We start from the raw sequence: 57,450 nt of genomic DNA, 5'->3' as shown, positions 1-57,450 counted from the left end.
GCCTTAGACAGAATATAAACACTTAATGAAGTGTGGACTCAAAAAGCAAATCAGCTTTCCGAATTATTATTAACGTGGTCCAGAGATGGACACGGTAATAAACAGAATTTGCTTGGTGACAATAGCCTTGTGGAACCACCTGATCCCATCCCGAACTCAGAAGTGAAACGCAAACGCGCCGATGGTAGTGTGGGGTCTCCCCATGTGAGAGTAGGTCATCGCCAAGCGCCTAATTATCTCATTGAGATGCAACGAAGCCAGCTGATAAGCTGGCTTTTTTGCGTCTGCAATTTGTAGAAATTAGTCAGTTTTTCTTTCAGCTTGCATGTTTCTCCGCTATTTTTACTCACCAACTCACCAACTCACCAACTCACCAACTCACCAACTCACCAACTCACCAACTCACTAGCCATTTCAATTACTGAGTTCTTTGTCGGTCCTAGGATTTCCTATTTCGTTCTCGTCCTATTGCTTAATTCTGCGCATAACTAAACGCCTGAGCTCTAGCTCAGGTAGCACTGTTGCTTATCTTTTAAGATAGCCGTTCCACACACCAACCGTATTGCTAGGCACTGCTCTGTGTTGGTATCTAGGGGGCATTTAAGTTGATTTAATTTGCTGAATTGAACCCATTCCTCTTCTTCAAACAATGTCTTCAGAACAATATTCATTTTTATTTTGCCACTTAGTCAGATGGCAGTAGCTTGGATTGTTAAATTTGCATATTTTTTCACTTGGTTTATTCCTATGCTCGTTGTTTTCAATTTAGGAATCATTTTTTAGCCTAAGACATCACTTCAGCTTAAATCCAACATTATGCTTTTTTCATTATGGAATATTGAATTAATCGCTCGATTTATGAGAATTAATAACTTGTCGCCTGTGGATTTACTTGATGTTGGTAAGACCAATTTACACTGGTATGGTTTTTTTGTTATCAATTGGTTATGTTCTTAGCAGGTTGAGTTTAGCTGGCTTTCTTGTTGTGTGATTAGTTAGCTTTAAAATGTGATTTTTTATTCGATTTTTTCTGATTGGTGATTGCTATGTGTCTGTTTACGGAAGAACCATAGTTTGGAGCTGTTCATTTGATGAATTTTGAACTTGTAATGCGATAGCGATGATTTTGGGGCAATCGCGCTGTTGATAGGGATCTAGAGAGTAAGGGGTAGGGGGCTATGGAGGATGTAACGCAATCTTTATTGGATGCCGTTGGCATTATGTTTTTGGGGATGGGCTTAGTTTATTTATTTTTAAGTGTACTAATCCTTGGGATTCATTTGGTTGCGCGTTGGTGTGCAGTCGATGCTGCATCTGCACGTTTTGCTAAAAATCATGCTAAGAGTCAGCAGAGGGTAGCGCAATCTGATGCTAAACCTTTAGATCCAAGCTTGGTCGCTGCGATTTCACTAGCGGTAAAGCAGTATCGTTCAAAGATTAAGTAATGGGGAGCAGTATGACTTTTGTATCTAATTCTACGACAGCAGTGGCTAAGCCATTATTTTTAACTGATGTCGTATTGCGGGACGCACATCAATCCATTTTAGCGACGCGCTTACGCATTGATGACATGTTACCTATAGCGCCGTTACTCGATAAGATTGGTTTCTGGTCGTTGGAATCTTGGGGCGGGGCGACTTTTGATGCCTGTATTCGTTATCTTGGTGAAGATCCCTGGGACAGAATTCGTGAGTTGAAAAAGGCCATGCCAAATACGCCGCAACAAATGCTGCTGCGTGGCCAAAACTTATTAGGCTATCGCCATTATGCCGATGATTTAGTCACGCGTTTTGTTGAGCGCGCCCATACCAATGGCGTCGATGTATTTCGTATTTTCGATGCAATGAATGATGTTCGTAATCTCGAAACTGCGGTGAAAGCGGTGCGCCAAGTTGGTGGCCATGCGCAGGGGACGATCTCATACACCACAAGTCCAGTGCATACCATAGAGACTTGGGTTGATATGGCAAAACGTCTCGAAGATATGGGATGTGATTCTTTGTGTATCAAAGATATGGCGGGCTTACTTAAGCCTATGGAAGCGTTTGAGCTTATCAGTCGACTAAAATCCCAAACGCAACTCGTGTTATCTATGCATTGCCATGCGACGACAGGATTAAGTACCGCCACTTACCAGAAAGCCATTGAAGCGGGTATCGATGTGCTCGATACGGCAATTTCGTCGATGAGCCAAACCTATGGACATACTGCTACTGAAACCGTTATCGCTATGGTGGAAGATACTGAGCGTGCGACTGGTTACGATATGGTATTGCTTGAGGAGATTGCCGCTTATTTCCGTGAAGTACGCAAGAAGTACGCTAAGTTTGAAGGCGCGCTGAAAGGCATTGATTCGCGGATCTTACGTGCACAAGTGCCTGGTGGCATGCTGACCAATATGGAGAGCCAACTTAAGGAACAAAGCGCGGCCGATAAGATGGACTTGGTCTTGGAAGAAATTCCCCGCGTGCGTGCTGACTTAGGTTTTTTGCCCTTAGTGACACCTACATCGCAGATTGTCGGCTCGCAGGCGGTCATTAATGTGTTGATGGGTGAGCGTTATAAGTCACTGACTAAAGAGACTGAAGGCGTGCTTAAGGGTGAATATGGCGCGACGCCTGCGCCAGTCAATGCCGCATTGCAAGCGAGAGTCTTACAAGGAGCCGAAGCCATTACATGTCGCCCTGCTGATTTATTAACGCCAGAGCTGGCTAAATTACGGCTTGAGTTAGCTGATAAAGCACAGGAACAAGGCATTCGCCTATCTTCAGATCATGACGATGATGTACTGACATATGCACTCTTCCCACAAATAGGATTGCAGTTCTTAAAGAATCGTGACGATCCGAGCGCCTTTGAGCCTAAGCCTGAGCTGACTTCGGTACTTGCTGCTTCTAATGCTGCGGATCGTGGTCCTGAAACCTACACGGTAACTGTCGAAGGGCAAGAGTACATAGTTGAAGTCGCCGCAGGCGGTGAGATCTCGCAAATCCAGCCACAGGGACAAAGTGTTCATGCTGGGCAAGCTGTGACTGAGAGTACAACGCCATCAACAAGCCATGGTGAAATCAGGCTTGAAATGAGCGCGCCTTTGTCGGGCAACATCTTCAAAGTGCGTGTTTCTCCAGGCGATAGAGTGTGTGAAGGCGATGTCGTGATCATCCTTGAGGCGATGAAGATGGAAACTGAAATTCGTGCACAGGGCGATGGTATTATCGCTAAGATCTGGGTGAAAGAAGGTGACTCAGTGTCTGTGGGTTCTCAATTACTGGCCTTGGCGTAGGAGTCATTATGGAAGGTTTAATGGCTTTTTGGGCCGAGACAGGTATCGCTCACTTTACTGGCGGGCAAGTGTTGATGATGGCAGTGGGCGCTTTGCTCTTGTATCTCGCCATCGTACGTGGATTTGAGCCTTTGCTATTGTTGCCCATTGGTTTTGGTGCAGTGCTGGCGAACATTCCCCATGCGGGATTTACCGAAGAAGGTGGCATCCTGTATTACGCCTATCATGTGGGGATTGAGACTGGGGTGTTCCCTCTGTTGATCTTTATGGGTGTTGGTGCGCTAACTGACTTTAGCGCCTTGATTGCGAATCCTAAAACCCTGTTATTAGGGGCGGCTGCGCAGTTTGGGATTTTTGCGACACTGATTGGCGCAATAGCGCTGAACTTAGTGCCGGGATTTGAGTTCACCATGAAGGATGCAGCGGCCATTGCGATTATAGGCGGTGCCGATGGACCAACGGCGATTTTCCTTGCCTCAAAACTGGCGCCTGAGTTATTGGGTGCGATTGCGGTCGCGGCCTATTCCTACATGGCACTAGTCCCTATTATTCAACCGCCGATCATGCGTTTACTGACAACTCAAGCCGAGCGCGAAATTAAAATGGAGCAGCTGCGCGAAGTCAGTAAGAAGGAAAAGATCATTTTCCCTTTGATGGTACTGGGATTAACGATTCTCTTCCTACCTGCAGCCACGCCGTTAGTGGGTATGTTTTGTCTTGGTAACTTGATGCGTGAATCGGGCGTGGTGGATAGATTATCGAAAACGGCGCAGAACGAGCTTATCAATATCGTTACGATTTTCTTAGGGTTAGCTGTCGGTTCTAAGTTATCAGCCGACCAATTCCTGCGGCTTGAAACCTTAGGAATTTTGGTATTGGGAGCTTTAGCATTTGGCATTGGTACTGCTGCAGGTGTATTGATGGCAAAACTGATGTGTAAGTTGTCGGGTGGTAAGATTAATCCGTTGATTGGTGCCGCAGGGGTGTCGGCTGTACCTATGGCAGCACGAGTCGTGAACAAAGTTGGATTAGAGGCCAACCAACACAACTTCTTGTTAATGCACGCCATGGGTCCCAATGTGGCGGGAGTGCTAGGTTCTGCTGTGGCTGCGGGGATTTTACTTGCCGTGCTGGGTTGATGACAGAGTGGGTTAACTGATTGGGCTTGACTGAGTGGGGAAATTAAGCGGGTTTATCTTCGAATTTATTCTAGTCGTTAACGCTGTTTTATCACTAAAGCCAACTCAGTATTGAGTTGGCTTTTTGTTAAGTCACTCATTTATAGTATGAATCCTTGGTATTAACCTAAGCCGTTAACCAGAGTAATGCCATAAGGATTAAAATTAGCCCACCACCTATACCGATAATGTAGATAAAACCTCGCCGGCCTTGTTTTAGCGTGAGTTTGTTGGCTTTTAAAAATAATGCCCAAAACAAACATAGGATCAGCGGGATAAGGAAGAGTCTCGTCATTGTCTGTTCTGCTAAAGTGTGAGTTAGAGTAGTTTTAGAGTCTAACAGCTTGATCTTATTTGAGTAACCTATTTTGCAGCTGGTAGAGACTGTCGAAGTCGATTGTGGCTTCTAAAGCCAATAGATCAAAGACCGTTTGCAGGATAATAAAAGAGACCGCCGAAGCGATCTCTTACTGTGGTCAATGGTACTGATTATTTAGCTTAATACTTTTTATACAGTATTGTTATTGCTACGAACTCACTGGTGTAACGTCTTGATTGTCGTTCGAATAGAACTGTGCTTCATCGAGTTCATTTTCGGATTTACCAATCACAACAGCAGTCATCATATCGCCCGTTACGTTAGTTGCTGTGCGGATCATATCGATAATACGGTCAATCGCGGCGATAAAGGCAATGCCTTCAAGTGGCAGACCAATCACACCTAAGGTGACAGTTAACATCACCATCGCACTTCCTGGTACGCCAGCGGTACCAACAGAAGCCACTGTCGCAGTCACGGCGATCATCACATAGTCCAGTGTGTCGAGCGGAATATTGTAAATTTGAGCGATGAAGATAGCGGCTATCGCAGGGTAAATACCCCCACAGCCGTCCATGTTCATGGTCGCACCTAATGGCATCACAAAGGCACTATAACGCTTTGATACGCCCATGGTTTCGACTGCGCGGGTACTCGCAGGTAAAGTACCAAAACTTGAGGAAGTACTAAATGCGACTAACTGTGCAGGCATAGCTTTACGGAAAAATTGCAGTGGGCTTAAACCACCAACAAACTTCACTAACCCGCCATAAACGAAGATGATGTGGATAAAGGCGGCAATGTAGATAGCCCCGATAAACTTACCTAAAGGCAATAAGGTTGATAAACCATATTCACCCACAACCCATGCCATTAAACCAAACACGCCGATAGGGGTGAGTTTTAAGACCATGCGAGTCAGTTGGAACATGACTTCAGCACCTGCTTCAATGGTGCGTTTTAATGGCTCTGCTTTCTCGCCGACTTTATTGATAGCGATACCCACCAAAGCTGCAAACACGATAATTTGCAGTACATTGCCTTCAGCGAGTGAAGCAAAAGGATTGACAGGGATCATGTCGAGCAACACTTGTGTGAAACCGGGAATATTACGCTCGCGCACTTCAGTCGTTGTGAGTTGCATGGTGCCACCCATGTCGATCATTGAACCCACAGCTAAGCCGATCAGAGAGGCGATTGTGCCTGTCAGCATGAACATACCCAAAGTTTTCAAGCTCAGGCGTTTCAGACTGGTTTGCGAGTTGAGCGATGTGATACTCACGACAATGGCACAAAATACCAAAGGCGCGACCAACATCTTAATGGCCCCAATGAACAGATCACCTAATGGTTTTAGCACTGTGGCGCTTTCACCTAAAATAACGCCAACGAGCGCACCTAAGATAAAGCCTGCTAAGACTTTTTGCCAAAACGGAATGCGGCTAATGGTTTGAAGGATCATGCATATTCCAGAAAAATAAATTAAGAGTGAGCCAATAGGCCTGCGATGATAGGATTCGTATTTAACGAGTTGAGCGTGATGTTAACGCGCTCTCAGTCATGCGCATGGTTATTGCCTGCCATAGTTAACCTATTGTATCGACAGAGCTAGGGTTATAACAAACCGTTTTTCTTATAACTTATTGTGATAAGTGAGTTTGTTGTAAAAAGATTAAGTTAAACATTCAATTAACCCATGGCAAACCTCATCACATTGAATACAAAAAGAGAGATTTATCATTGAGTAAGCCATTATGACTGAGTTAGGCATTATGTTCTCCGGCGCTTTTTTAGCGGCGACTTTGTTACCGGGGGGATCTGAAGTCTTACTCGTGGCGCTATTAAACAAAACTCCAGAGGCTTGGGTTGCGCTGGTCGTGGTGGCCAGTATTGGTAATACGTTGGGCGCGATGACCAGTTTCTATTTAGGCCGCTTAGGTCGCCTCGCAAAATCACCAGAAGCGTTAGCGACAGGTAAACACGCAAAGGGGCTCACCTTGATTGAACGCTACGGCGTGTGGGCGTTGTTACTCTCATGGGCACCGGTTGTCGGCGATATTCTCTGTTTATTGGCGGGTTGGTTGAGGCTACCGCTAATACCTTCTTTGGTGATGATTTTAATCGGTAAAACAATTCGTTACTTAATTGTTGCCGCTGCCGTGCTGCAATGGATGGCATGATGGCGCTAGGATGCATTTAATGGTCAAGGGCGGGGAGTGTTTTTCCGTTTAGACTGAATTTACTGTATAGATAGGAACTTAGTGTCAATTTTGCGAGTCATAAATCCCAATGCTTAATCATTTAAGCGCACTATGACTAAACGCAGCACTATGATTATGAAGCTGTATTTTTGGCCCATTGATGTATGAGGGGAATGTTTTGAAGAAATGGATATTAGCGGTCGCAATTTCTGCCGCACTTGCGGGTTGTGCATCTGAAACGACTACGGCGAACTTGCCCGCAGGCGTTAAACTTATCGAAAATGTGCAATTGGCCGATTCGCAAGTAGGGATCCCCTACAAAAAGTACCAATTAGCCAATGGGTTAACAGTTATTTTACATCAAGATGATTCCGATCCCTTAGTGCATGTCGACGTCACTTATCATGTGGGCTCTGCCCGTGAATTAGCTGGGCGTTCGGGATTTGCGCATTTATTTGAACACATGATGTTCCAAGGCTCGCAGCATGTTGCCGATGAACAGCATTTTGAAGTGGTTACCGAAGCCGGTGGTACCCTAAATGGCACGACTAATACCGACAGAACCAATTATTTTGAGACAGTTCCCAACAATCAATTAGAAAAAATGTTGTGGCTTGAGTCGGACCGTATGGGCTTTTTGTTGCCGGCACTCACCAGTGAAAAATTCGAAGTGCAGCGCGAAACCGTCAAAAACGAGCGTGCACAACGTATCGATAATCAGCCCTATGGCCGCATGAGTGAGCGTTTTAGCCAAGCTATGTACCCTGTCGGTCATCCTTATTCTTGGCCTGTAATTGGCTGGCCGGACGATCTTAATCGCGCCACGGTTGACGATGTTAAACACTTTTTCCAACGTTGGTATGGCCCTAACAATGCGACCTTGACCATAGGTGGCGATTTCGATGAAATGCAAACCTTAGCCTGGGTCAATAAATATTTTGGTGAAATCCCCCGCGGCCCTGAAGTCTCGTTAGAGCAAAAGGTGCTGGTTAACTTAGACAAGACGCGTTACATCTCCATGGAAGATCAAGTGCACTTGCCTTTGATCCGTATTGGTTTTCCAACCGTATACGCTAGACATTCAGATGAGGCCGCGCTCGATCTGTTGGCCAATATTTTAGGTGGTGGTAAAACATCCTTATTATATAAAAACTTGGTTAAGGACGGTTATGCCGTGCAGGCTAATGTGAGTCATCCTTGTCAAGAGCTTGCGTGTCAGATGTCGATTTATGCTTTAGCCAATCCTGAAAAGGGCGGCAAATTGGCGGATCTGGAGCAACGTATCCTCGACTCGATTAAGGAGTTTGAGCAACGTGGCGTTACCGATGACGATCTGCAAAAAGTCAAAGTGCAGTTTGAGGCTGATACCATTTATAGCCTGCAGAGTGTTTCTGGCAAAGTGTCGACCTTAGCGATGAACCAAACGCTGTCGGGCAATCCGAACATGATTGCCTCAGATCTGAATCGTTATGCCAATGTGACCAAAGACGATGTGATGCGCGTGTTTAAGCAATACATTAAAGATAAACCTATGGTGGTTATGAGTGTGGTGCCGCAGGGAATGACGTCACTTATTGCCCATGCGGATAACTTCACGCCTGCAACGTTGCCGATTGCACACACTGCGGTAGAGGGGGATTTGCCCAAGCCTGAACTTGTTTCAAGTTTTGATCGGACTAAGATGCCTGCATCTGGCGTTGCACCTATGCTCAAAGTACCTAAAATTTGGACAAAAACCTTAGCCAATGGCATCGAAGTCATGGGCACTCAAAGTACAGAAACACCAACAGTTGAGTTAATTGTTTATCTCAATGGTGGCCACAGACTCATACCCGTCGAAAAAGCAGGCTTAGCAACGCTGACTGCGGAAATGCTTAATGAATCGAGCCAGAAGCGCAGCAGTGAAGGACTATCACAAGCCTTAGAAATGCTAGGTAGTAGTGTCGACTTTAGTGCGTCTGAATATCAAAGTTCGATCAAAGTATCGGCTCTGACAGCACATTTAGATGAGACGCTGGCGATTATGGAAGAAAAGCTGTTTCAGCCAGCATTCAGCGAAGCTGACTTTGCGCGAGTGAAACAACAGCAATTACAACAGATCCAGCATATGCAGTCCGATCCTAGCTATCTGGCTGATACGGCGTTGTCGTCTTTGTTATACGGTAAAGACAATGCGTTAGGTGTGAATGATCTCGGCACGCTCGATTCAGTCGCGGCGCTTACGTTAGCCGATGTAAAAGCGTTTTATGCCCAGCAGTATCAAGGCGGCAACGCTAAAATTGTCACAGTTGCTAATTTATCTGAATCTGCATTGCTGCCTCAATTAGCGGGATTAAACCAGTGGAAAGGAGAAGCAGCTGTGGTACCGCCACTTAAGCCACTCCCTGCATTAAAAGGCGGCACAATTTATGTGATTGATAAACCTGGTGCGGCGCAATCGGTAATCAATATTGCCAAGCGCGCATTACCCTACGATGCCACAGGCGATTATTTTAAATCTTATCTGATGAATTATCCGTTAGGCGGCGCATTCAATAGCCGTATCAACTTAAATTTACGTGAGGATAAAGGTTATACCTATGGTGCTCGCACTCGTTTTACTGGCGGTGCTGAAGTGGGCGATTTTGTCGCATCAAGTAACGTTCGCAGTGACGTGACGGCGAAAGCACTCATTGAGTTTGTAAAAGAAATCAGTGCTTATCAGCAGCAGGGCATGACGGATACTGAACTTGCCTTTATGCGTAATTCAGTCTCTCAAGGGCAAGCTCTTGATTATGAAACACCGTATCAAAAAGCGGGCTTTATGCGGATGATCCAACGTTACCAATTGAGTCAAGATTTTACGACTCAACAGGACAAGATCATTAATACTGTAACAAAAGATGAACTCAATGCCCTCGCGGCTTCCGAGCTAGATATCAATAAAATGGTGATTCTGGTGGTGGGAGATAAAGCGACAATTGAAGCGGATTTAGCGGTATTGGGCTATCCAATTGAAACTTTAGTATTGTAAATTAGTATTTCGCCCTTATATAGGTAGATAGACGGGTGCATTAGTTAACGACTATTTGCCCTATATTTACCGGATTTACATCGAAAGACGGTGACAGCATTAGCTGTCACCGTCTGCTTTTAATCATACAAGGTGTGAATTTGGCTTGCCCCACAGACAGGTTTAGATTTATTTTGAGGCATATTTTGCAAGATAAGCCTCAAAATAAAGGTCTGACTGTTAACCTTGTCGCGATAGCGAATCACCAATTAGAGAAGCGCAAATTGAAGTCATTCAATGAATTAGTACAACATCTCTCGGACGCCAATGGGCGCACCGCACTCTTGGGTATGTTACGTGGCATAGAACGTGAGGCGTTGCGGATTGATGAGTTTGGTTATCTCGCGACAGACTCGCATCCCGAAGCCTTAGGCTCGGCGTTAATGCATTCACGTATTACGACGGATTACAGTGAAGCCTTGCTCGAGTTTATTACGCCAGTAAATCACAATGTTGAGCAACTTCTTACAGGGTTAACTGAGACTCATGCCTTCAGCGTGCGCCACTTAAATGGTCAGCGTTTGTGGCCCGTGAGCATGCCTTGCTATGTGAAAGATGAGCAACAGATCCCCGTTGCCCGCTATGGCTCATCGAATACTGGAATGATGAAAACCTTGTATCGTAAGGGGTTAACCTATCGTTATGGCGCCCTGATGCAGATCATCTCTGGGGTGCACTTTAACTTTTCGGTATCGCAAAAATTATGGCAAAGCCTGTATGAGTTAAGTGATAAAGAGTTAACTTACGATGATTTTATTTCAGAATCCTATTTCGGCTTGATCCGTAACTATCGCCGTTTAGTGTGGGTACTTCCTTATTTATTTGGTGCCTCGCCAGCGTTATGTAGCTCCTTTATTAAAGATCAAAAAACCGACCTCAAGTTTGAAAAAACGGGCCACGGTACTCTGTATCTGCCCTATGCCACTTCGTTGCGTATGAGTGATTTAGGCTATACCAACAAAGAGCAAGAAGATCTAAATATCAGCTATAACTCTTTGCCTGAGTATCTGGCTGGCGTGAATGCCGCCACTAAAATGCCTTCAGCAAACTTTGCTAATATCGGCGTTAAAGTCGATGGTGAGTATCGTCAACTTAATGCCAATGTATTGCAGATTGAAAACGAGTTCTACTCGCCAATCCGTGCTAAACGGGTCACGCGTAGTGGCGAGAAACCGTCTGAAGCTCTGGCCCGTGCTGGGGTGGAATACATTGAAGTGAGAGCGTTGGATGTTAATCCATTTAGCCCAGTTGGCATTGAGGCGACACAAGTGCGTTTCCTTGATTTATTCCTACTCTATTGTTTATTAACGCAGTCGCCTAAGTCAGAGGCGAGCGAAGAGGCGAGATTAAGCGCGAATCTTAAAGCTGTGGTGCTTGAAGGCCGTAAACCTGGGCTTGAGTTATTAACCGCAGACGGTTCACGTTCGCTTAAATCTTGGTTAGAAGAGTTGTTTGATGCCTTGCAACCTTTGGCAGTATTGCTTGATGGTGAGGGGACGGATTATCAAGTGGCTTTGGCCCATTGGCGTAAAGCGGCTGAAGATCCGAATTTAACCCTGTCGGGACAAGTACTGCAAAACGTGATCAACAAGGGCCAAGATCATGGTCAGTGGGTGATGACGTTAGCGCAGCAATACTATCAATACTTTATCGATTATCCCTTGTCGAGCGAGACCATAGCGCAGTATCAAGCTGAAGCATCCAGTTCGCTTAACAAGCAAGCTGAACTAGAGGCGGCGCAGAGTGCAGTTTCATTCGATGATTATCTGGAAGATTACTTTGGAGTGAAGCCGTGAAAGAGGGGTTATTCTCTTTCATTGGCCTACGTGCCCGCGCAGCTTTGATTGTGTTCAGTGCTTTGTTATCTGGCTGCGCCGCGTCACCTGAAGACCCACTGGGCTGTGGTACTGTGTCGGGTTATTTGCAGCCCGATGCCAGTACTCACTGGTATCGAGTTGTGGTGACCCATTTAAACGGGCAGGCAGTCGTTTCTAAGCCTAATTATCAGTTAGCGCCTGGCGAATATGAATTTACCGTTGCGGAGCTGATTGATGATCCAAGTTTGTCAGTCACGCTTGCCGCGCGGACACCCAAAGTATTCAAGCTCAATGTTGAAAGTCATCAGCGTTATCATATCGGTGCGTTATTTCACACCGATAAGCGCTATATGGGTAAAGACACTGCGTATTGGGAACCCGGCGTGTGGCAGCAAGAAGATCATGAGTGTCAGTTTGAGCTGAGTCCCGAAACGAAATAGCCAAATTGTTAAGTTCAAGTGGTAAGCCAGCAACATACGATTAAGTCATATTGATTTAGCCCCTAGCGTTGAGATCTTCTAAGCGCAAAAAGGCTTTTTATGCTTGCCTCAGCCTGAGTCTATGACATCATGGCGCGAGCTAACTCTCCAAAGAACATGATATTAATGAATAAATCCTCCGCTATCTTACTCTGCGCAAGTCTCGGCATCTTGTCAGGTTGCGCGACATCTCCGCCTAAGTCTCCCGAAAATTTGTGTGAGATATTTCAAGAACACCGAGATTGGTACGATGCAGCTAAAGATGTCCGTGATAAATGGGGTGTGCCAGTGCATGTGCCGTTAGCTATGATGTATCAAGAGAGCTCATTCAAGCACAATGCCGCGCCACCGATGGAATACTTTTTAGGTTTTATCCCTATTGGCCGTGCCAGTGATGCCTATGGGTATGCGCAGGCTAAGACCATGACGTGGGATGATTATGTGCGTGAGACGGGAAACAGTTGGTCGAGCCGCAGTGATTTCGATGATGCCTTGGATTTTATGGGCTGGTTTATCAGCAAAACCCATAAGATAAATGGCGTATCTAAATGGGATGCGCGGGCGCAGTATCTTAATTATCACGAGGGCTGGGGCGGTTATCGCCGTGGTAGTTATAAATCTAAGGCGTGGTTAGTGAAAGTGGCGAACAAGGTGGATGCGAGGTCGAAACGCTACGCGGCTCAATATAAAACCTGCCAAGAAGATTTAGATTCATCTTGGCTGTGGCGTTTATTTTTTGGTTAAGATTACGTTTTTATATCATTGTCAGCCACTTAAGTGAGAGTGGCTGACTGTCGGTGTTCAATTTAGATATTTAATCGAGATAGCTAATTGAGATAGCTAATTGAGATAGTAAACTCAAATATTCAACTCCGACGCTTACTGATTGTTGATATTAGCCTTTTGACATCGGCTGCAGCAACTGACTTCAATTGATTTATTGCGCTTTCACTGCGAAGGTTTCTAATGCCTGAATGGCTTTTTTCTTCGCACGCTTTTGCTCATACATAGCATGATCTGCAGTCTTAAAGGATTGATACCAATCGGCTTCGAAGGGTGCAATACCAAAACTAAAACCTAGGCTAAGCTCTGAACCTTGATTCAAGGTTTTGCGCATATCATCTAAGTCTTGTTCAATTTGAGCTAACGGCCCATGGCATAAAGCGACAAATTCATCGCCACCAAAACGGGAAATAATGCCTTTATTTTGCCAATAGGTGAGCATTGCGGTGGCTGTTCGCTTGATGGCAACATCACCCATCTGGTGCCCATAGGCATCATTAATGGACTTGAGATTGTCCATATCGATAATAATTAAAAAACTGCCTAAGTGAGGTTTGTGCTGCCAGTGGTGCAGTTCATCTTCAAAATTCTTTCGATTATAAAGTCCTGTTAATGGATCAAAATTGGCGAGTTTAGTGATCTGCAGTGACTTCTGATAGAGCGCAATGGCATTGCTAGCTTCGTGAGTTAGGATAGAGACAAGATTGCGGTCGTAATCGCTAAAGGCGCCAATGCTACTGCTATCGAGATTGAGCATGGCATACAGTTTGCCATCAATACGAATAGGGCTAGACAGGGTTGAGCGTATCGGCTGCTTCGACACTGAGAGTAACACTTTTTGATCATCTTCCGTTAAGGTGCTAGCCGCATTGATATTCTTCATATCATTGATGACCACCACTTGATCGCATCTCCCTTCAGTGAGTCGATATTCAAAAGTTTGCTCTAAGGTAAAATCCAGTTGTCTGAGCTTTGCTAAATCGAGCCCCACGACAGATTCAAAATACAGTTTATTATTCACCTCGTTGATTTTAATGATGCTGCCCATTTCGGCACCATTAATCACGTACACGGCTTTATTGAGTAAGGCGTCCAGAAAGGCATGCTCATTTTTATAATGGCTCGAGAGATGGGCGAGTTCATAGATGGCATCGTTGATGGTGACGACTTGCTCTAAATGCTGCCATAGTCGAGTTAAACGGCCCTGATGCAAATAGTAAATTAGGCTGTAGGCAAAAATATAAATGATGCAAACAAACAGTAAGGGCAGGATAGTCCAATTTTCTGTGGGTGCATTAAAGATAAACAGCAGGATGAATAGACATATCGGCACTATAAGCAGTAGCAGATGATAGCGATAATCTAAGCGATCTATGGTCTTACGTTTGAAATTATCCCTTAATTTCACTCGACTATTCCTTTATCTGTGTCATTGCTAGTAATCATTGAATGCTATACATCACTAACGTATTCACACTGAGTTCAGTTAAGTATATAACGAAAATTGAAATATAAACTGATATGAAACTGTGAACAATTTCATATCAGTGATTTTGGTACTAAATACTGAATTAACGCGAATTTTCTGCGTATTCTGCCAATATCCAAGCTAATGGTGCTTGGTATTGGATTGGCATCCAAGTTTGCAGTGCGGCTATGCTCTGGTTGAGCACAGTTTGATTTGGCACTGATAGGTTTAAATGTCCGACTTTACGACCCGGGCGCACTTCTTTGTTGTACCAGTACAACTCAGCATTGGGCAAACTTAACCAGCGAGGGTCATTATCGATACCGATAAGGTTGACCATAACACACTGAAAATTCACTTGTGGCTGTGGGATCGCAATTCCGCAAAGTGCTCTAAGATGCAGCTGGAATTGATCCATATGGGTACCGGCTTGAGTCCAATGGCCAGAGTTGTGCACTCGCGGCGCCAGCTCATTCACCAGTAGCTCATCGCCAACACGGAAGCATTCCATCGCCATTACGCCAACGTATTCAAGTTCGTGCATAATAGCGCTGAGCATAGTTTCGGCTTGGGCTTGCAAAGGGCTTAAGCGTGCCAGTGGCGAAATCGACGCCATTAAAATGCCGTCCTGATGTAAGTTCAGCGTCAGCGGATAAAACACGCATTCGCCTTCGCGAGTACGCACGCCAACCAATGATACTTCTTCATCAAAATTAATCGCTTGCTCAGCAATCGCAAGGTTACGCCAATCGTTTGGAATATCACCCGCTTCGGCTTCTTTTAGCCAATGTTGACCTTTACCGTCATAACCCCCAGTACGGCGTTTCATCAAGACTCTAGGACCATAGTGCTGATACAGGGTATCGACTTGGGTGTTATCGTCGACTAAGGTCCAAGGCGCCGTGGGAACACTGAGCTGGTCGAGTAGACTTTTTTGGCTAAAACGGTCGGCTAAACGGCTAAATACCGGACCATTAACAAAATGGGGGTGTGAGCTGAGTTGTAAACTCAGGGCGGACTCTGGCCACTGTTCGCGCTCGGCGGTAATAATGTCGTGGGGCGCGAGTGGCAGAATGTCATCCGTAGGTGTCATGATATCGACGGCGTTAACTTCAATCGCTAATGGCTCACCAGCGTGGGTCAACATGGCGCCCAGCTGACCATTACCTAATACCCAAACCTTAGGTTTAGTGTTTGTCTGGGTCATTAGACTTCCCTCGGGTCTGGATTGTCCAGTACCGCACGGGTCTGTTCTTCTCTGAAAGCGTCAACACGAGCCGCTAATTCTGCATCGTTATTCGCAAGGATTTGGCAGGCCAATAATCCTGCATTGAATGCGCCCGCTGTGCCTATGGCTAAGGTGCCGACGGCGATGCCTTTTGGCATTTGAACGATAGACAATAAGCTATCCATACCTGACAGGGCTTTACTTTGGACTGGTACACCTAATACGGGTAAGCGAGTTTTAGAGGCAATCATACCGGGTAAGTGCGCTGCACCACCGGCGCCACCAATGATGATTTTAAAACCACGTTCGGCGGCAGAGGCTGCAAACTCCATGAGTTTATCTGGCGTTCTATGGGCGGAAACCACTTCAACATGATAAGGCACTTGCAGTTTATCCATTATCTCAGCGGCGGCTTCCATTGTGGGCCAATCACTTTTAGAACCCATAACAACAGCAACAAGGGCTTGCATGATAACTCCTTAACTCACTAATTTTAATTATATTTTGACCTTGTTTCAGGTCTAGGTACAGTTGATGCTTGTCTAGCCGTCATCGGTAGCTAGCATCATGGCGCTGAATAATACCATGATCCTAGCGATTTCTGCCCGTTTTTGCGTGTGAAAAAACGTCTTTCGCGGCGATGAATAGGTGAGGTGATGGAGCAATAAAAAAGACCAACCCTGAGGTTGGCCTTTGAGATAAGTCAGCAACATTAAGCCCTGAGATCGTGCTACTGGTTTACTGTGTCTGCTTATCCGCAGTGATTTCAGTTTGCTGAGTGATAACTGGCGCTTCTGTCATTGCCTCACGTAGGGTCGAGTAAAACTTCAATACACCTTCAATTGGCTGGATCTTCGCTCTCGCCAGTGTTCGGATGGGCTGGAACTGCAGATCGGCGATAATGAGCTTAGTCTTATTCGCTTTGCATTTTTCAATCAGCTTCGTCAGTGCGGCTAATCCTCCCGCATCCAGAATAGATACTCCATCGAGATAAAGCACTATCACTTGTTTATCTTCAGTGAGACTCGCGATTTCGGAGAAAATGCGGTCAGCAGCAGCGAAAAATAGCGGCCCGTTAATTTTGAGGACAGCCCAATCGGCAGGTAGCTCTTGATCCACATAACGCTTGTTGGTGCTGATATCGTAAAGCTTTGTCATCTCAGCAATTTCTTTCATAAACAGCAAGGCAGCAAGGATAATTCCTACACTGATGGCGATCACCATGTCGAAAATAACCGTTAATGAAAAACAACTGACAAAAACCATGATATCGCTGGTGGGCGCAGTTTTAATTAAATGTAGTGCCTTGTGGGCTTCACTCATGTTCCAAGCTACAACAAGTAGCAGGGCAGCCATTGCTGACATGGGCAAATAAGCTAATACGCCCGCTAAGGCGACTAAACCAATTAAGACTACTATGGCGTGGATCATCGCCGCTATCGGGCTCTGAGCGCCCGCTTTGACGTTTGCCGCGCTACGGGCAATTGCTGCAGTGGCCGGAATACCGCCAAAAAACGGCGTGATGATATTACCTATACCTTGGCCTAGTAATTCACTGTTGGCACTGTGACGTTTACCTGTCATACCATCGAGCACCACTGCACACAGTAGCGATTCAATTGCACCTAACATGGCAATGGCAAAGGCGGCAGGTAATAAGGCTTGAAAGGTCGCGAGATTAAACTGAAAGGCTTGGCCATTCGCGCCAGCTTGCAGCCAAGGCCATTCGAAACTGGGTAATACGGCAGGAATTCCCATGCCTGTGGTGCCATCACTCAGTTGATAGTGAAAACGGGTTCCTATGGTTTCTATATCTGCACCCATAGCATTGAGAACCAAGGCGAACATAGTGCCGAGTATAATAGCTGGAAGGTGCGCTGGCACGGGTGTTTTGAGTTTTGGCCAAAGTAGCATAGTCGCTAAGGTCGCGGATGCTACCAGTAGGCTAGGTAAATGCACCGAGGGTAGCGCTTGAGCTAATGTCATCAACTTAGCCAGATATTGCTCTGGCATCTGGGCTATCTCGAGTCCGAAAAAATCTTTGAGCTGCAAGGTCGCGATGACGACACCTATCCCCGCGGTAAAGCCTAAGGTGACGGATTCAGGGATATACAAAATTAATCGGCCAAGTCGCAGCATTGCCATGCCGACGAGTATCATTCCGGACATCACAGTTGCGATTAATAATCCTGCTAAACCAAATTGTTGGGCTATTGGATAGAGCAATACCACGAATGCCGCTGTCGGGCCTGACACGCTATAACGTGAGCCGCCAGATATGGCGATAATAAAACCGCCGACAATCGCAGTGTATAAACCGTATTGAGGTGCAACTCCACTGGCAATGGCTAATGCCATTGCTAACGGTATGGCAATAATGCCGACAGTGAGACCTGCAAGAAGATCTTGCCCAAAACGTTTAAACGAATACTTATCCTTCACGCAAGCTTCTGTGAGTGCGTGGGCGATTCTTAGGGAAAACAAATGAGCTGAGTGTGACACGAGTGGGTCCCATAGCGAGGCGAGTAACAAGCTTCTATTTTAGTGACCTGATACAAGACGCAGTGTGAGCTTGATTGCAAAAACGATTGAAAATACTTTGTTTTGTATAAATAGTGTGCTTGGAGGCTGTTTGATTCTCATTTAAGAGTGGTTTGTAAAATATTTTGATACTTTAACCCTTTTAGTCATTTGCGCCGTTTACAGCCTTAGGTCAACATCAAAGGCATTCAACATGAAAACAATATACTCCCAGAAAACCATTACACATTCCTTATTACCTTGGGGAAACGCCAGCATATCGGCGAGCAATAGCGCAGCTTTATTCTTAGTCATGCTGAGTTTAACGGCCTGTGGCGGTAAAGGCTCTGAGGCTCAACAACGACAAGTGGAGCTGCAAGCCGAACAGAGTCATAAAGAAGTGTCACTGCGCCGTGCTGAAATGCGTGATGCTACTCAGATTGAGATGGCCAGAGTCGCGGCGCCGATGCAAATGTCTACCCATGGTGCAGTGATGGGAATGAACATAGCCCCAATGCCGTCAGACTATGCCGCGATTCCGTTAGCACAAAATAAATTCGAGCCGCTGGTGCAAAATGGCATCATGGTGGCCGGAGAAATCCCAGTATCGACGTTTTCCATCGATGTTGATACTGGCAGTTATGCCACCTTAAGGCGGATGCTGAGGGAAGGGCGCTTGCCCGAGAAAGGTACAGTCAGAGTCGAGGAAATGCTTAATTATTTTGCCTACGATTATCCCTTACCTGCTAAAAATGCCGCGCCGTTTAGCGTTACGACAGAGTTTGCGCCATCCCCTTATAACGATGACATGATGCTGTTACGGATTGGTCTTAAAGGGTATGACTTACCTAAATCTCAGTTAGGCGCCAGTAACTTAGTCTTTTTGCTCGATGTGTCAGGTTCTATGGCATCTGCTGATAAATTGCCTTTACTGCAAACAGCACTCAAGTTGCTGACGGCGCAATTAAGTGCGCAGGATAAAGTTTCTATTGTGGTTTATGCTGGGGCTGCTGGTGTGGTGCTCGATGGCGCGTCGGGTAATGACACTCAAACTTTAACCTATGCGTTAGAGCAATTGAGCGCTGGTGGTTCAACCAATGGTGGGCAAGGAATCACACAAGCCTATCAATTGGCGAAAAAGCATTTTATCCCCCATGGTATTAATCGAGTCATCCTCGCGACTGATGGTGATTTCAACGTTGGTATGACAGATTTTGATGATTTGATTACCTTGATTGAGAAGGAAAAAGATCATGGTATTGGCCTGACAACCTTAGGGTTCGGTTTGGGGAATTACAACGATCAACTCATGGAGCAATTAGCGGATAAGGGCAATGGTAACTATGCCTATATCGATACCCTGAATGAAGCTCGAAAAGTGCTGGTGGACGAGTTAAGTTCAAGTTTGTTCACTATTGCTAAAGACGTCAAAGTGCAAGTGGAGTTTAATCCGGCCTTAGTGTCTGAGTATCGTCTAATTGGTTATGAGAATCGTGCTTTAGCACGTGAGGATTTCAACAACGATAAGGTGGATGCGGGCGAAATTGGCGCGGGTCATACAGTGACTGCCTTATATGAATTAAGATATGTTGAAGCAGGACAGATGGCGAATGATAAACTCAGATATGGCGTTGATGTTCAAACGGGGCAAGAAAAATACAGCCGTGAAGAAATCGCTTTCCTTAAACTGAGATACAAGTTGCCAGAACAAACACAGAGTCAGTTACTGAGTTATCCCATCAGGTTAGACCAAAATGTTAAGCTGTTAGAACAAGCGAGTGATGATTTTAGATTTGCAGCAGCGGTTGCAGGATTAGGGCAATTACTGAATGGCAGCCATTATCTACATCAATTTGATTATACTAAGTTAAGCCAGTTAGCACGTTCGGCATTAGGGGACGATCCCTTTGGATATCGCCATGAGTTTGTGCAATTAATGGAAACCGCCGCGGCCATAGAGCAATCTAATCATGTGCCGATTAAGAAGGTATTCGATGGTACGGATAAACCTTTTCCTCCCCAAGATAAGCTTCATGGCGAGCCAGTGAGAGACAAGAGCAATACGCGCAATGAGAGATTACAATAGTAAAAGTAAATTCGTGGGGCTAACCCCAATGATGAGGAATTTCCCGTGGTATTAGCAATAGCGCAATTATCAAACCATGAGCACTCAGATGAGCAATTGATGTTGTGCTATGCCAAGGGCGATTCAAAAGCATTTGAACAGTTATACCTGAAGCACAAAGGTGCACTCTATCGCTACTTTGTACGTCAGTTAGGTGATAAGCAGTTAGCTGAAGATTTGTATCAAGAAACCTGGGGGCGGGTGATCCGCGCTGCGGCTAACTACGAAGCCAGTGCTAAGTTTACTACCTGGTTGTATCGTATCGCTCATAACTTATTGATTGATCATGTGCGGGCGGTTAAGCCCGTGGATTTTGTCGCTACTGATGAAGATGATGTAGGACTCGATACTTTTGTGGCGGGTGAGCAAGATAAACCCGATGTGCAGTGGCAAGAAGCGCAAAAGAGCTTATTGCTAAAGACCTGTATCGCACTGTTACCCCAAGTTCAGAAAGAGGCATTTATCCTGAATATTGAAATGGGTTTTACGGCTACCATCATTAGCGACATTGCGGGCGTGACCTTAGAAGCGACTAAAAGCCGTATTCGTTATGCTTACCAAAGCCTAAAAGATTGTGTCAGCGCGAAATGGCAGGAGGCGGGTCATGAGTAATTCTTCTTCAAGTGCTGATGAGCGCGCATTACAACAGGAAGTGCTGGCTTGGTATCGCCAGCAGGCCTTAGAGGTTCCACCGCAGCAACTCGATCAAGATATCTTACAGCTGGCGCAAACTCACTTAGCTGAAATGCATCAAAGCAAAATAACCGCCGTTGAAGCGCCAAGTTCTGTCTGGCGACGCCATCCTTGGGCGTTATCGAGCGCGGCATCGTTAGTGCTTGTTGTTGGTCTGCTGGTGCTGACTCGACCTCAAGTCGAAGATGCGCTTGCTCCAAGTCCTATGGTGATGAGTGCCCCTGCGCCACAAACGATGGCAAGAATGGCTGATACTGAAGCGATGCAATCTTTAAACATGCAAACAGAAGCCGTGGCTGAACATAAAAGACAGACGGAAATGCAGCAAGCTAAAGCCGCATTGGGAGCAACTGAGCAGCAGGATGCAATTAGCCCCGCTATCGCTGCAAGGTCTATGAATGCACCAAGATTATCTGAGCCTGCTGAAATCAATCAAGTGTCATTGACTGAGTATTTACATCGGTTACAAGTCCTCATCGAAGCGAAGGAGACTGAGCAAGCATTCGTGCTTGAACAAAAACTGCTCAAAGATTACCCGTATCTTGCAGTTAAGGATGTCGATGAAGCGCAGCAAATCGAATCGCAGCAAGTATTAAGACTTGAGTTTAAAAAGCTACAACAGCAATTACATCAGCTTGCCAAATGACTATGTGGTTGTGGTATTTACGAATAAAAAAGTGATTAGAAATCGCAAAGTGGTGAGATAAACAGCTAAATTTCCCTGAAATATGCCGAGACGTGCTAATGTTTGTGGTCTGTTTACTGTTTGGTATGTGATTTACTTGATCAACGTCATAAAGTGAACAGGTTTTAGCCTGTTATATTGGTGTTAGTTCACGACTTGGCTAGTATCAATAGTCAGACCCATATTCAGGAGGCATTATGCTTAAAAGACTCATGCATGATCATAAACATATAGCTGTATTGCTAAATGTTTTAAAAAACAAGCAGATGAAACTATCCGAAGGTGAGTCAATCAACTTCAGCGTCGTGCGCGATATTGTTGAATATATGCAAGGATATGCTGAACGTTGCCATCATCCCATTGAAGACATTATTTATGCCTACTACCTAGCCCATAAAACGAACGATACTATCGATAAATTGAGTGCCGAACATGAGTCGGTGATCCAATCCTCGGCCACCTTGATGGCGACTTTAAACTTGATCCTCAGTGATATTGTGGTTGCCCGCGAGAAACTGATTGTTGATTTTGCAGAGTATGTCGCATTGCAAGAGCGACATATGCAGATGGAGGAACGGGAAATATTTCCTTTGTTAGCCAAAAGTTTAACTGAGCAAGATTGGCAAGTTATTGAGTTAGAGTGTCAGAAATCGCTGATCGATGATCCTTTGTTTCTGGATCGAGAGCAGAAAGAATTCGAAGATTTACGGGTTTATCTCACAGCATCTGACTAATACTCTTTAGTTTATTAGGTCCATGTTGGTGGGCTTAAGCTGGTGTTTTTATACGGTTGAGGAGTAGATTTTTGATTCCGACTGCGATGTCTCGTGAGCCAAAGTTGGTTGGGATTTGTAAAGTATTATCGGAGTCGATGATGTTCGGTGCCATCGTAAGCTACTGTTATTGATTTATTTTTTAAAATTCCTGCTCGTAAGATCATACCCCGCTTATATTCTGTTTGCTCCAATAGTTGTAAATAAAAAAAGCGCCGAAGGGCGCTTTTCTATTCATGTTTGAAATGATAACTAGCTCATATAAACATGTAATTACAACTGGATAGCATCAATGTCGTAGTTAAAGTTATTATCGATTTCTTGGAGTTCTTTGAGCAAACGATGCTTATCTTTTAACGCTTCGATCTCACGCCATTTACGCTTTTTATTGGAGCCTCGCGAACGATCGGGTCTTTCAACGACTTCATCTAGCGCACAACCATAATCTAAACGATCCATGGCAACCTCCTGTTGTTGTATGTTTTGTCAGCGATTAAATAACATATTTTTAAAACAGGGTGCAAGAATTATGTTTCATTTGTGTTAATTTGAAATGAACTTTGAGTGATATGTCATTGATGTTATATGCAGAAGTAGAGAGGAGTTAAGCAGAAAAATTTAATAAAAAGAACGGGGTAGAATTAAAAAGCCAGCAATTGCTGGCTTTTTGTTCGATTAGATTTTGCCTTGTCGATAAAGGTTAATCAATGCGTTGCTTGAGGCATCTAAAGCATCGGAATCTTGCTCTGCGCCAATGCGTGCTAACACATCGTTACCGAGATTCTTACCGAGTTCTACACCCCATTGATCGAAGGAGTTGATATCCCAAATAGCACCTTGAACGAAGGTTCTATGTTCATACAAGGCAATTAAAGCGCCTAGGGTACTTGGTGTGAGCTTATCCATAAGTAAAGTATTGCTCGGCTTGTTACCAGGCATGACTTTATGTTGAGCGATCAGCTGCTTCTCTGTGGCGGATAATGCGCTATTAGCAAGTTCGGCTAAAGCTTCATCAAAAGTACGACCTTGCATTAAGGCCTGGGTTTGACCGAAGCAGTTTGACGCTAATTGGTCATGGTGCTCACCGATAGGATTATGGCTTTGCAGCGGCATAATGAAATCGGCAGGGATCAGTGCGGTACCTTGATGTAATAACTGGTGGTAGGCATGTTGGCCATTAGTGCCTTCGCCCCCCCAAATGACGGGACCTGTGCTGTAGTCAACATCAGTACCATTTAAGGTGACTGATTTACCGTTACTTTCCATATCTAGCTGCTGGAAATAAGCGGGTAAACCACGTAGGTAATGATCGTAGGTTAATACGACATGGGACTGAGCATTAAAGAAGTTTCCGTACCATAGGGAGAGTAATCCCATGATAACCGGCATATTCTCAGTCAGTGGTGCTGTGGCGAAGTGCTCATCCATCTGATGCGCACCCGTGAGTAGAGCTCTGAAGTTATCCATACCGATCAAAAGTGCAATCGGCAAGCCAATCGCTGACCAGAGAGAGTAACGGCCACCAACCCAATCCCACATAGGGAAAATATTGTTTGCATCGATACCAAAATCTGTCGCTTTTGCCACGTTTGAAGTGACTGCGACAAAGTGTTTTGCCACATCAGACTGCAAACCGCCTTTCGCTAGGAACCAGTCTCTTGCGGTGAGGGTATTGGTTAAGGTTTCCTGTGTCCCGAAAGATTTGGATGACATTATGAACAAGGTCGTTTCAGGATCCAGTAACTTCAGCTTCTCACTAATAGAAGTCCCGTCGACGTTTGCCACAAAGTGACAATTTAATTCGGGGTTCCAATAAGGGCGCAACGCTTGAGAGACGATTTTGGGGCCTAGGAAAGAGCCGCCAATACCAATACTTACAATATCGGTTATCGCTTTACCTGTGTAACCTTTCCATTGACCTGACGTCACTGAGCTCACAAACCCTTGCATCTTATCTAGAGTTTGTTGAACTTCAGGAACTATGTCTTGACCCTCGGCAATAATCGACTGTTCTGCAGTACTGCGAAGCGCTGTGTGCAGTACGGCGCGCTTCTCTGTGGTGTTAATGATTTCACCTGCAAACATCGCTTTGATTTTTGCTTCAAGTTGGCTATTGCTTGCCAACGCAAATAACAGATCCAGCGTTTCCGCTGTTGCTCTGTTTTTAGAGTAATCCAGTAATAAACCACAGGCTGATAGCGACATTTTATTGAAACGTGCCGCGTCAGTTGCAAACAATTCCCGCATATGCGGAACATTTTTACTGTGTGCTGATAAAGCTTGCCATGTTGAGCTTTGGGTCAAGAGTGTCATTTCACCGTCTCCAGAGTGCTTAGTTCGCGAGCTTAGCCGTGAGCATGACTTCGAGCTTACCTTGGTCTATCGCAAAGTTTCGAATGCCTTCGGCAAGCTTATCAACCGCCATTGGATCTTGGTTAAAGTCCCAACGGAATTGTGCTTCAGTCAATGGGGGTTCTGCAGCGACAGTGGTCGTTGCTGCAACCAGTTTAGGTGTGATGTCAACTTGCGAATTAGCCAGTTCTTCTAATAGAGAAGGGCCAATGGTCAGACGATCGCAACCTGCTAGCTCAATAATTTCACCGATATTACGGAAACTTGCACCCATAACAACAGTGTCAAAACCGTGTTGTTTGTAGTAGTTATAAATTTCAGTCACTGAAATGACACCAGGGTCATTTACGGCATTGTAATCTTTACCCGTATCTTTTTTGTACCAATCAAGTATGCGGCCTACAAAAGGAGAAATGAGGTAAGCACCCGCTTCGGCACACGCACGCGCTTGAGCAAAGCTAAATAGTAGGGTTAAGTTGCAGTTGATGCCTTCTTGCTCTAGTTCTTTAGCGGCACAAATGCCTTCCCAAGTTGAAGCAAGTTTGATCAGAATGCGTGATTTATCTACACCCGCTTCTTTATATAGGCGAACCAATTTATGGGCTTTAGCGATTGATTTTTCTTTATCGAATGATAAACGGGCATCAACTTCAGTTGAAATACGGCCAGGAACGAGTTTCAGTATTTCTACGCCGATATTGACCGCTAGTTTGTCGCTGGCATCATCAAGTTGCTGCACGAGATCGGTACTTTGTGATTTTGCCCAGTCGATAGCGTTATCTATAAGGGATTCATATTCAGGAATTTGAGCCGCTTTCAAGATGAGTGATGGATTAGTGGTCGCATCTTCAGGTTGGTAGCGTTTAATCGCTTCGATGTCGCCTGTGTCAGCGACGATAGTGGTATATAACTTGAGTTGCTCTAATGTATTGGCCATGAAAAACATCCTTCTCAGGTAGCAGTTTTAACTCGGAATTCACTGATGACTATTAGAAGCGATTTTGCCAACTTTTCCAACCTTGAATGTAAAAAAATTACAAAAATGACAATTTTATGTCTATTAAGGTATGGCTCGAGCTACGGGCTATCATCTTGGCTGCAGTAGAGGGCGTCGCTTGTCCTAGTGTATACCCCACAAAAACAAAAAGTCGCTGCAAGCAGCGACTTTTTTACTTCAGTAAGTACTATTACTTCAGAACAGGTTGTTTTGTTGTGGTAGTCACGATAGCTTCGATGCGACGGTTCGCAGCGTGAGCTTCTTTTGAATCACCAGCAACCAATGGCTGAGTAACACCGTAACCGTTAGAAGTTACGCGGCTTCCGCTGATACCATATTTCTCTACAAGAATCTTGGCAACGGCGTCAGCACGTTTGTCAGACAATTCCATGTTGTATTCTGGTTTACCTACATTTGAGGCGTGACCTGCGATTTCAACAGTGAAAGCTGGGTTTTTGTTCAAATAGTTAGCTAATCTTTCGATGTCTTTGTAGTAAACATTTTTAACTACAGCAGAATCGTTAGCAAACTGGATTGAACCTACGTCTTCTTTGTTCTTCACGTTTTCATAGATAGTACAGCCAACAGAGTCAACTTTGTGAGTTGCTGGTGTTGCTGGACATTGATCTTTGTCGTCGTAAACGCCATCGTTGTCAGAATCAACCGGTGCTGCTGCAACGACTGCTGCGGCAACTGGAGCTGCTGCAACTGGAGTTCCGAAACGGTAGCTCAGTTCTAGACCCCAGTAGTTGCTATCAGCTTCAACAATATTGTAATCATCATTTAAGTTTTCATAACGACGATATTTAGCTTGTAATTTTAAGTTGTCAGTGAAGTTATAACCAACACCAGCACCTAAATATGGAGCAAAATCATTTGTACTGTATTTGCTCGACGTTACACCATTGTTTTGGCTGTTTTCGAGTGAATAGTACATTGCACCAGCTTCAGCTGATAGGCTCCAGCGGTTAGCTAGTGGCCAAATACCAACTAGACCAAGTGTAGAACCTTTTACGCTTGCATCATTGCTGATACCCGCTGCGTTCCAATCTGCATTACCTAAATCACGGAAGCCGATTTCAGCACCGAAGTAATCGTTGAACATGTAGCCTGCGAAAACATCCCAAGCGTATGGACTGTCTTCACCATTCTGAGTGGCAACGTGCTCATAGTTATTAACGCCTAAACCGGCACCAACATACCAAGGTGTAAGTTCCTGAGATGCGCTGGCTGCGAGTGGAAGCAGAGATGTCAGTAATACTACTTTTAATGTGTTCTTCATCATTTTATTTACGTCCATTGATTATGATTCTCCACCAATATGCTTTGCTGGTTTTGTGCAAAACATTGCTAGCACTTAGTGTGGGGATCCTTTGATATTTTAGCCAGCGGTTAATTATCACTTGGTTTGTTAACTTTTTCCAGTATTAAGATCAACCTTTTAAAGGTTGTCATTCTGTAACTGGTATTTTTAATGCAAAAAAGGCACTCCGAAGAATGCCTTTAAATTACAATCTAATGTTAATTAGATGTTTCTATTAGCGTGTCCATACCCAATTTTCGATTTCTACTGGGTCTACACCATTCGCTTTAATATAGTTGCGGTGGTCAACTAATCTTTGCAGCATATCAGTGGTAATAGAGACGTGCATAGTTTCATCAATAACACCCTGTTGGAACAGCTTGTAAGCCATATCAATTACAAGGTGATAGCGTGATGTACCGTTACGAACACCCATATCAAATGGCGTTGTTGTTGAACCTTCTTCTTCGTAGCCTTTAATTCTGAAGCGACGGCTGCCTTTGTAATCAAAAATTAACTTTTTGATTGTATTTGGGTAACCATGGTAGTTGAATACCACGCCTTTATCTTGAGTAAATATTTCGTCCATTAACCAAGGTTTTTCTTTAAATTTACGGCTACCTAAGCCATCACTGCTTAATTCAGTGACACTAACGAAGCGGATTTTCACTCTTGGAAGGAGTTCTCTGATTAATACTAGAGAAGCCATACATTCTTGAGTGACATAATCACCACAACCTGCCAGCACAATATCGGGATTCTCATCTGAGGCAAAATCCCACACCATTACGCCGTCTTTTGTTTGTTTACGCGCTTCTTCCAAGCTTAGCCATTGTGGTAATTCTTTTTTACCTGCAACCAGAATATTGAGTTTGTCACGGTCAGCGAAGGCTCGCTCTGTATAAACCAATGTGCTGTTGGCATCTGCGGGTAAGTAAGCCGAGATTATTTTTGGATGTTTCTCCAGCATAGCCCCAAGGAAAGATGGGTTTTGATGTGAATAGCCATTATGATCTTGGCGCTCAAGTAATGAAGATAATACGACATTACAGGCTGGCAGTGGCTTACGGAAATGCACACCTTGGCTGGCGTAGACATATTTACAGTACTGATCGGCCATCGATGAGATAACTTGTGAGAATGCTTCGTAGGTGGGTAGCATGCCGTGCCGGCCTGTTACTGTGTAACCATGTAGCATGCCAAAAAGTAAGTTTTCAGAAAGCAGTTCAATGACTCGACCTTCACGGGACATATCTTCATCCCAACTCTCAATTGGCCACTGCCATGCACGATCGGTTTCTTCAAATACTGCTTGTAATTGATTTGAATAGGTTTCGTCAGGACTAAAAATACGTAGATTACGTTGGTCGCGGTTTAACTTGAACGCATCGCGCATCCATTCGCCCATTTTTAACATTGAATAGCCACGTTGACCACGTGGTACTTCTGGACCATAGCTGAGTTTTTCAAGATCTGGATTGGTTAATGCTCTAACAACTTCCCCGCCATAGGTTAAATGTTGACGGCCACAGGCAAGTTGCTTGGGTGGGATTAATGAACAAATGTCGGCATCAAAAATCAGTTCGCCTTTTTCATTCATTTGGTAGAGTTCTTGGAAGTCGTAACTGGCAAGCCAATTATCCAGCGCATCTAAATGACCCTTATCAGTGGCACATTTATTGACGATTACTTGATGCGATTCGCAGTTACCTTCTAATTTCTTACCTTTATATTCACTAACACCAGTCCAACCTTTGGCTGTGCGCATTAAAATGACTGGCCATTTTGGTTTAACTACGTCTTCGCCACTGCGTGCTCGACGTTGAATGTCATTGATCATGGTGTAAGCGGTATCCATGGCATTTGTCATCTGCACATAGATATCTTCTTCTAATTCGTTATCAACTATGATGGGGAAATAGCCAAGACCACGGAATTCAAGATCCAGTTCTTCATGGCTCATACGTCCCATGCGGGTAGGACCGGAAATCTTATAGCCGTTAATATGCACAATTGGCAATACTGCACCGCTGGTCGCAGGTGAAACTAAGCGGTTTGCATACCAAGATGCGGCTAATGGTCCCGTTTCTGCTTCGCCGTCACCAATTAAGACGGTTGCGATCAGATCTGGATTATCTAATACTGCCCCCCAGCCTACTGAGAGTGAGTAGCCTAATTCGCCACCTTCAAGAATTTGTCCAGGTGCTTCAGGGTTTGCATGTGAAGGATAACCATAAGCGGCAGAAAACTTCTTACAAATATCTTCGATGCCAGTTTCATTGTAGGGAATAGTTTCTGGGTAGAAATGACTTAAAGAGCCTTCAATGAATAAGTTTGCTTGTACAGCAGGAAAACCATGGCCTGGACCGACTAAATAGATAAAAGAGCGGTTATGCTTCACTATCAAGCGGTTAATGTTGGCATAGACAAAGTTAATACCTGGGCAGGTACCCCAATGGCCAAGTAAACGTGGCTTGATATCAGTATGGGTAAGTGGACGTTTATGTAAGACGTTTTGTTTGAGGTAAATTTGCGAGGTCGCAAGAAAGTTTGTCGCTCTGACATACTTTTTCAGAGCATTGATTTCATGTATTTGTGTCATGTTAAGCCTCACTAAAACAAACAAGAGATGATTGAAGTTTCTATGGGGTTACTATATTTGTAGTTTTATTACAAAAATGTGCCCTACATCCAAATTTTAAAAGTTGTTTTTGCTGTTAAATATAATAGCGCAACTTAGAACTTTTGTTAATCTAGCTTTAACAGTAGCTTAGCTAGTGTTGTAAGGCGTGATGTCAATGACGTTTAACTGTGCAAACGCGAGCTTGATCACATGAGCAATTTCGAATACTGTGCTATTTTGCTGCGTTGAATTCGGTAGCCGTGATGTTGTAAATTCACGGAAGGATAATTTGAAAAAATAAATCTACCGAAATTCTTACCTTTAACTTGGAAGGATTCATTCACCACAGATGTTGTACCTTTAATTGCAATTAGAGGAGCATTTGCTACGGGAAGAAGTAAAATAATATGTTAGAAACCATAGTTAATTTTTTGAATGCGCTACTTTGGGGTAAGTTGTTAGTATATGGACTAGTAGGAGCTGGTCTCTATTTCACCATTAGACTTGCCTTTATTCAGTTAACCCACTTTAAACATTCCATCAAAGTTATGACCATAAGTCGGCAAGGTTGCGATAGCGGTCTTTCTTCATTTCAAGTCTTTTGTACAAGTATGGCTGCCCGCGTCGGTGCTGGTAATATGGCCGGTGTTGCTGTTGCTATTGGTGCAGCGGGTCCAGGTGCAGTATTTTGGATGTGGCTTATCGCTATTTTAGGTATGGCGACTGCTATGGTTGAATCAACCTTAGCGCAGGTTTATAAAGTCCGAGATCATAATGGCCAGTTCCGCGGTGGTCCTTCCTACTATATGGAAAAAGGATTGGGTCAGAAATGGATGGGCATTTTATTTGCTGTCTTTTTGAACATTGCTTTTGGTTTAGTATTCAATGCAGTACAAGCTAACACTATTACCGGTGCAATGGAGCGAGTATTTGGTTTTAATCCAACCTATGTAGGGATTGGGCTAGTTATTGCCAGTGGATTTGTGATTGTCGGTGGTCTACGTAAAGTCGCGCGAGTATCTGAATTTCTTGTCCCCATTATGGCCTTAGCCTACATTCTTGTAGCCTTCATTATCGTTATTTTCAACCTAGAACAATTACCTGCGATTATTAGCTTAATTGTGAAAAGTGCTTTTGGTTGGCAAGAAGCTGCCGCTGGCGGCGTGGCTTATACTGTCGCGCAGGCAATGCAAGCGGGTATTGCTCGTGGACTTTTCTCGAACGAAGCGGGTATGGGCAGTGCGGCGAATGTCGCGGCAAGTGCATCGCCTAACCCTAATCATCCAGCATCCCAAGGTTTTGTGCAGATGATGGGTGTGTTTGCGGATACTATCGTTATCTGTACTGCAACGGCTGCGATAATCCTGCTATCAGGGGATATTGGCTCGAGTGATGATGGGATTCGATTAACCATTAATGCCATGTCTGCACATGTTGGCGACTGGGGTGGCGCATTTATTGCGGTGGCTATTTTCTTATTCTGCTTTACATCCATCATAGCCAATTACTCATACGCTGAAACAAATGTGATGTATTTAATGGGAAATAGTACCAAAGCACTGCCTTTATTCCGTTTGTGTGTGCTTGGCATGGTCATGTTTGGTGCCGTCGCTAAGATAAGTTTAGTGTGGAACTTGGCTGACGTTTCGATGGGGTTGATGGCGACGGTAAACATTGTTGCTCTATTACTATTATCGGGTCTGGCAATTCGCGTTATCAATGATTATCGTGAACAGATCAACGCGGGTAAGACTCCAGAATTCGATCGTAGTAAATTTCCTGAGTTGATGGATCAGCTTGATGATGATATTTGGCAAGATACCAGTCTTGTGCCGGCTAAAAAGCTTTAATTAGCCTAGCGCATCGACAATAGCCATTACTGATTGTTGTAATCGAAAAGACCACGCTGTTAAAGCGTGGTTTTTTTATGCTCGTTCAGTATCATAGGCATGTATTTTTGTTTCTGTTGGGAGTTTTTGATGTTGATATTGGTTTCGCCGGCGAAGACCTTAGATTTTGAACAGCCGCCACTGACGCAGGTGTATTCACAACCTGATTTTTTAACTTATAGTCAGGAGTTGATCCAAGTGTGTCGGCAATTGACCCCTACAGACATCGCCACTTTAATGAAGGTGAGCGATAAGATTGCGGGTTTAAATGCGGCACGTTTTGGGGAGTGGCAGCCTGATTTTAGTTTAGATAATGCAAAACAGGCCATTTTTGCTTTTAGAGGCGATGTGTATACTGGCTTTGATGCTGATACATTGTCTGAAGATGAAATTGCTCGAACTCAGTCACAACTACGTATTTTATCTGGACTTTACGGTTTGCTCAGACCGCTGGATTTAATTATGCCTTATCGTTTAGAAATGGGCACGGCGCTTTCTAATCCTAAAGGTAAAAACCTATATGAGTTTTGGGGAGAGACATTAACACAAGCGGTAAATGAAACGCTTGCTGAAACGAGTAGTGATATTATTGTCAATCTTGCATCTAATGAATATTTCAAAGCAATAAAGCCTAAAAAACTTCAAGGGCAATTAATTTCACCCATATTTAAAGATTGTAAAAATGGTCAATATAAAGTGATCAGTTTTTTTGCTAAGCGTGCTAGAGGCATGATGGCGAGATATCTCATTACGCATCAAATTGACACTTTAGATGAATTAAAAGCATTTAATGTTGCTGGTTATTATTATAGTGAAGAGCAGAGTTCTCCAACAAATCCAACGTTTTTACGTGAAGAGCAATAGCGAAATATCGATAAGATGTTAATTGATAGAGAACAGCTAATGCTGTTCTCTATATCATTGATGGCCTATTTTTCAGATTGAGTGACTAAAGGCGTTAATGTCACCGTTGAATTTGCCATGATATAAGCAAATTGTGCGTAGGCGGCGACGTTTTGAGCCAATGCGGCAGGGTCGATTTTATCTAAGGTATCATTCGGTGTGTGATGGTAATCGAAATAATCGTGGCCATCTTGCCTCAGAGATGCAACTGGAACACCTAATGCGGGGAGCATAGATACGTCTGGCCCACCAGAAGCTTGGTTATTGCCCAGTGCAACGCCATTGAATGACATAGGGCTGAGCGCCTGCTGCACTTCTGTGAATATGTTCTCATTCACTTTAGTATCGATTTGATAAATTCTACCGGCCCCAAAATCAGACTCTGCAGCTATGTAGTGCAGCGGTAATTCAGCTTTATGAGCCTCTGCATACGCTTTACCGCCAACGAGCCCAACTTCTTCAGCGGCATATAGCACTACTCTAACAGTGCGAGCGGGTTTTATGGGGAGATCTTGAATATGCTTGGCTGCAGCCGTCACAATGGCGACACCAGCGCCATCATCAATCGCGCCAGTACCTTCATCCCAGGAATCTAAATGAGCACCAATGAGCACTATTTCATTGGGCTTACTACTGCCCGTTACTTCGGCAATGACATTGTAGGAAGTATTAAAACCTAAGTTTTTTGGCGACATATGCAATTCGAGCAGGGCATTAGGATCGCGTTTTAGCAATGCACCAACCAAATCAGCATCGGGATTTGACATGGCAGCAGCGGGGATCTTAGGCACGCCATCTTGGTAGCGCATGATGCCAGTATGGGCCATGCGGTCATGATCTGTGCCAATAGAGCGGATCACGATAGCAACAGCCCCTTTTTGTGCTGCAGCGACTGCCCCTTTCGAGCGGCCACCAACGCTTTTACCATAACCTTCACCAGTGATATGGCGCTCTGTTTTTTGGTCAATAAAAACAATCTTACCTTGCACATCTTCAGGCTTGGCATGTTGTAATGCCTCTAGGCTATCAAAGCGCGCGATTTTAGCTTGTATACCTCCAGCAGGAGTCGCAATACTGCCACCAAGCGCAGTAATGACCAACGGCTGTTCTACAGGGACGGTGATTTTGGATTTGGCTTCACCGCGCTCCCAAATTGGCACTTGTACGGCTTCTTTATAAACACGGTCAAAACCAAGGCTGGTCAGTTTATTTATCGCCCAATTAACGGCGAGGATATCTTTTGGGCTTCCAGCAAGTCTTGGACCCACTTCAACCGTGAGTGACTCGACTAAGTCATAGCTTAATTGCGAAGATAATGCTGCCTGTTGTAATTGAATGACTTCACTAGGGGCAGTTTCTACTTGAGTTTGGCACGCACTTAAACTCCCGATTAAAAGACTCGAGAGAAGTGTAGTTTGATAGGGCTTCATTAGATTTCCTTTATTTTTATTAAGCATGTCCCATTTTTAAAAACAATCTAGCAAAAAGTGTGCTTTATGTCCCGACTATATCCGTAAGGCGACGCTATATTAGCGCAGGGGTTAGTTTTAGGAGAGAAAGTGCGTAATGAATATTGAATTAATGCAGGAGCGAGCCGATCATGCCGTAGTGCTATTAAAGGCACTCGCGAACGAACGCCGTTTATTTATTCTTTGTTATTTATTGAATGAAGGAGAAATGTGCGTTGGCGAAATGAATAAAAAATTAGGCTTAAGTCAATCGGCACTATCACAACATCTTGCTTGGTTACGCAAAGATAATTTAGTAACCACACGCAAAGAAGCGCAAACGGTATTTTATTCACTCAAGAGTGATGAAGTACGGGAGATGATTCACTTATTGAACAACATTTATTGTCATTAATAGTGTTTTTCAGATATAAAAAAACCGGCAATTGCCGGTTTTTTTCATTTGCTATGTTATAGATTAAGCAGCGATTGCTTTGATCTTAGCGTTCAAACGTGCCTTTTGACGAGCGGCTTTATTCTTGTGAATAAGACCTTTAGTCGCCATACGGTCAACGATTGGTTGTGCAACAGCAAAAGCTTCTGTTGCTGTTTTGTGATCGCCTGCTTTAATTGCAGCGATTACTTTTTTAACGTATGTACGTAACATTGAGCGACGGCTGGCGTTATGCTGACGACGCTTTTCAGATTGAAGCGCGCGCTTCTTTGCAGACTTGCTATTAGCCAAGGTGCAACTCCTAAAAACTGGATTTGATACTTTTAAAGGCCGAGGAATATGCCTGCATTTAGTCACTTTGTCAATGACTATGATTGAATATTCATCATAAAGATAAATTAATCCAACCTGCCTTGGCTATCTTCGACCCAACTCGTGTAATATGTGGCGCAATTCTAGCAGCTATTACCGCAGTGTGACAGAGCCTGAATCGATTTTTTGAGATGTATCACCTAATCAATTCGATATGGGTCTGGGGGACGTTTGAGTAGAAAATTATTAAAATCTGGCCTGATTGTTAGTGCTATGACATTGATATCCCGAGTTTTAGGTCTAGTTAGGGATGTGGTTGTTGCTAATTTGATGGGCGCAGGGACAAGTGCTGATGTGTTTTTCTTTGCAAATAAAATTCCTAATTTTTTACGCCGTTTGTTTGCTGAAGGGGCTTTTGCACAGGCGTTTGTACCTGTTTTAACTGAGTACCAAGAGAAACATACTGCAGAAGAGACTCGTGATTTATTGAGTAAAGTTGCGGGCACATTAGGTTTACTAGTGACAATAGTGACCCTTTTGGGGGTGGTTGCATCACCTGTATTGTCAGCTTTATTCGGTGGTGGTTGGTTCATCGCTTGGCTTAACAACGAGCCAGATGGTGCTAAATTTGAACTCGCTACCGTTGTGCTTAAAATTACTTTTCCTTATCTGTGGTTTATCACATTTACGGCATTAGCGGGCTCAATTTTAAATACCCGAGGCCGTTTTGCGGTATCGGCTTTTACACCCGTTTTTCTCAATGTGGCAATTATTGCGGCGGCTATTTTCTATGCGCCTACATCGACCCAGCCTGAGGTTACCTTGGCTTGGGGCGTTTTTTGTGGTGGTTTGATTCAGTTCCTATTTCAAATTCCCTTTTTGTTGCGTGAAAATGCGCTCGTCAAGCCTTCTTGGGGCTGGCATCACCCAGGCGTGGTGAAAATCAGAACTTTGATGATCCCAGCATTGTTTGGCGTGTCTGTCTCACAGATTAACCTGCTATTTGATACATTTATCGCCAGTTTTTTGATGACGGGTTCAATAAGTTGGCTCTATTATGCCGACCGTTTACTCGAATTTCCCTTAGGATTGTTTGGGATCGCGATTGCTACTGTGATTTTACCTGCGCTGTCACGAAACCATGTGAATGACGAAGGTGCGGGCTTTGGCAAGACGATGGATTGGGGGATTAAAGCGATTCTACTGCTAGGTCTACCGGCTATGATGGGGTTGATCGTGCTCGCAAAGCCCATGCTGATGGTATTATTTATGCGCGGCGCTTTTTCATTGCATGATGTTGAAATGGCTTCCTATAGTTTGATGGCTTATGGTAGTGGTTTGCTTAGCTTTATGCTGATTAAGGTGCTTGCTCCTGGCTATTACTCTCGTCAAGATACCAAAACACCTGTGCGTTATGGCATTATTGCCATGATCACAAACATGGGCTTTAACTTGCTGTTTGCTATTCCTTTTGGGTATGTTGGACTGGCGATTGCGACCTCAATGTCAGCATTGCTAAACGCCACATTACTATACCGAGGCTTGCATTTAGCTGGCGTTTATCGTGTTTCTAGGCCGACTATGGTGTTTTTTGCTAAAGCCGTGGTCTCTACAGCCTTGATGGTGGTAGTCTTGTATTACTTTTTGCCTTCACAACAAATTTGGTTAGATTGGCATTTGTTCGATCGTGCGAAAGCCTTGATAGGCTTAATTTTAGTTGGGGCAGTCAGTTACTTATTGTGTCTGCTTTTGCTCGGAATTCGTCCTTGGTCAATTAAACGGGGAGCTTGATTGCTGATTCTCATCGCTAGCTGTTATATAATCAGCCGATTTGCGCTTGGCAGTTGTCTAACGTTATGGAATTAATCCGCGGTATACATAACATTTTGTCATCCCACCACGGGTGTGTATTGACTATAGGTAATTTTGACGGCGTCCATCGTGGTCATGCACAGGTGATTGCGAGCTTAGTGCAGAAGGCGAAGCAGTTATCGTTGCCATCGACATTAATGACGTTTGAACCTCAGCCGCAAGAATTGTTTAGCGGCGACAACGCGCCGGCTCGTTTAAGTTTATTACGTGATAAAGTCATTTTGCTCGATGAACTTGGGGTTGAGCGGTTAGTGTGTGTTAACTTTAATCGCACTTTTGCTAATCAACCTGCAGAGCATTTTATTGAAGAATTGTTGGTCCGCAAACTGGGTGTCAAATACCTCGTCGTCGGTGATGATTTTTGTTTTGGTCAAGGCCGTAAAGGCAATTTTGAAATGCTAGTACAGGCGGGTATCCAATATGGCTTTACTGTGGTCAGCACTCAAAGTTTTATGCTGGGCTCGCAAAGAGTGAGCTCGACTGCTGTGCGTGAACAATTGGCGAAGGGCAATCTTGAACAGGCTAGACGCCTATTAGGGCACCCTTTTACCTTGAGTGGTCGTGTAGCGCATGGGCAAAAAATTGGCCGCACAATTGGTTTCCCCACCGCTAATATCGCCTTAAAGCGCAATGTTGTGCCGGTACGCGGTGTGTTTGCGGTTAAATGTTATTGGGATAACAGCGATATTTATGAGGGCGTAGCCAATATTGGGTTTCGCCCGACAGTGAACGGTCAAGTGTGTCAGCTTGAGGTGCATCTTTTTGATTTTGAAGGTGACATTTACGGCAAACATGTTGAAGTCGAGTTGGTGGCTAAACTCCGAGATGAGCAACCTTTTGACTCATTGGATGCGCTAAAAAAACAGATTTTAAATGATGCAAATGAAGCCAGAGCTTTATTTGGTAATGATGCAGGCTGAAATTTATCAGTTTAATTAACGGTATAGGATCAATGAGCGACTATAAATTTACTTTGAATTTGCCGGAAACAGAGTTTCCGATGCGTGGTAATTTGGCAAATCGCGAGCCAGAGATGTTAGAGCGCTGGACAAAAGACGGTTTGTATCAACAGATCCGTGATAGCCGAATTGGCCGTACTCCCTTCATTTTGCATGACGGCCCACCGTATGCGAATGGCAGTATTCATATTGGTCACTCAGTTAATAAAATCCTCAAGGACATTATTGTTAAGTCAAAAACTATGTCTGGTTTTGACGCACCTTATGTACCAGGTTGGGATTGTCATGGTTTGCCTATTGAGCTGAAAGTTGAGCAAAAAGTGGGTAAGCCAGGTCAAAAAATCTCTGCGGCAGAATTCCGTGAAGAATGTCGTAAATACGCCGCCGAGCAAGTTAACGGTCAACGTGAAGACTTTATCCGTTTAGGTGTGCTGGGTGATTGGCAAAATCCGTACTTAACGATGGATTTTTCAACGGAAGCTAATATCGTTCGTTCTTTATCGAAAGTGATTGAGAGTGGTCACTTACATAAAGGCGTTAAGCCAGTGCATTGGTGTACTGATTGCGGTTCTGCCTTAGCTGAAGCTGAAGTGGAATACGAAGACAAAACATCACCTGCTATCGATGTGGCGTTTGTGGCTGCCGATAGCAAAGCCGTTGCGGCTAAGTTTGGGGTAAGCGATTACTCACATCCTGTTTCTATGGTGATTTGGACGACCACGCCATGGACGCTACCAGCGAACCGCGCCTTGTCTTTGAGTCCTGAACTGGATTACAGCTTAGTCGAATTCGAAAAAGACGGTGTGACGCAAGCGCTTATTTTAGCTGAAGTCTTGGTTGAATCTTGCCTGACTCGCTATAACATCGAAAGCCATACAGTGCTTGGTACAACCAAAGGCGCTGCGCTTGAGCTTGTCCGCTTTAATCACCCGTTCTTGGATTTTGATGTGCCTGCAATTTTAGGCGATCATGTCACTACTGATGCGGGTACCGGTATCGTTCATACTGCACCGGGTCATGGTCAAGACGACTTTGTTGTTGGTCAAAAGTACGGCTTAGAAGTCGCAAACCCTGTTGGCGACAACGGTGTATACAAGCCTGATACTGAGTATTTTGCTGGGCAACATGTTTTTAAAGCTAACGATAACGTCGTAGCTTTGCTGAGAGAAAAAGGTGCCTTGCTGAATCACGTGGCTTACCGTCACAGCTACCCACATTGCTGGCGCCACAAAACACCAATTATATTCCGCGCGACACCGCAGTGGTTCATCTCTATGGATAACCACGGCCTACGTACGCAAGCATTGAAAGAAATCGAGCAAACCCAATGGATCCCTGATTGGGGACAAAGTCGTATCGAAAAAATGGTTGAAAACCGCCCTGACTGGTGTATCTCACGCCAACGTACTTGGGGTGTGCCTATCACGCTGTTTGTGAACCGAGAAACCGAAGAGTTGCACCCTGATAGCGTGTCGTTAATGGAACGCGTGGCGAATCGTATCGAACAGCAGGGTATTCAAGCTTGGTGGGACCTTGATGCCGCAGAATTGCTGGGTGATGAAGCGGAACAATACCGTAAAGTAACCGATACCTTAGACGTTTGGTTCGACTCAGGTTCAACCTTCTCGTCAGTGGTAGCGGCGCGTCCTGAATTCCACGGACACGGTGTTGACTTGTATCTTGAAGGTAGCGATCAACATCGCGGTTGGTTTATGTCATCTTTGATGATTTCAACCGCAATGAATGGCAAAGCACCGTATAAGCAAGTGCTTACCCACGGTTTTACCGTCGATGGTAAAGGCCGTAAGATGTCAAAATCTATTGGTAACGTGATTGCACCACAAACGGTAACCAACAAATTAGGCGCCGACATTCTGCGTTTATGGGTTGCGGCAACAGATTACAGCGGTGAGATGACGGTTTCAGACGAAATCTTAAATCGCAGTGCCGATGCCTATCGTCGTATTCGCAACACTGCGCGTTTCTTATTAGCCAACTTAAACGGTTTCGAGCCCGCTAAGGATTTAGTGGCCGTTGAAGATATGGTGGCGTTAGATCGTTGGGTTGTTCGCCGTGCCGCTGCGCTGCAACAGGAAATCATCGAAGCCTATGATCAATATAACTTCCATATAGTGACTCAAAAACTGATGCAGTTTTGCTCGGTTGAGTTAGGCAGTTTCTATTTGGATATCATTAAAGACCGCCAATATACGGCTAAGCAAGAAGGCCATGCGCGCCGTAGTTGTCAATCGGCGCTGTATCTGATCTCTGAGGCCATGGTGCGTTGGATTGCGCCAATTTTAAGCTTCACTGCTGACGAAGTATGGCAATTACTGCCTGGCAAGCGTGATGCTTATGTCTTTACCCAAGAATGGTATCAAGGTTTGAAATCAGTCACCTTAGCGACTGATTTGAGCGATGACTATTGGCAGCAGTTACTAACCGTGCGTAATGAAGTCAACAAAGTGATTGAACAAGCGCGTCGTGACAAACGTATCGGTGGCTCATTAGAAGCTGAAGTGACCTTGTTTGCGGATGCTACCTTGACTGAGCAATTAACTCATATCGGCGATGAGTTGAGATTTGTGTTGTTGACCTCTGAAGCCAAAGTATTGCCTTTAGCCGATGCGACATTGGAAGCGGTTGAGACTGAGTTGGCATCACTGAAATTAGTGGTCGCATCAAGCACTGCTGAGAAATGTGAGCGTTGTTGGCACCACAGAGAAGAGGTTGGCACTATTGAGGCTCACCCAACACTTTGTACTCGCTGCGTAACCAATATTGAAGGTGACGGCGAAGTTCGTCAGTTTGCGTAAAGGATCTGTATGCCATTAACTTGGAAAGACAGTGGCTTACGTTGGTATTGGGTAGCTGTATTGGTGTTTTTAGCCGATCAGCTATCTAAGCAATGGGTCTTAGCCAATTTTGATTTGTATGAATCAGTGAAATTATTGCCCTTCTTTAATTTCACTTATGTACGTAACTATGGTGCAGCTTTTAGTTTTTTAAGTGAAGCTGGAGGTTGGCAGCGCTGGCTGTTTACGATTGTTGCGATTGGATTCAGTACGTTATTGACTGTGTGGTTGCGTAAGCAATCGTCTTCTTTGTGGAAACTGAATCTAGCTTACACCTTAGTGATTGGTGGTGCTTTAGGTAATTTAGTCGATCGATTGATGCATGGTTTCGTGGTTGATTTTATCGATTTCTTCTGGAATAAGAGCCATTATCCAGCATTCAATATTGCCGACGCTGCTATTTGTGTCGGTGCAGTGCTGATTATTTGGGATGCATTTGTAAGCGATAAGTCTGAAGCTGATAGCGCTGAAGGGGTTAAAAAGTGACTGTGACACGTTCATTATTATGCCACATGAACATTGTGCTTGCTGATGGCTCAACTGCCGATAGCACTAAAGCCTCGGGTAAACCGGCTCGATTAAATGTGGGTGATGGTACTTTAAGTCCTGTATTTGAGGCGCAGCTGGTGACGCTTGCTGAAGGTGATAAGCACAGTTTCACGCTTGAAGCGATTGATGCCTTTGGCGAATCCAATCCTGATGCTATCCATTATCTAGATCGAAGCCGTTTTCCGGCTGACATGAGTTTAGAGGCTGGCGTGATTGTGAGTTTTGCAGGCCCTGGTGGTAGTGAGATCCCAGGTATTGTCCGTGATGTTGCGGGTGATTCCATCACAGTCGATCTTAATCATCCTCTGGCAGGACACAAGATCACTTTTGAACTGGACGTAGTAAAGGTATTTTAAGATGAAACTCGATCCTACTAGCCCAAGTTTAAACATTATGCTCGCTAACCCGCGAGGTTTCTGTGCGGGTGTTGATCGTGCTATCAGTATTGTTGAACGGGCGTTGGAATTATTTTCGCCGCCTATTTATGTTCGCCATGAAGTCGTGCATAACCGCTATGTCGTGCAGAATCTGAAGGATCGCGGTGCGGTTTTTGTCGAAGAGTTAGATCAAGTGCCGGATAACAACATTGTTATCTTCAGTGCCCATGGTGTATCTCAAGCGGTGAGACAAGAAGCTAAGGCGAGAGGGCTGAGAGTCTTTGATGCGACGTGTCCTTTAGTGACTAAAGTACATCTTCAGGTGACGCGTGCCAGCCGCAAAGGTATTGAGTGCATCCTGATTGGCCATGAAGGGCACCCTGAAGTCGAGGGTACTATGGGTCAATACGATAATCCTAATGGTGGAGTTTATCTGATTGAATCGCCTGCTGATGTTGAAGCTTTGGAAGTGCGCGATCCCAATAATCTCTGCTTCGTGACACAAACTACTTTGTCTGTAGATGATACTTTGGACATTATTGTTGCGTTACAGAAAAGGTTTCCCTCTATAGAAGGTCCGCGAAAAGACGATATTTGTTATGCAACGCAGAATCGTCAAGATGCGGTACGCAATTTATCTGCAGACGTTGATTTATTGATTGTTGTTGGCTCAAAGAACAGCTCTAACTCTAATCGTTTACGCGAGCTAGCATTGAAAACAGGAACCCAGTCTTATCTAGTGGATACTGCAGATGATGTTGAGTCTAGTTGGTTTGATAATGTTACACGTGTAGCCGTCACCGCTGGAGCTTCAGCCCCCGAGGTTTTAGTCCAACAAGTGGTTCAAGCAATCGCTAAACTTGCTCCTAGTGTTGTGACTGAAGTTGAAGGGCGTAAAGAAGACACTGTTTTTGCTGTGCCAGCCGAATTACGTTAAATCTGTGTACTGTTTAATCGTCAATAAAAAAGAGGCTATAAGCCTCTTTTTTATTGTCTCAAATTCATTCAAAGCATAATGATGTCAATGCTTATGTGCTAATGTTACTGGCTACTTACATTTTACTCATCTATTATTAACTGTTGGTAGTTTTTATCGTAATACTAAGATTTTTAAAGGTAAATAGCTGAAAAGCTTGTCAAAAATATGACTAAAATCGAAAGGTTGACACAAAGGGAATTTCAACGAGGCTTCTCATTAATTGAAGTGCTTGTTGCGTTAGTGATCTTAGTCATTGGCTTAATTGGTATTTTTAATCTGCATATTGTTGCAAAGCGTGGCAGCTTTGAATCCTTTCAGCAAACTCAAGCCTCCTATTATGCAAACGATATAATTAATCGAATGAAGCTGAATAGAGCGCAGCTGGGTAATTACGCTGGTGAGTATACTGGCTCTCTTAATAAACCAGGCAATGTTTGTGACGTTGCTGTTGGCGCAGTGAGTATATGTACTCCAGAAGAGACTGAAGCTTGGGATCTTTACCAGTGGGAACAGAGTTTTATGGGGGCTGCCGAAGTTATGGATAGCCAGAATGTTGGTGGGTTAGACTCTCCAACAGCTTGCATTAATGTAGATGGTTCAACTGTAACGGTCTCAATTGCGTGGAGAGGGATCCGAGAGGGCGCGGGTACAAGTTATTCTGGGAGTGAATGTGGAGAAGATATTGGTACGCGTAGGCGGCTTTTTATTCTTTCGACAATGATTATTTAGGTTAACTATGTATGGATAATTTAAAAAACTGTGAGAAAGGGATGTCGCTGGTTGAGCTAATGGTCTCTATGGTCATTGGCTTATTTCTCACTCTTGGGCTTTTTGGCATGTTTAGTATGTCTTCTTCCAATGTGATCACAACGAGCCAGTTTAACCAATTGCAAGAAAATGGACGAATAGCTTTGTCGCTCATGGAAAGAGACATTAGTCAGTTAGGTTTTATGGGGGACATAACGGGAACTGATTTTGTACTTGGAACCAATATGACCTTGAGGGATGGTGTTGCAAATGATTGTATTGGTGCAGGTGTAAATAACGGTACTTTACCTAATGCTGAACCTGCACACTTTAGGCGTCTATGGGGATATGAAGAGGGCGAGAGTGGGGATACATTAAGTTGCTTATCAGGTGTGAATCAGAATACGGATGTCATTCAAATTAAAAGATTAGTTGGCCCACCAGTGACTAATCCCAATGGCGAGCGTTTTTATATGGCTGCAACTTCGAGTGAAGCTGTGATGTTTAAAGGCGGTAATCCTCCCAATCCAGTACTCGAAAATGCTCGTTTTTGGGAATATCAGCATCATATTTATTTTATTAAAAATGATGGTTCTGTACCTGTTCTACGCCGAAAAACATTAACCAAGAATAATGGCATGAATAACGAAGAGCAGTTAGTTGAAGGCATTGAGAATATGCGTATTCTTTATGGTTTTGATAGTAATGGAGATGATACCGCCGATAGTTTTATGCCTGCAGAAAATGTAACCACATTAATGTGGGACAACGAATTATTTCAAAGGCTTGTTGCCTTAAGGGTTTTCTTGTTGGTTCGTGCTATTGATGAAGATAAAAGTTACACCAATGAAACTACTTATACTCTGGGCGATAAGGAAATTAAAAATTTGAATGATCATTATCGACGCAAGATAGTTTCGACGACTATGGTGCTTGCTAATCCAGTGTTAATTAGAAATTAGAAGGTTGGTAAGATGAAAAAGCAAAAAGGAATTGTATTATTTTTTGCACTTATCATATTGTTGCTTATGACTATTATTGGTGTCGCTTTGGCTGTTAATTCGACCCAATCTATGCGTATGTCTGGAGCAGGATCAGAACGTATAGAGGCTAAGTCTGTTGCTGATGGTGGCTTAGAGGCGGCAATCGAAGCCAATAAAGGTGCTAGCTTAGCCAAACTATCTGAGATTTCATCTGTGGTTGAATTTGGTTCTAACCAAACGTTAACGCCAATTCCTTATGAAGTTGATGCTGCAGGTAATGTTGTCATTAGTGCAACAGATGTTGGATGCCAGCGGAGTACAAGGCCAAATAGTGGTAATTTAATCAGCTGTCGGCGTGTTGAGATTAGTAGTACAGCAGAATTTGGTAGAGATAAACTGGGCCAACTCACTGTTGTCGCAGGTGTGGAGCAAGAAGTTTTAACTGGGAGTTAGATATGATTATTAAAAAGCTGGCTTGTTCTATACTACTTGCGCTGACTTTTGTGTCGGCTTTCTCCTTTAGTGACGATACTGAGTTATATGTAAAAGAATCAACAACTCGAACGGGCGCAAGACCTAAAGTGCTCGTTATATTTGATAACTCAGGAAGTATGTCGACTGAAGAAATTACTCAGGTTGTAGATTATGACCCTAACTATGACTACCCAGCCGTAAGTGGTTCTGGGTATAGTGATACTCTTATTTATTATGCTGTTGGCGGTGGAGGATTACCCACCCCTGATACTAGCTCTGATAAGCGTAATTTTAAAGCTAGTTTAAATGGATGTAGTCAAAGCAAAGCTGCATTAGCAGAGTTTGGTCGTTTTACTGGGTATATAAGAGAGTTCACATCAAGTGGTACTACTGGTGTTTGGAAAGAACTACCTGAAACAAACGGTACAGCAATAAAAGTAATTGATTGTTGGGAAGATATTTCTCAAATAAATCCGAGTAATTCATCATCATATCCTAATGGATTTCCTGCTAACGGGGTAACAACGGGGTCAGGTAGTAAAAAGAAAGCGTATCCATATTTTACTTCCTCACTACCAGGAACAACTTGGACCAATGCTTTAGCCGCAGCAAATAATACTGACTTTGGTGTTGGACAACCTATTACCTTGTACACTGATAATTACCTAAGATGGTACGGATTATCTAAAGCGGGAAAATTACCAACGGTAAAAATTTCAAGACTAGAAATTGCGAAGAAAGCGATTTCTAATATTATTAGTTCAACTCCAACAGTGGATTTTGGACTTGCTGTATTTAATTATAATTATCCAAATGAAGGTAATCGAGACGGTGGTCGAATTGTATCTGGCATTACTCAGATGACGGATAGTACGCGTGCTAGTTTATTATCTACTATTGATAGTTTGCCAGCAAAAACAAATACACCACTATGTGAGACTATGTATGAAGCTTACCGTTACTTTGCAGGTAAGGGCGTTAAATATGGTCATAGTGATACTGATTATGGCTCGTATGTAGGAAATAAACCCCCGTATGATAGTTCAGTGGAGAAGAGTGGTAACTACGCAAGTCCATTTAAAGTATGTACGGATATTGCTTATGTTATCTATGTCACTGATGGCTCTCCAACAGTTGATAAAAATGCGAATAATGACGTTATTAGTTTAACTGCCACTGGAAGTAAGGAAGGGGATTACTCTTCATTTTCTAAAAATCTAGATACAGCAAGCTATTTGCCCGCATTAGCTAGTTATATGTTTAATAACGACTTAATTAACAAATTGGACAGTTCAAATACTGAACAAATGCAGAATGTTCGTACTTATACTATTGGTTTTAGTAAAGGTGCAGAAGATGCCGCACCTTTACTTGCTGAGACGGCTAAAAGAGGTGGTGGTTTATATTTTGCTGCTCAGAACAGTCTTGAACTACAGAATGCACTTAATGATGCGTTATCAAATATTTTGAATATTGATTCAAGTTTTACATCTCCAAGTATTGCTAGTAATAATTTTGATAGGACTCAGACATTTGATGCCGCTTATTACGCTATGTTTCTCCCAGGCAAAGGACCTCGTTGGAGCGGTAATTTAAAAAAATTAAAAGTAACCGCAGATGGAACATTGGTTGATAGTAAAGGGAATGCAGCTATAGCAGATAACGGCAATATTAAAGATGGTGCCTGTACTATATGGTCGGATTGTGTTGCGCAAAAGGATGGGAATAAAGTTGAAGTCGGCGGAGTCGCGGCACAAATCAGAAAGCAAGAAGTTAGGAATATTGTAAGTAACTTAAATGGGGCCTCCAGTTTAACGCCTTTAACACTTGCTAATGCACAAACTGCAGCAGGCGGTGATGCTGCGCTAGCTAGCTATATGAGAACTAGCGTAGATGAGCTTGCTAATACGTTAAATTGGCTTAATGGGATAGATGTCGACGACGATAATAAAGATGGTAGTACGACAGATAAACGTAATGATGTTATGGGTGATCCTCTTCATTCTAAGCCACTTGCACTCAATTTCGGCACAAAAAGCGCGACTGATATTCGTATCATGCTTGGCACTAATCAAGGTGTTGTGCATATGTTTAAAGATGCGGGCGAATCTGTATCAGAGACTTGGGGCTTTATTCCCTATGAGTTATTGCCTAATTTAACAGAACTGAGAAGTAATGATCCTTCAGGTGTACACACAGTATACGGAATGGATTCATCTCCAGTTGCTTACACAGAAACTGATGCTGAGGGTAAAGTGATTAAAGCATGGGTCTATATGGGGATGCGTCGAGGTGGCTCGTCTTATTATGCCCTCAATGTGACAAACCCTGATAGCCCTTCTCTAATGTGGACTATTAATCCATCAACGGATGGTTTTTCTGATCTTGGACAAACATGGTCTGAGCCTATAGTGACGAAAATCGTTGGTTATGAAAAGCCTGTACTCATTTTTGGTGGTGGCTACGATGTTAGTTTTGATGCAACTCCTTCATCTTCTCCGGTCGGTCGTGCGGTTTATATTGTCGATGCAGAGAAGGGAACTTTGATTCATTCATTTGGTGGCTCTGCATCGGGTGCAACAGTACTTTCGGGTATTCAGGATAGCATTCCAAACTCAGTCGCCGTACTTGATAGTAATAATGATGGGTATACAGATAGGATTTATGCCTCCGATGTCGGTGCAAATGTCTGGCGCATTGATCTTCCAAGTGCAAGTAAGTCGAGTTGGAGTGCATTTAAATTTGCTTCTTTAGGTGGTACTGATAGTAATAATCGTCGTTTTTATGCAGAACCTGTTGTAGCACAAACGATGTTTACTAATTTATCCGAAGTTAAGGTGACAACAGAGAGTGGTACTACTACGACTAAAACTTATCAAAATGTTCCCTATGATGCGGTGGTGATTGGAAGTGGAACGCGACCCCACCCATCATCTACTGATATCAATGATATGTTTTTTACATTGCAAGATCGTAATGTGGTGACTAAGAGTTTTACTGGCGGTGATATTCCCGAGGCGATCACAATCAATGATCTCTATGATGTGACTTCTAATGCACCTGCGTCTGAAGCCGACAACATAAGTTTCGGTAAAAAACTCGGCTGGTTCTATGATTTTAGTGGTCTAGGTGAAAAGAGTTTAACAGCTGCCTTGATTGTCCAAGGCAAAGTTTATTTCACTTCTTATTCTCCCCCTGCAGACTCGGTTGCCGATAACGTGTGTTTGGTGTCTGGTTCTGGCAAATTATATCCGTTCGATCTGCACAAAGGAACGAGATCCTTTTCTCAATTATATTATGAACTGGGTGAACGTGTACCGGATACACCGCAGATTGTTATTCCTGCACCTGAATCCGGTAAAGATCCCTATATCTATATTATTGGAGTTGGTAAAGGTGAGAAAAATGAAAATGGGGATTATACAGGAACAATCAACGTTGCTTCTGGGTTAGGTGTTAATAAAATTTATTATCATATAAATGAATGAGTTATTAATTTATGAAGGTTCAACTTAAAGGTTTTACCCTGATAGAGGTGATGATCGCCGTCGTGATCATTGGTATTTTGGCATCGATTGCATACCCTTCTTATACGCAGTACATTGCTCAGAGTGCAAGATCAGAAGGGTTAGCTGCTTTGATGCGTATAGCAAACTTGCAGGAACAGTATTATCTCGATAATAAAAAATATGCTACTGATTTAACAAAACTTGTAGGGGCCAACCCTTATATCACTGAACACAAACATTACTCTGTATCATCAAGTGGTGCATCAAGCTTTACGATTAAGGCAGTTGCTCAAGGGGTTCAGGCTAGCCGTGATGCCTCGTGCTCTCCTTTAACAATATCAGATACTGGGGCAAAAGGTCCGAGTGCGGAGTGTTGGAAATGAAATTAATAAACCTCTTTATAACGGTGGCTTTCTTACCAAGCTTAGTTTGGGCTGACTCTGGAGCAACAGTCAGCGAACAAGACTTCAAATGCTACATTACATCAAAGAAAAGTGCTGAGATTGCCTTCTATCATTGGAAGAGTAGTGAAATGAATGTGAGAATGGCTAGCCTTGTTGGTACTACTCGCCAATCAAATGATGGATCGAAATATTACATCTATAGTGTTGAGGAGTGTGTCGCATTAAACGCTGAATTTACTAATACTAAGGCGCAAGTTTTGGATAAGTTAACACCTAGATAAACATCAGCATGTATTTTTAAATGTTAACAACGAACGATTTAAGGATAATATTATTTTAGGGTAGTGAACGGTAGATTTAGTCTCCCATAGTTTATGTGCAGCTTTTCCCATCTGCGCCCTCTTTTATTAAACCTGAAGTGCTAATGTTGATGCTTTTAGAATTGTCACTTTGCCCATTTGAACAATAGATAATTGATGTTTCAACTGAGACTAAACCATCGGGTGTAAAATCAATTTTTTTATCGGCGGGCCCTAATAGGGAAATTACATCGTGTGTATTGAAACTATCTATCACTTTCAATACATTCTTGGCACCTCCATTGTCAATATATACACTGAACCCCTTATTCCAGTCTGTGCCGCATGGTGATGCCGCGTATGGGCAGACTGTTACTGTTGCGCCATAGTTGACAGCTTGGTTTCTTGCAAAAGCAAACACATCACTAATTTTTCGTATTTCATTAGCGCTGCGTGTCCCTTCGTATAGCGACGTAAGTGATGGAACCCCTATGGCTAGTAGGATTGCTGCTACGGCAATTGTGACCATCAGTTCGACTAAGGTAAATCCTCTTGAAATAATTAACATGTAGCTATCCTCGTTAAAACTTAGCTAAGTATATGCGAGGAGACTCTAATGGTCAGTATCTATTCTATATTTTCAATATACCCAATAAATTGATTTTCTTGCTTTTATATAATTAAATTATAATAGGGAGTATATATTTAAATTTAATCGCAATTGATATTCTTTGCGGTAGAAAGGCGAACTCTACCCGCCTGATTAACAACGATTGCACGGGAATTTTTGCTATCAATTGTTCGTGGGCAATACTTGAAAGTACCATTACTTCCAGAAGCTAACCCATCAGGTTGAAATTTTATCGAACTTTTATTGTATGTTAAAAAATCTTTCGAATCGAATTCATCAATGACCCTAATAATTTTATCGTTAGCATCGAAGCTTTCGACTACACCTGTATCAATGAAAATTGTTAATCCCTTTTGCCAATCTTGAGTACATTTCCCATTTACGAGTGGGCATACTGTGACCCTATAGCCATAACTAACAGCTGTATTTCGCGCAAATTGAAGTGTCTGCTGGATAGTTTTAATATTGGTATCAGCTCTTATCTGATCGCTGAGATCGGTCAAGGAAGGAGCTCCAACTGTTAACAAGATTGTTGAAATTGATATCGTAGTGATAAGTTCTATCAGGCTAAAGCCTTTTCGATGGGAGTTCATAACAGATCCTTGTTATTTTTCGCTTGCATCCCGCGAGCGAGTTAGTGCTGGCTAGAATGTAAGTATAAAATCTGAGGCAATATTCATAGTACTTTTTTTAGACTTTTATGTGCTAAAAGCGATTTTATAGAAACTGTGTTTTATGAGTAAAGCACTACATTCACTTCAATATTGACGTAACCCCGTGTAAGCTAGTGTTATTCTGTTTGTTTATGTTATTGCAAGGGATGAGGAATTTTTAATGAAAAAAGTTGAAGCCATTATTAAGCCATTTAAGTTAGATGATGTGCGCGAATCACTTGCAGAAATTGGTATAACTGGGATGACGGTACTGGAGGTTAAGGGTTTTGGTCGTCAGAAAGGGCATACAGAGTTGTATCGTGGTGCCGAATATATGGTGGATTTTCTGCCAAAAGTAAAAATAGAGTTAGTGATCCAAGACGATCTGCTCGACCAAGCAATTGATGTCATTGTTGAAACGGCCCGCACAGGCAAAATTGGTGATGGTAAAATTTTTGTCACTGATGTTGAACGTGTTATCCGTATTCGAACGGGTGAAGAAAACGAAGAAGCGGTATAAACTGCTTACGAACGATTCTAAAGGGCCTAGTGGCCCTTTTTTGTTGCCTAAGCATATGGAAAAACTAAATAGTACTGCTGGGTTTCTGAAATATCTTTAATGGAAAATCGCCTGTTTTACTCAACTAATGTAGTTATCTCTTATCTGTAACATGGTATAACTTAGCCTCGCAAATGAGTTTTATGAGGTTGTCATTTTGGCTACAAAAAGAATAGTGATCGTGGGTGGTGGTGCTGCTGGTTTAGCGCTTGCATCGAAGTTGGGCCGTAAATGGGGCGGTAGTGATGTCGTCGATGTGTGCTTAATTGATAAAAGTCCTATTCATATATGGAAGCCTAAATTACACGAAGTCGCTGTTGGTGTGATAGATCAATCTATTGAAGGTTTACTCTATCGCGATCATGGACTTAAAAACGGTTATCGCTATATTCGTGGTGAGATAGAGCAGTGTGAGCCGGATGCTAAATCGATTCAGTTAGCCGCAGTCTATAATGATGAAGGCGAGTTGCTCTTAGAGCAGCGACAAATCGATTATGATTTTTTAGTGCTTGCATTGGGTGGAGTTTCTAATAGTTTCAATACATTAGGTGCTGATGAGCATTGTATTTTCTTAGACAGCCTTGAAAATGCCAATTTATTTCATCATAAATTACTCGACGCTTTACTTCAATTAAACGAAACGCAAGAAAGAGTCAGCATTGGTATTGTCGGTGCGGGTGCGACAGGGGTTGAATTGGCAGCAGAGCTTCATCATGTCATTGAGTCTGTTAAAGAGTACGGCTATCTGAATATCGCTAAGCATCATCTTGATGTGCATTTGATTGAAGCGTCCCCCAAAATCCTTCCTCAATTACCAGAGCGTGTAAGCGCTAGGGCTCAGGCTGTTCTTGATCAGATTGGTATACGTTTACATATCGGTGTTCAAGTTAAAGAAGTGACTCGTGATGGTTTCATTACCCAAGATGGCGATGTGATTAAAGCAGGCTTAAAAGTATGGGCTGCCGGTGTCAAAGGACCAAAAGCATTTCAGCATTTTGCAAAACTGCCCATTACTCCGCGAAATCAGGTAGAAGTTGATGATTGTATGCGAGTGAAAGGTCATCAAGATATCTACGCCCTTGGCGATTGCGCTCTATTGATCCAAAGTTCTGGCCAGCCTGTTCCACCAAGGGCGCAAGCAGCAGCTCAGATGGCTGATACCTTGTTTGATAATATCGTTAATCGATTACAAGGTAAGCCTGAAAAGGCCTTTATTTATAAAGATTACGGCTCATTAGTTTCTTTAAGCCGCTTCTCTGCGGTAGGCAATTTAATGGGGAACCTACGCTCTGGCACTTTCTTTGTTGAAGGCCATATAGCAAGATTGATGTATATCTCTTTGTATCAGAGGCATTTAGCCAGCCTTTATGGTTGGTTTTCGGCAATTGTGTATCGAGTGGCACAAAAGTTATTGAAGTGGCAGCGTCCGAAGCTCAAATTACATTGATTTCTATGTGATTTAGGAGATAGAAAGAGAGCATATATGCTCTCTTTTTTATTGTTTAGGAATTGCCGACGAGTCACGAATGATAGGTTCAGGAGTAAAGGTTCTAGAATATATGGCATCTTGCTCGCGACGTTTTGCTATTAATAATTCAGTAGCAACCTGAGCTATTTCTGCGTTTGGCTGATGTACTGTGGTAAGTTTAGGCCAGGTTTGACGTGAGAATGGGCTATCTTCGAAACCGACAATTGATAAATCAACGGGTATGTCTAAACCCGCTAAACGAGCCGCAAAAAGTGCACCAGCGGCAATTTCATCGTTACAAGCAACAATCGCCGTCGGGCGATTTTTTAGTTTGATGAGCTTGTTAGCACCATCAACACCGGACTCAAATGAGTACTTTCCTTCAATTATGTAGTTTTCATTCAGCTTTAGGTTATTTATTGTTAATGCCTGTTTAAAACCAAGTAATCGCTCTTTGGTGGATTCATGGTGTAAATCTCCGCTTAAAAAAGCGATATGCTTGTGGCCTAAATCAATCAGATGCTGGGTGATTTGAACTGCACCGAATTTATCGTTGACTAAAATAGTCAACCCATTCTGATCGTTGTCCTTTTCTCCCGCAATAATGCGCACATAGTTAGCATCAATTTCAGTGAGTGCTTTGAGTACTTTAGGATCTTCTGACAAGGGAGGTGTTAGTACTAATCCTGCGAGCCTAGAATATTTGACTAGTGCTGTAAGCTCATCACATATGGTCTCTGATTTGGCATTGCAAGGGTGGATGACAAGTTCATAGCCCTTGTCTTTACAGGCTGACAAGATCCCATTTTGCATATCAATAATATAGTAAGCGTTTGGATTATCGTAAATAAAACCAATAGCATAGGATTTAGTTCCTGCTAGATTTCTTGCTGCTAAATTAGGTTGGTAGTTAAGTGCTTTTATCGCCTCGTTCACTTTGTCAACGGTGGCCTGCTTCACTGAAGGTTCGTTATTGGTTACACGGGATACTGTCTTGATAGACACTCCAGCATATTTAGCTACGTCGTTGATAGTGACTTTCATTGATGTAAAAACTCTTTGTCTAAGGTCGCGAGGGGTTAACTGTTCTATGAACGTAAATTCTTTACCTGCAATTTACAAGCTTACATTTTTTATCAGTTTTTTCTGACTTATACATCTTATAGTGCGAGCTTTTGATGTGCTTAGCAATCCTGAATTGTTACAAATTGGCGTTAATTTATCATTGTTACAATTATGCTGGGAGTTGTAAATTTACGTCATAATATTAAAGCTCATGTTTTATAATGGTTTTTAATAAAACTACTGATTCAACATTCTGCTTTATGACATTTTTTTGCTTCCATCGTTATTTTGTTGTGGCAAGGCTGTTAATTATTGTGTAATGTTTGCACTAGACATGACAGCGTTGTCATTCCGCGGGGAATGGTTATGAATACTAAAACGATAATAAAGTTATGGAAGGGAAACGAGATGCGACCATCAACCTTTAAGAAAACCGTACTAGCTACAAATATTGCTATCCTACTTGGCAGTGCTGTATCCATCAGCGCTGTTGCTGCAGACGCCGTGACAACCACCGCAGCACCTGAAAATATTGAAAAAATTGAAGTTCGCGGTATTCGCGCTTCCCAGCAAGCTAACTTAAATGCTAAACGCTTCTCAGACAGTACTGTGGATGCGATTACTGCTGAAGACATTGGCAAATTTCCGGATAAAAACGTTGCAGAATCTCTGCAACGTATTCCTGGTGTCACGATCCAGCGTCAATTTGGTGAAGGCGCGGGTGTTTCAATTCGTGGTGCGGGTCAAGATCTGACTTTGACAACTCTGAATGGACAAAACGTAGCTTCAACAGGTTGGTTTGTTCTTGAGCCTGCAAAACGTTCATTTAACTATGAATTATTACCATCTGAATTAGTTGGTAACTTAGAAGTCTATAAATCATCCCAAGCGGACTTAGCTGAAGGTGGTGTGGGTGGTACTGTTGTAGTTAATACCCGTAAGCCATTGGATATGGATTCAATGACTTTCTTTGCTTCTGCTGAAGCTCAATATCAAAGCGATTCGGGTGAAACAGATCCACAATTTTCAGGCTTAGGTAGCTGGAAGAATGATGATGAAACTTTTGGTGTATTAGTTTCTGGCGTTATGCAAAATCGTAGCTTGCAGCGTCAAGGCGATGAAGCGTTTTGGGAATGGGGTGCTGGCCCTGTCGCATTTGAACAAGAGCGCGAACGTTCAGCTATTGCTGCAACATTCCAGTATGCCCCGTCTGATTCATTAAACTTTGTGTTTAACGCGATGGACATGCAAATGGCCGCGGACAACACCAACTACGCATTATGGTTTACGCAAGCTGACACTTCATGGTCAGGTGCTCCTGGTTCTGGTGCTTGGGATAACACGGAATGGATTGGTGGCTGCGGTTTATGTGGTGGTGATAAGCCAGATGCATCACAGTCAGGTTCTCAAGTTGCAGGCCCTGTTAACTTAGCATATTGGCAAGCTCGTCCTCGTGAAGCGACAATGAAGTCTCAAGTTTTCGACTTGAAGATGGAATATAGCGGTGATGGATACCAGTTTACGACTCAAATCGGTGATACAAGTTCTACTGGTGGTACCGATTTTGAAATGGTTGTTGAAGATGGTCTGGGTGGTACAGCATTAAATGGTGCGACTTACGACTTTACCAATGGTCATCAAACTTGGGATTTAAATGGTTTTGATACAGCCACTTATGATCCAGGTTCGCTTGCAATGGGTACTGGCAGTAACTTTAATAAAACACCAAAAACAGATGATGAAACTTATATTCAAGCAGATATTAAGTTTGATGTAGATCTAGGTGTGGTTAATGCCATTAAAACGGGTCTGAAATATGCGAAGCATAATACAACTAGTCGACGTTTTGACTTTGTACAAGCCGATGACTTTAATCCTGTCATATCAACAGCAGGCTTAAATACTGGTACTTTTGCTGTAGGTACGAGTGAATACGATATTATTCGTTTTGATCCAGATGCACTAAAAGATTGGGCTAAATCGAGCATCATCGGTGAGACTGAAGATTTTGGTTCATACCGTGAAATTGATGAAGATAACTATGCTGCTTATGTGATGGCTAACTTTGCATCAGAAGGTGTACGCGGTAACTTTGGTGTGCGTTATGCGGGTACTGAAGCGACCTCAACGTACTATGTTGATGGTAAGAAAGCCGATGCTTCAGCTAATTATGGGGAATGGTTACCAAGCTTAAACGTAGCATTCGACTTAGCACCTGATCTCATATTGCGCGCATCAGCGGCTCGAGTTATGGCTCGTCCACAGTATGATGACATGTATGTTAACCCTAACGTTTTAGGTGCAAATGATGATGTGCCTAATAACCAAAAATGGGTTGTTGGTAATATCGGGTTAAAACCATTTATTGCTAATCAAATAGACTTAGGCATTGAATGGTATTTCAATGAAGAGTCATTACTTTCTGCGGCTTTGTTTATGAAGGATGTTAAAAACTTCGTAACCTTTAGTGAGTACCATGCAGATAGCGCCGATATCCCATTTACTGGCACGTTAAAACCTGATGAAGTTGCTGGTGGTTGGACTGTGCAAGAGAAAGCCAATGGCGAATCGGCGACAATCCAAGGTTTAGAGCTGCAATATCAACAAGACTTTGGGAACGGCTTCGGCTCAATTGTTAACTACACTTATACTGATAGTGAAACTAGCCCAAATACATATACAGATCGCAACCCGTTCTTAAGCGATAGTTCAAAGCACTCATATAACTTAACTGGTTATTTTGAAAACGATTTGTTCCAAGTTCGTTTAGCATATAACTGGCGTAGTGAATATATGATCCGTGAAACTGGTTCATACGGTAATCGTTTACACGATGCATTTGGTAGCTTGGACTTGAGTGCAATTTGGCATGTTACTGATTATATGGATATTAAACTTGATGGTAATAACCTGTTAGAAGAAGGTTCACGTCAGTTTGGTAACAATCAGTTCCAATCTAATCTAAGTGGTTTTACGGATGGCTTCCCTGTATTTGAATACAACATGGCCCGCCGAATTACATTAGGCGCTAGCGTACGATTCTAATCTCGATTTAACTCATGTATAAATGAAAAAGGGAGCTTGCTCCCTTTTTTTATATCTCAATAATATTCAATCAGAAGAAGCCCTCAAGGAGCTCATATGACTAATTCAATCACCCCACTTGACTCAGCAAAACATGCGCACCTGAAAGTGACTCCTACCACTTATGAACATGTTGCTGCGCAACACTTACTACCCATTTCAATTTATGAGTTTGCCTTTGCTGCTGTAGATGCTCCTGTTGTTTTTGTTAAACATAGTGAAACAGGAGAATATCAGTCCGTAATTATGCTTGGATTAAAACCTGGACAGAATTTGAAGCAAAAAGATGGCAAATGGTTAGGGCTGTATATTCCAAATATACTTAAAAACTATCCGTTTGGTTTAATGTTGAGTGCTGAACAGCAGGATAAAGTATGGGTGGGGATACGAGAAGAAAGCGCCCATGTGAGCACTGATAAGGGAAATGCATTGTTTGAAGGTGGAGAGGAAACTGCGTTTTTAAGATTGCGTAAAGACAGTATTATAAAAAACTTCGAACAAGAGCAAATGAGTAAGGCAATTATTGCATTTTTGGCACAAAAAGAATTATTTTCTCCCCAAAGTCTTACTGTTGACATTAAAGGCGAAAAACGCGGCATAAATGGTATCTATTTCATCGACGAAGCTAAGTTAAATCAACTCAACTCAGATGAGTTCTTAGATATCAAGCGACGGGGCCTTTTAGCGCCGATTTACAGCCATTTGAACTCATTGCATCAAATTAATCGCCTAGCGAAAGAAGAAATCGAATTGAGCGTTTAAGTAATCAGCAGGCATAGATCATGACTTCAAGAAAAGAAATAAAGAGTGTCGTCATTGTTGGTGGCGGAACTGCAGGTTGGATTTCTGGAGGGTGTTCATAATTCTGTGTCAGGTTAGTTTCACAGATCGATATATTCGTCCAAACGGCCTTCGAAGTGGATTGATAGCTGCGATAGCGTCAAATTCCAATTCTGAACAGGGTGACTCCAGCGTTCGGAGGCCTTTAATATACCCGCGTAAAGCAGCTTAAGTAAACTGTTCTCGTTGGCAAAGCCGCCCTTGGTTTTGGTCAGTTTTCTAAACTGACGATGCACTGCTTCCACTGCGTTAGTGGTG

The 57,450-nt window shown here is 43.3% G+C and carries 47 protein-coding genes, 1 rRNA gene and 1 pseudogene; 32 read left to right on the top strand and 17 right to left on the bottom strand.

Annotated elements, in window-relative coordinates:
* Positions 1–111 precede the first annotated feature (111 nt).
* From rrf to L5M10_RS13970, 4 genes are all read left to right on the top strand, one after another.
* Positions 112–227 (top strand): 5S ribosomal RNA (rrf, locus tag L5M10_RS13985).
* A 951-nt stretch (positions 228–1,178) separates the two neighbouring features.
* Complete coding sequence (locus L5M10_RS13980; RefSeq protein ID WP_198573901.1) at positions 1,179–1,445, top strand: OadG family transporter subunit; 267 nt, start codon at positions 1,179–1,181, stop codon at positions 1,443–1,445.
* Between the two features lie 11 nt (positions 1,446–1,456).
* Positions 1,457–3,283, top strand: coding sequence for a sodium-extruding oxaloacetate decarboxylase subunit alpha (oadA, locus tag L5M10_RS13975; RefSeq protein WP_263255440.1), 1,827 nt, complete (start codon positions 1,457–1,459; stop codon positions 3,281–3,283).
* Positions 3,284–3,291: 8 nt separating this feature from the next.
* Positions 3,292–4,422 (top strand): sodium ion-translocating decarboxylase subunit beta, encoded by a 1,131-nt coding sequence (locus L5M10_RS13970; RefSeq protein WP_219234034.1) that lies wholly within the window; start codon positions 3,292–3,294, stop codon positions 4,420–4,422.
* A gap of 166 nt (positions 4,423–4,588) precedes the next feature.
* On the opposite strand, the gene L5M10_RS13965 is transcribed toward L5M10_RS13970, so the two are convergent.
* Complete coding sequence (locus L5M10_RS13965; protein ID WP_168823570.1) at positions 4,589–4,756, bottom strand: hypothetical protein; 168 nt, start codon at positions 4,754–4,756, stop codon at positions 4,589–4,591.
* 232 nt (positions 4,757–4,988) lie between these two features.
* Positions 4,989–6,242, bottom strand: a complete 1,254-nt coding sequence (locus L5M10_RS13960; RefSeq protein WP_263255439.1) for a dicarboxylate/amino acid:cation symporter — start codon at positions 6,240–6,242, stop codon at positions 4,989–4,991.
* Between the two features lie 292 nt (positions 6,243–6,534).
* Here L5M10_RS13960 and L5M10_RS13955 point away from each other — a divergent pair, with 292 nt between their 5' ends.
* From L5M10_RS13955 to L5M10_RS13935, 5 genes are all read left to right on the top strand, one after another.
* Positions 6,535–6,960: a YqaA family protein gene (locus L5M10_RS13955; RefSeq protein ID WP_168823565.1), complete on the top strand. Its 426-nt coding sequence runs from the start codon at positions 6,535–6,537 to the stop codon at positions 6,958–6,960.
* Between the two features lie 181 nt (positions 6,961–7,141).
* Positions 7,142–9,994 (top strand): M16 family metallopeptidase, encoded by a 2,853-nt coding sequence (locus tag L5M10_RS13950; protein WP_263255438.1) that lies wholly within the window; start codon positions 7,142–7,144, stop codon positions 9,992–9,994.
* Positions 9,995–10,179: 185 nt separating this feature from the next.
* Complete coding sequence (gene gshA, locus L5M10_RS13945; RefSeq protein ID WP_263255437.1) at positions 10,180–11,829, top strand: glutamate--cysteine ligase; 1,650 nt, start codon at positions 10,180–10,182, stop codon at positions 11,827–11,829.
* Entirely contained in the window at positions 11,826–12,290 is a 465-nt protein-coding gene (locus tag L5M10_RS13940; protein WP_263255436.1) for a hypothetical protein, read from the top strand. Before gshA ends, L5M10_RS13940 begins: the two co-directional genes overlap by 4 nt.
* Before the next feature lie 165 nt (positions 12,291–12,455).
* The gene (locus L5M10_RS13935) at positions 12,456–13,073 is read left to right on the top strand and encodes a hypothetical protein (protein ID WP_081729062.1); all 618 of its coding nucleotides are present in this window, start codon (positions 12,456–12,458) and stop codon (positions 13,071–13,073) included.
* A 193-nt stretch (positions 13,074–13,266) separates the two neighbouring features.
* On the opposite strand, the gene L5M10_RS13930 is transcribed toward L5M10_RS13935, so the two are convergent.
* The 4 genes from L5M10_RS13930 to dauA form a co-directional block, all read right to left on the bottom strand.
* The gene (locus L5M10_RS13930; RefSeq protein WP_105249953.1) at positions 13,267–14,520 is read right to left on the bottom strand and encodes a sensor domain-containing diguanylate cyclase; all 1,254 of its coding nucleotides are present in this window, start codon (positions 14,518–14,520) and stop codon (positions 13,267–13,269) included.
* Between the two features lie 163 nt (positions 14,521–14,683).
* Complete coding sequence (purK, locus tag L5M10_RS13925) at positions 14,684–15,787, bottom strand: 5-(carboxyamino)imidazole ribonucleotide synthase (RefSeq protein ID WP_113941630.1); 1,104 nt, start codon at positions 15,785–15,787, stop codon at positions 14,684–14,686.
* The gene (purE, locus tag L5M10_RS13920) at positions 15,787–16,278 is read right to left on the bottom strand and encodes a 5-(carboxyamino)imidazole ribonucleotide mutase (RefSeq protein WP_028760937.1); all 492 of its coding nucleotides are present in this window, start codon (positions 16,276–16,278) and stop codon (positions 15,787–15,789) included. The genes purK and purE overlap by 1 nt, the downstream gene beginning before the upstream one ends.
* A 268-nt stretch (positions 16,279–16,546) precedes the next feature.
* Positions 16,547–18,310, bottom strand: a complete 1,764-nt coding sequence (dauA, locus tag L5M10_RS13915) for a C4-dicarboxylic acid transporter DauA (protein WP_173496303.1) — start codon at positions 18,308–18,310, stop codon at positions 16,547–16,549.
* Between the two features lie 232 nt (positions 18,311–18,542).
* Here dauA and L5M10_RS13910 point away from each other — a divergent pair, with 232 nt between their 5' ends.
* The 4 genes from L5M10_RS13910 (at position 18,543) to L5M10_RS13895 (ending at position 22,565) form a co-directional block, all read left to right on the top strand.
* Positions 18,543–20,414: a vWA domain-containing protein gene (locus L5M10_RS13910; RefSeq protein ID WP_263160905.1), complete on the top strand. Its 1,872-nt coding sequence runs from the start codon at positions 18,543–18,545 to the stop codon at positions 20,412–20,414.
* Positions 20,415–20,459: 45 nt separating this feature from the next.
* A complete protein-coding gene (locus tag L5M10_RS13905) occupies positions 20,460–21,065 on the top strand; it encodes a sigma-70 family RNA polymerase sigma factor (protein ID WP_263160904.1) in 606 nt (201 codons plus the stop codon).
* Positions 21,058–21,792 (top strand): hypothetical protein, encoded by a 735-nt coding sequence (locus tag L5M10_RS13900; protein ID WP_263255435.1) that lies wholly within the window; start codon positions 21,058–21,060, stop codon positions 21,790–21,792. The genes L5M10_RS13905 and L5M10_RS13900 overlap by 8 nt, the downstream gene beginning before the upstream one ends.
* Positions 21,793–22,028: 236 nt before the next feature.
* Positions 22,029–22,565, top strand: a complete 537-nt coding sequence (locus tag L5M10_RS13895) for a hemerythrin domain-containing protein (protein ID WP_105249947.1) — start codon at positions 22,029–22,031, stop codon at positions 22,563–22,565.
* Between the two features lie 312 nt (positions 22,566–22,877).
* Here L5M10_RS13895 and L5M10_RS13890 read toward each other — a convergent pair whose 3' ends face one another.
* The 5 genes from L5M10_RS13890 to L5M10_RS13870 form a co-directional block, all read right to left on the bottom strand.
* Positions 22,878–23,063, bottom strand: coding sequence for a DUF3545 family protein (locus L5M10_RS13890; RefSeq protein WP_006080618.1), 186 nt, complete (start codon positions 23,061–23,063; stop codon positions 22,878–22,880).
* Positions 23,064–23,279: 216 nt separating this feature from the next.
* Complete coding sequence (gene pgi, locus L5M10_RS13885) at positions 23,280–24,917, bottom strand: glucose-6-phosphate isomerase (protein ID WP_168823543.1); 1,638 nt, start codon at positions 24,915–24,917, stop codon at positions 23,280–23,282.
* A gap of 19 nt (positions 24,918–24,936) precedes the next feature.
* Positions 24,937–25,893 (bottom strand): transaldolase, encoded by a 957-nt coding sequence (tal, locus tag L5M10_RS13880; RefSeq protein WP_028760931.1) that lies wholly within the window; start codon positions 25,891–25,893, stop codon positions 24,937–24,939.
* A 250-nt stretch (positions 25,894–26,143) separates the two neighbouring features.
* A complete protein-coding gene (locus tag L5M10_RS13875; protein WP_028760930.1) occupies positions 26,144–27,253 on the bottom strand; it encodes an OmpA family protein in 1,110 nt (369 codons plus the stop codon).
* Positions 27,254–27,491: 238 nt separating this feature from the next.
* A complete protein-coding gene (locus L5M10_RS13870) occupies positions 27,492–29,858 on the bottom strand; it encodes a phosphoketolase family protein (RefSeq protein ID WP_263236571.1) in 2,367 nt (788 codons plus the stop codon).
* Between the two features lie 428 nt (positions 29,859–30,286).
* On the opposite strand from L5M10_RS13870, the gene L5M10_RS13865 reads away from it, so the two are divergent.
* Complete coding sequence (locus L5M10_RS13865) at positions 30,287–31,729, top strand: alanine/glycine:cation symporter family protein (RefSeq protein WP_263255434.1); 1,443 nt, start codon at positions 30,287–30,289, stop codon at positions 31,727–31,729.
* Between the two features lie 129 nt (positions 31,730–31,858).
* Positions 31,859–32,632: a peroxide stress protein YaaA gene (yaaA, locus tag L5M10_RS13860; protein WP_263236568.1), complete on the top strand. Its 774-nt coding sequence runs from the start codon at positions 31,859–31,861 to the stop codon at positions 32,630–32,632.
* Between the two features lie 65 nt (positions 32,633–32,697).
* On the opposite strand, the gene L5M10_RS13855 is transcribed toward yaaA, so the two are convergent.
* Positions 32,698–34,101 (bottom strand): M28 family metallopeptidase, encoded by a 1,404-nt coding sequence (locus L5M10_RS13855; protein ID WP_263236566.1) that lies wholly within the window; start codon positions 34,099–34,101, stop codon positions 32,698–32,700.
* 136 nt (positions 34,102–34,237) lie between these two features.
* Between L5M10_RS13855 and L5M10_RS13850 the strand changes: the two genes are divergently transcribed.
* Entirely contained in the window at positions 34,238–34,534 is a 297-nt protein-coding gene (locus L5M10_RS13850) for an ArsR/SmtB family transcription factor (protein WP_006084975.1), read from the top strand.
* A 63-nt stretch (positions 34,535–34,597) separates the two neighbouring features.
* Here the strand turns inward: L5M10_RS13850 and rpsT are convergent, their stop codons facing one another.
* Complete coding sequence (gene rpsT, locus L5M10_RS13845) at positions 34,598–34,864, bottom strand: 30S ribosomal protein S20 (protein ID WP_011790375.1); 267 nt, start codon at positions 34,862–34,864, stop codon at positions 34,598–34,600.
* 252 nt (positions 34,865–35,116) lie between these two features.
* Between rpsT and murJ the strand changes: the two genes are divergently transcribed.
* The 12 genes from murJ (at position 35,117) to L5M10_RS13785 (ending at position 48,874) form a co-directional block, all read left to right on the top strand.
* The gene (gene murJ / locus L5M10_RS13840; protein ID WP_113941315.1) at positions 35,117–36,676 is read left to right on the top strand and encodes a murein biosynthesis integral membrane protein MurJ; all 1,560 of its coding nucleotides are present in this window, start codon (positions 35,117–35,119) and stop codon (positions 36,674–36,676) included.
* 65 nt (positions 36,677–36,741) lie between these two features.
* Entirely contained in the window at positions 36,742–37,677 is a 936-nt protein-coding gene (ribF, locus tag L5M10_RS13835) for a bifunctional riboflavin kinase/FAD synthetase (protein ID WP_263236561.1), read from the top strand.
* Positions 37,678–37,709: 32 nt separating this feature from the next.
* Positions 37,710–40,532: an isoleucine--tRNA ligase gene (ileS, locus tag L5M10_RS13830; protein ID WP_263160898.1), complete on the top strand. Its 2,823-nt coding sequence runs from the start codon at positions 37,710–37,712 to the stop codon at positions 40,530–40,532.
* Positions 40,533–40,541: 9 nt separating this feature from the next.
* Positions 40,542–41,057 (top strand): signal peptidase II, encoded by a 516-nt coding sequence (gene lspA / locus L5M10_RS13825; RefSeq protein ID WP_028760922.1) that lies wholly within the window; start codon positions 40,542–40,544, stop codon positions 41,055–41,057.
* Positions 41,054–41,476: an FKBP-type peptidyl-prolyl cis-trans isomerase gene (gene fkpB, locus L5M10_RS13820; protein ID WP_263255433.1), complete on the top strand. Its 423-nt coding sequence runs from the start codon at positions 41,054–41,056 to the stop codon at positions 41,474–41,476. Before lspA ends, fkpB begins: the two co-directional genes overlap by 4 nt.
* Position 41,477: 1 nt before the next feature.
* A complete protein-coding gene (ispH, locus tag L5M10_RS13815; RefSeq protein WP_028760920.1) occupies positions 41,478–42,434 on the top strand; it encodes a 4-hydroxy-3-methylbut-2-enyl diphosphate reductase in 957 nt (318 codons plus the stop codon).
* 183 nt (positions 42,435–42,617) lie between these two features.
* Positions 42,618–43,205 (top strand): type IV pilus modification protein PilV, encoded by a 588-nt coding sequence (gene pilV, locus L5M10_RS13810; protein WP_263160927.1) that lies wholly within the window; start codon positions 42,618–42,620, stop codon positions 43,203–43,205.
* An 11-nt stretch (positions 43,206–43,216) separates the two neighbouring features.
* A complete protein-coding gene (locus L5M10_RS13805; RefSeq protein ID WP_028760918.1) occupies positions 43,217–44,185 on the top strand; it encodes a PilW family protein in 969 nt (322 codons plus the stop codon).
* Between the two features lie 12 nt (positions 44,186–44,197).
* Positions 44,198–44,659 (top strand): PilX N-terminal domain-containing pilus assembly protein, encoded by a 462-nt coding sequence (locus L5M10_RS13800; RefSeq protein ID WP_263255432.1) that lies wholly within the window; start codon positions 44,198–44,200, stop codon positions 44,657–44,659.
* A 2-nt stretch (positions 44,660–44,661) separates the two neighbouring features.
* Positions 44,662–48,168: a pilus assembly protein gene (locus tag L5M10_RS13795; RefSeq protein WP_263236558.1), complete on the top strand. Its 3,507-nt coding sequence runs from the start codon at positions 44,662–44,664 to the stop codon at positions 48,166–48,168.
* 11 nt (positions 48,169–48,179) lie between these two features.
* A complete protein-coding gene (locus tag L5M10_RS13790) occupies positions 48,180–48,572 on the top strand; it encodes a type IV pilin protein (RefSeq protein ID WP_131525276.1) in 393 nt (130 codons plus the stop codon).
* Entirely contained in the window at positions 48,569–48,874 is a 306-nt protein-coding gene (locus L5M10_RS13785; RefSeq protein ID WP_113941310.1) for a TapY2 family type IVa secretion system protein, read from the top strand. The genes L5M10_RS13790 and L5M10_RS13785 overlap by 4 nt, the downstream gene beginning before the upstream one ends.
* 91 nt (positions 48,875–48,965) lie before the next feature.
* Here the strand turns inward: L5M10_RS13785 and L5M10_RS13780 are convergent, their stop codons facing one another.
* Positions 48,966–49,460: a GspH/FimT family pseudopilin gene (locus L5M10_RS13780; RefSeq protein ID WP_113941309.1), complete on the bottom strand. Its 495-nt coding sequence runs from the start codon at positions 49,458–49,460 to the stop codon at positions 48,966–48,968.
* Between the two features lie 143 nt (positions 49,461–49,603).
* Positions 49,604–50,116, bottom strand: a complete 513-nt coding sequence (locus L5M10_RS13775; RefSeq protein WP_263236553.1) for a GspH/FimT family pseudopilin — start codon at positions 50,114–50,116, stop codon at positions 49,604–49,606.
* A gap of 241 nt (positions 50,117–50,357) precedes the next feature.
* Between L5M10_RS13775 and glnB the strand changes: the two genes are divergently transcribed.
* Together glnB and L5M10_RS13765 are read left to right on the top strand one after the other, a co-directional pair.
* Entirely contained in the window at positions 50,358–50,696 is a 339-nt protein-coding gene (gene glnB / locus L5M10_RS13770; protein ID WP_028760911.1) for a nitrogen regulatory protein P-II, read from the top strand.
* 196 nt (positions 50,697–50,892) lie between these two features.
* Complete coding sequence (locus L5M10_RS13765; protein WP_028760910.1) at positions 50,893–52,182, top strand: NAD(P)/FAD-dependent oxidoreductase; 1,290 nt, start codon at positions 50,893–50,895, stop codon at positions 52,180–52,182.
* A 48-nt stretch (positions 52,183–52,230) separates the two neighbouring features.
* Here L5M10_RS13765 and L5M10_RS13760 read toward each other — a convergent pair whose 3' ends face one another.
* Positions 52,231–53,247: a LacI family DNA-binding transcriptional regulator gene (locus L5M10_RS13760; protein ID WP_131525952.1), complete on the bottom strand. Its 1,017-nt coding sequence runs from the start codon at positions 53,245–53,247 to the stop codon at positions 52,231–52,233.
* Positions 53,248–53,634: 387 nt separating this feature from the next.
* On the opposite strand from L5M10_RS13760, the gene L5M10_RS13755 reads away from it, so the two are divergent.
* Both L5M10_RS13755 and L5M10_RS13750 read left to right on the top strand, forming a co-directional pair.
* Entirely contained in the window at positions 53,635–56,313 is a 2,679-nt protein-coding gene (locus L5M10_RS13755; protein ID WP_411568905.1) for a TonB-dependent receptor, read from the top strand.
* Between the two features lie 96 nt (positions 56,314–56,409).
* On the top strand, positions 56,410–57,114 hold the full coding sequence (locus L5M10_RS13750) for a SapC family protein (protein ID WP_263236548.1): 705 nt from the start codon (positions 56,410–56,412) through the stop codon (positions 57,112–57,114).
* 119 nt (positions 57,115–57,233) lie between these two features.
* On the opposite strand, the pseudogene L5M10_RS13745 reads toward L5M10_RS13750, so the two are convergent.
* Positions 57,234–57,450: pseudogene (locus L5M10_RS13745) on the bottom strand (IS256 family transposase); the annotation flags it as partial.

Origin of the sequence: Shewanella sp. SM32 (assembly GCF_025654235.1) — a bacterium.
Taxonomy (GTDB): domain Bacteria; phylum Pseudomonadota; class Gammaproteobacteria; order Enterobacterales; family Shewanellaceae; genus Shewanella; species Shewanella oncorhynchi.
Note: the sequence above shows the minus strand (reverse complement) of the source record. Positions and strands in the feature narration are given on the sequence as shown.

Excerpts from the sequence above, each read along its gene's own strand:
- L5M10_RS13980 (WP_198573901.1), top strand. The coding sequence starts at position 1,179 with ATGGAGGATGTAACGCAATCTTTATTGGATGCCGTTGGCATTATGTTT.
- oadA (WP_263255440.1), top strand. The coding sequence starts at position 1,457 with ATGACTTTTGTATCTAATTCTACGACAGCAGTGGCTAAGCCATTATTT.
- L5M10_RS13970 (WP_219234034.1), top strand. The coding sequence starts at position 3,292 with ATGGAAGGTTTAATGGCTTTTTGGGCCGAGACAGGTATCGCTCACTTT.
- L5M10_RS13965 (WP_168823570.1), bottom strand. The coding sequence starts at position 4,756 with ATGACGAGACTCTTCCTTATCCCGCTGATCCTATGTTTGTTTTGGGCA.
- L5M10_RS13960 (WP_263255439.1), bottom strand. The coding sequence starts at position 6,242 with ATGATCCTTCAAACCATTAGCCGCATTCCGTTTTGGCAAAAAGTCTTA.
- L5M10_RS13955 (WP_168823565.1), top strand. The coding sequence starts at position 6,535 with ATGACTGAGTTAGGCATTATGTTCTCCGGCGCTTTTTTAGCGGCGACT.
- L5M10_RS13950 (WP_263255438.1), top strand. The coding sequence starts at position 7,142 with ATGTATGAGGGGAATGTTTTGAAGAAATGGATATTAGCGGTCGCAATT.
- L5M10_RS13935 (WP_081729062.1), top strand. The coding sequence starts at position 12,456 with ATGAATAAATCCTCCGCTATCTTACTCTGCGCAAGTCTCGGCATCTTG.
- purK (WP_113941630.1), bottom strand. The coding sequence starts at position 15,787 with ATGACCCAGACAAACACTAAACCTAAGGTTTGGGTATTAGGTAATGGT.
- purE (WP_028760937.1), bottom strand. The coding sequence starts at position 16,278 with ATGCAAGCCCTTGTTGCTGTTGTTATGGGTTCTAAAAGTGATTGGCCC.
- L5M10_RS13910 (WP_263160905.1), top strand. The coding sequence starts at position 18,543 with ATGAAAACAATATACTCCCAGAAAACCATTACACATTCCTTATTACCT.
- L5M10_RS13900 (WP_263255435.1), top strand. The coding sequence starts at position 21,058 with ATGAGTAATTCTTCTTCAAGTGCTGATGAGCGCGCATTACAACAGGAA.
- L5M10_RS13895 (WP_105249947.1), top strand. The coding sequence starts at position 22,029 with ATGCTTAAAAGACTCATGCATGATCATAAACATATAGCTGTATTGCTA.
- L5M10_RS13890 (WP_006080618.1), bottom strand. The coding sequence starts at position 23,063 with ATGGATCGTTTAGATTATGGTTGTGCGCTAGATGAAGTCGTTGAAAGA.
- pgi (WP_168823543.1), bottom strand. The coding sequence starts at position 24,917 with ATGACACTCTTGACCCAAAGCTCAACATGGCAAGCTTTATCAGCACAC.
- tal (WP_028760931.1), bottom strand. The coding sequence starts at position 25,893 with ATGGCCAATACATTAGAGCAACTCAAGTTATATACCACTATCGTCGCT.
- L5M10_RS13875 (WP_028760930.1), bottom strand. The coding sequence starts at position 27,253 with ATGGACGTAAATAAAATGATGAAGAACACATTAAAAGTAGTATTACTG.
- L5M10_RS13870 (WP_263236571.1), bottom strand. The coding sequence starts at position 29,858 with ATGACACAAATACATGAAATCAATGCTCTGAAAAAGTATGTCAGAGCG.
- L5M10_RS13865 (WP_263255434.1), top strand. The coding sequence starts at position 30,287 with ATGTTAGAAACCATAGTTAATTTTTTGAATGCGCTACTTTGGGGTAAG.
- yaaA (WP_263236568.1), top strand. The coding sequence starts at position 31,859 with ATGTTGATATTGGTTTCGCCGGCGAAGACCTTAGATTTTGAACAGCCG.
- L5M10_RS13855 (WP_263236566.1), bottom strand. The coding sequence starts at position 34,101 with ATGAAGCCCTATCAAACTACACTTCTCTCGAGTCTTTTAATCGGGAGT.
- L5M10_RS13850 (WP_006084975.1), top strand. The coding sequence starts at position 34,238 with ATGAATATTGAATTAATGCAGGAGCGAGCCGATCATGCCGTAGTGCTA.
- ribF (WP_263236561.1), top strand. The coding sequence starts at position 36,742 with ATGGAATTAATCCGCGGTATACATAACATTTTGTCATCCCACCACGGG.
- ileS (WP_263160898.1), top strand. The coding sequence starts at position 37,710 with ATGAGCGACTATAAATTTACTTTGAATTTGCCGGAAACAGAGTTTCCG.
- lspA (WP_028760922.1), top strand. The coding sequence starts at position 40,542 with ATGCCATTAACTTGGAAAGACAGTGGCTTACGTTGGTATTGGGTAGCT.
- ispH (WP_028760920.1), top strand. The coding sequence starts at position 41,478 with ATGAAACTCGATCCTACTAGCCCAAGTTTAAACATTATGCTCGCTAAC.
- L5M10_RS13805 (WP_028760918.1), top strand. The coding sequence starts at position 43,217 with ATGGATAATTTAAAAAACTGTGAGAAAGGGATGTCGCTGGTTGAGCTA.
- L5M10_RS13800 (WP_263255432.1), top strand. The coding sequence starts at position 44,198 with ATGAAAAAGCAAAAAGGAATTGTATTATTTTTTGCACTTATCATATTG.
- L5M10_RS13795 (WP_263236558.1), top strand. The coding sequence starts at position 44,662 with ATGATTATTAAAAAGCTGGCTTGTTCTATACTACTTGCGCTGACTTTT.
- L5M10_RS13790 (WP_131525276.1), top strand. The coding sequence starts at position 48,180 with ATGAAGGTTCAACTTAAAGGTTTTACCCTGATAGAGGTGATGATCGCC.
- L5M10_RS13785 (WP_113941310.1), top strand. The coding sequence starts at position 48,569 with ATGAAATTAATAAACCTCTTTATAACGGTGGCTTTCTTACCAAGCTTA.
- L5M10_RS13780 (WP_113941309.1), bottom strand. The coding sequence starts at position 49,460 with ATGTTAATTATTTCAAGAGGATTTACCTTAGTCGAACTGATGGTCACA.
- L5M10_RS13775 (WP_263236553.1), bottom strand. The coding sequence starts at position 50,116 with ATGAACTCCCATCGAAAAGGCTTTAGCCTGATAGAACTTATCACTACG.
- glnB (WP_028760911.1), top strand. The coding sequence starts at position 50,358 with ATGAAAAAAGTTGAAGCCATTATTAAGCCATTTAAGTTAGATGATGTG.
- L5M10_RS13760 (WP_131525952.1), bottom strand. The coding sequence starts at position 53,247 with ATGAAAGTCACTATCAACGACGTAGCTAAATATGCTGGAGTGTCTATC.
- L5M10_RS13755 (WP_411568905.1), top strand. The coding sequence starts at position 53,635 with ATGAATACTAAAACGATAATAAAGTTATGGAAGGGAAACGAGATGCGA.
- L5M10_RS13750 (WP_263236548.1), top strand. The coding sequence starts at position 56,410 with ATGACTAATTCAATCACCCCACTTGACTCAGCAAAACATGCGCACCTG.